The 57,671-nt window shown below is 59.3% G+C and carries 44 protein-coding genes, 1 tRNA gene and 3 pseudogenes (1 of these 48 running past the window's edge); 27 read left to right on the top strand and 21 right to left on the bottom strand.

From position 1 onward, the window contains the following. The 4 genes from fdhE to J2X66_RS11630 all read left to right on the top strand — a co-directional run. On the top strand, positions 1-614 hold the 3' portion of the coding sequence (fdhE, locus tag J2X66_RS11645) for a formate dehydrogenase accessory protein FdhE (RefSeq protein ID WP_310264280.1). Its footprint begins 313 nt before the window's first position; the window shows 614 of its 927 coding nt (coding positions 314-927); its start codon lies beyond the left edge, outside the window; the stop codon is at positions 612-614. A 53-nt stretch (positions 615-667) separates the two neighbouring features. Next, the gene (gene selA / locus J2X66_RS11640; protein ID WP_310264276.1) at positions 668-2,098 is read left to right on the top strand and encodes an L-seryl-tRNA(Sec) selenium transferase; all 1,431 of its coding nucleotides are present in this window, start codon (positions 668-670) and stop codon (positions 2,096-2,098) included. Continuing rightward, the gene (gene selB / locus J2X66_RS11635; RefSeq protein WP_310264274.1) at positions 2,095-4,002 is read left to right on the top strand and encodes a selenocysteine-specific translation elongation factor; all 1,908 of its coding nucleotides are present in this window, start codon (positions 2,095-2,097) and stop codon (positions 4,000-4,002) included. Before selA ends, selB begins: the two co-directional genes overlap by 4 nt. 6 nt (positions 4,003-4,008) lie before the next feature. After that, a tRNA-Sec gene (locus J2X66_RS11630) sits at positions 4,009-4,104 on the top strand. Between the two features lie 44 nt (positions 4,105-4,148). On the opposite strand, the gene phaC is transcribed toward J2X66_RS11630, so the two are convergent. Together phaC and phbB are read right to left on the bottom strand one after the other, a co-directional pair. Then, positions 4,149-5,852 carry a class I poly(R)-hydroxyalkanoic acid synthase gene (gene phaC / locus J2X66_RS11625; RefSeq protein WP_310264272.1) on the bottom strand — a complete coding sequence of 568 codons (1,704 nt, stop codon included), beginning with the start codon at positions 5,850-5,852 and terminating at the stop codon, positions 4,149-4,151. A 135-nt stretch (positions 5,853-5,987) separates the two neighbouring features. Next, positions 5,988-6,734 (bottom strand): acetoacetyl-CoA reductase, encoded by a 747-nt coding sequence (gene phbB, locus J2X66_RS11620; RefSeq protein WP_310264270.1) that lies wholly within the window; start codon positions 6,732-6,734, stop codon positions 5,988-5,990. Between the two features lie 257 nt (positions 6,735-6,991). Between phbB and J2X66_RS11615 the strand changes: the two genes are divergently transcribed. After that, positions 6,992-8,029 (top strand): AraC family transcriptional regulator, encoded by a 1,038-nt coding sequence (locus J2X66_RS11615; protein WP_310264267.1) that lies wholly within the window; start codon positions 6,992-6,994, stop codon positions 8,027-8,029. Positions 8,030-8,054: 25 nt separating this feature from the next. Here the strand turns inward: J2X66_RS11615 and J2X66_RS11610 are convergent, their stop codons facing one another. Further along, entirely contained in the window at positions 8,055-10,421 is a 2,367-nt protein-coding gene (locus J2X66_RS11610) for a DUF3141 domain-containing protein (RefSeq protein WP_310264265.1), read from the bottom strand. A gap of 255 nt (positions 10,422-10,676) precedes the next feature. Between J2X66_RS11610 and phaP the strand changes: the two genes are divergently transcribed. Next, positions 10,677-11,246 carry a TIGR01841 family phasin gene (gene phaP / locus J2X66_RS11605; protein WP_310264263.1) on the top strand — a complete coding sequence of 190 codons (570 nt, stop codon included), beginning with the start codon at positions 10,677-10,679 and terminating at the stop codon, positions 11,244-11,246. Positions 11,247-11,281: 35 nt separating this feature from the next. Here the strand turns inward: phaP and phaR are convergent, their stop codons facing one another. The 6 genes from phaR to J2X66_RS11575 form a co-directional block, all read right to left on the bottom strand. Then, positions 11,282-11,830, bottom strand: coding sequence for a polyhydroxyalkanoate synthesis repressor PhaR (gene phaR, locus J2X66_RS11600; protein ID WP_155953719.1), 549 nt, complete (start codon positions 11,828-11,830; stop codon positions 11,282-11,284). Positions 11,831-11,982: 152 nt separating this feature from the next. Further along, positions 11,983-13,251: an OprD family porin gene (locus tag J2X66_RS11595; protein ID WP_310264259.1), complete on the bottom strand. Its 1,269-nt coding sequence runs from the start codon at positions 13,249-13,251 to the stop codon at positions 11,983-11,985. A gap of 127 nt (positions 13,252-13,378) precedes the next feature. Then, on the bottom strand, positions 13,379-15,151 hold the full coding sequence (locus tag J2X66_RS11590) for an acyl-CoA dehydrogenase C-terminal domain-containing protein (protein ID WP_310264257.1): 1,773 nt from the start codon (positions 15,149-15,151) through the stop codon (positions 13,379-13,381). Between the two features lie 64 nt (positions 15,152-15,215). Continuing rightward, positions 15,216-16,886: a cation acetate symporter gene (locus J2X66_RS11585; RefSeq protein WP_027923180.1), complete on the bottom strand. Its 1,671-nt coding sequence runs from the start codon at positions 16,884-16,886 to the stop codon at positions 15,216-15,218. Continuing rightward, a complete protein-coding gene (locus J2X66_RS11580) occupies positions 16,886-17,212 on the bottom strand; it encodes a DUF485 domain-containing protein (RefSeq protein WP_050482769.1) in 327 nt (108 codons plus the stop codon). Before J2X66_RS11580 ends, J2X66_RS11585 begins: the two co-directional genes overlap by 1 nt. A gap of 132 nt (positions 17,213-17,344) precedes the next feature. Further along, on the bottom strand, positions 17,345-18,967 hold the full coding sequence (locus J2X66_RS11575; RefSeq protein WP_310264254.1) for an acyl-CoA synthetase: 1,623 nt from the start codon (positions 18,965-18,967) through the stop codon (positions 17,345-17,347). Positions 18,968-19,197: 230 nt separating this feature from the next. Between J2X66_RS11575 and J2X66_RS11570 the strand changes: the two genes are divergently transcribed. Beyond that, the gene (locus tag J2X66_RS11570) at positions 19,198-21,474 is read left to right on the top strand and encodes a PAS domain S-box protein (RefSeq protein WP_310264252.1); all 2,277 of its coding nucleotides are present in this window, start codon (positions 19,198-19,200) and stop codon (positions 21,472-21,474) included. Between the two features lie 4 nt (positions 21,475-21,478). Beyond that, complete coding sequence (locus J2X66_RS11565) at positions 21,479-22,114, top strand: response regulator transcription factor (protein ID WP_310264250.1); 636 nt, start codon at positions 21,479-21,481, stop codon at positions 22,112-22,114. Between the two features lie 34 nt (positions 22,115-22,148). Here the strand turns inward: J2X66_RS11565 and J2X66_RS11560 are convergent, their stop codons facing one another. Beyond that, positions 22,149-23,483 carry an OprD family porin gene (locus J2X66_RS11560; RefSeq protein WP_310264249.1) on the bottom strand — a complete coding sequence of 445 codons (1,335 nt, stop codon included), beginning with the start codon at positions 23,481-23,483 and terminating at the stop codon, positions 22,149-22,151. A gap of 54 nt (positions 23,484-23,537) precedes the next feature. Further along, positions 23,538-24,191 (bottom strand): hydrolase, encoded by a 654-nt coding sequence (locus J2X66_RS11555; protein WP_310264246.1) that lies wholly within the window; start codon positions 24,189-24,191, stop codon positions 23,538-23,540. 202 nt (positions 24,192-24,393) lie between these two features. Here J2X66_RS11555 and J2X66_RS11550 point away from each other — a divergent pair, with 202 nt between their 5' ends. The 5 genes and pseudogenes from J2X66_RS11550 to J2X66_RS11530 all read left to right on the top strand — a co-directional run bounded on the left by J2X66_RS11550 (position 24,394) and on the right by J2X66_RS11530 (position 29,316). Beyond that, positions 24,394-25,473 (top strand): AI-2E family transporter, encoded by a 1,080-nt coding sequence (locus J2X66_RS11550; RefSeq protein WP_310264244.1) that lies wholly within the window; start codon positions 24,394-24,396, stop codon positions 25,471-25,473. A gap of 67 nt (positions 25,474-25,540) precedes the next feature. Then, a pseudogene (locus tag J2X66_RS11545) lies at positions 25,541-25,915 on the top strand (patatin family protein); the annotation flags it as partial. Positions 25,916-26,073: 158 nt separating this feature from the next. Beyond that, complete coding sequence (locus J2X66_RS11540) at positions 26,074-27,363, top strand: FAD-binding oxidoreductase (protein ID WP_310264242.1); 1,290 nt, start codon at positions 26,074-26,076, stop codon at positions 27,361-27,363. Between the two features lie 25 nt (positions 27,364-27,388). Then, the gene (locus J2X66_RS11535; RefSeq protein WP_310264240.1) at positions 27,389-27,946 is read left to right on the top strand and encodes a cupin domain-containing protein; all 558 of its coding nucleotides are present in this window, start codon (positions 27,389-27,391) and stop codon (positions 27,944-27,946) included. Positions 27,947-27,969: 23 nt separating this feature from the next. Beyond that, positions 27,970-29,316 carry a glutamine synthetase family protein gene (locus J2X66_RS11530; RefSeq protein WP_310265247.1) on the top strand — a complete coding sequence of 449 codons (1,347 nt, stop codon included), beginning with the start codon at positions 27,970-27,972 and terminating at the stop codon, positions 29,314-29,316. A gap of 38 nt (positions 29,317-29,354) precedes the next feature. On the opposite strand, the gene J2X66_RS11525 is transcribed toward J2X66_RS11530, so the two are convergent. Next, positions 29,355-29,807, bottom strand: a complete 453-nt coding sequence (locus J2X66_RS11525; RefSeq protein WP_405046776.1) for a short chain dehydrogenase — start codon at positions 29,805-29,807, stop codon at positions 29,355-29,357. A 387-nt stretch (positions 29,808-30,194) separates the two neighbouring features. Here J2X66_RS11525 and J2X66_RS11520 point away from each other — a divergent pair, with 387 nt between their 5' ends. After that, on the top strand, positions 30,195-30,470 hold the full coding sequence (locus tag J2X66_RS11520; RefSeq protein ID WP_310264237.1) for a hypothetical protein: 276 nt from the start codon (positions 30,195-30,197) through the stop codon (positions 30,468-30,470). Positions 30,471-30,842: 372 nt separating this feature from the next. On the opposite strand, the gene J2X66_RS11515 is transcribed toward J2X66_RS11520, so the two are convergent. The 4 genes from J2X66_RS11515 to J2X66_RS11500 form a co-directional block, all read right to left on the bottom strand. Next, entirely contained in the window at positions 30,843-31,067 is a 225-nt protein-coding gene (locus J2X66_RS11515) for a hypothetical protein (protein ID WP_310264235.1), read from the bottom strand. Positions 31,068-31,091: 24 nt separating this feature from the next. Then, positions 31,092-31,352, bottom strand: coding sequence for a hypothetical protein (locus J2X66_RS11510; protein WP_310265244.1), 261 nt, complete (start codon positions 31,350-31,352; stop codon positions 31,092-31,094). 221 nt (positions 31,353-31,573) lie between these two features. Further along, entirely contained in the window at positions 31,574-34,174 is a 2,601-nt protein-coding gene (acnB, locus tag J2X66_RS11505; protein ID WP_310264233.1) for a bifunctional aconitate hydratase 2/2-methylisocitrate dehydratase, read from the bottom strand. A 343-nt stretch (positions 34,175-34,517) separates the two neighbouring features. Next, positions 34,518-35,174, bottom strand: a complete 657-nt coding sequence (locus J2X66_RS11500; RefSeq protein WP_310264232.1) for an MliC family protein — start codon at positions 35,172-35,174, stop codon at positions 34,518-34,520. Positions 35,175-35,431: 257 nt separating this feature from the next. On the opposite strand from J2X66_RS11500, the gene J2X66_RS11495 reads away from it, so the two are divergent. Then, positions 35,432-36,085, top strand: coding sequence for a dTMP kinase (locus J2X66_RS11495; protein WP_310264230.1), 654 nt, complete (start codon positions 35,432-35,434; stop codon positions 36,083-36,085). On the opposite strand, the gene J2X66_RS11490 is transcribed toward J2X66_RS11495, so the two are convergent. After that, entirely contained in the window at positions 36,036-38,261 is a 2,226-nt protein-coding gene (locus J2X66_RS11490; RefSeq protein ID WP_310264227.1) for an ATP-binding protein, read from the bottom strand. The genes J2X66_RS11495 and J2X66_RS11490 overlap by 50 nt on opposite strands. A gap of 111 nt (positions 38,262-38,372) precedes the next feature. Continuing rightward, a pseudogene (locus J2X66_RS11485) lies at positions 38,373-38,527 on the bottom strand (peptidase); the annotation flags it as partial. 264 nt (positions 38,528-38,791) lie between these two features. Between J2X66_RS11485 and J2X66_RS11480 the strand changes: the two are divergent. The 9 genes and pseudogenes from J2X66_RS11480 to J2X66_RS11440 all read left to right on the top strand — a co-directional run. Then, a pseudogene (locus J2X66_RS11480) lies at positions 38,792-38,953 on the top strand (general stress protein); the annotation flags it as partial. A 24-nt stretch (positions 38,954-38,977) separates the two neighbouring features. Further along, positions 38,978-39,226 carry a KGG domain-containing protein gene (locus tag J2X66_RS11475; protein WP_310265242.1) on the top strand — a complete coding sequence of 83 codons (249 nt, stop codon included), beginning with the start codon at positions 38,978-38,980 and terminating at the stop codon, positions 39,224-39,226. Between the two features lie 1,070 nt (positions 39,227-40,296). Beyond that, positions 40,297-42,507 carry an EAL domain-containing protein gene (locus J2X66_RS11470; RefSeq protein WP_310264225.1) on the top strand — a complete coding sequence of 737 codons (2,211 nt, stop codon included), beginning with the start codon at positions 40,297-40,299 and terminating at the stop codon, positions 42,505-42,507. A 163-nt stretch (positions 42,508-42,670) separates the two neighbouring features. Continuing rightward, positions 42,671-45,670 carry a molybdopterin cofactor-binding domain-containing protein gene (locus J2X66_RS11465; RefSeq protein WP_310264223.1) on the top strand — a complete coding sequence of 1,000 codons (3,000 nt, stop codon included), beginning with the start codon at positions 42,671-42,673 and terminating at the stop codon, positions 45,668-45,670. Beyond that, the gene (locus tag J2X66_RS11460; protein ID WP_077045107.1) at positions 45,667-46,473 is read left to right on the top strand and encodes a xanthine dehydrogenase family protein subunit M; all 807 of its coding nucleotides are present in this window, start codon (positions 45,667-45,669) and stop codon (positions 46,471-46,473) included. Before J2X66_RS11465 ends, J2X66_RS11460 begins: the two co-directional genes overlap by 4 nt. Before the next feature lie 2 nt (positions 46,474-46,475). Further along, positions 46,476-46,976 (top strand): (2Fe-2S)-binding protein, encoded by a 501-nt coding sequence (locus J2X66_RS11455; protein WP_008060977.1) that lies wholly within the window; start codon positions 46,476-46,478, stop codon positions 46,974-46,976. A gap of 5 nt (positions 46,977-46,981) precedes the next feature. After that, a complete protein-coding gene (locus J2X66_RS11450) occupies positions 46,982-48,520 on the top strand; it encodes an AMP-binding protein (RefSeq protein WP_077045106.1) in 1,539 nt (512 codons plus the stop codon). Positions 48,521-48,539: 19 nt separating this feature from the next. Further along, on the top strand, positions 48,540-49,343 hold the full coding sequence (locus J2X66_RS11445; protein ID WP_064596713.1) for an enoyl-CoA hydratase/isomerase family protein: 804 nt from the start codon (positions 48,540-48,542) through the stop codon (positions 49,341-49,343). 101 nt (positions 49,344-49,444) lie between these two features. Beyond that, positions 49,445-50,797: an MFS transporter gene (locus tag J2X66_RS11440; RefSeq protein WP_310264204.1), complete on the top strand. Its 1,353-nt coding sequence runs from the start codon at positions 49,445-49,447 to the stop codon at positions 50,795-50,797. Here the strand turns inward: J2X66_RS11440 and J2X66_RS11435 are convergent. Next, a complete protein-coding gene (locus tag J2X66_RS11435; RefSeq protein WP_310264202.1) occupies positions 50,790-51,575 on the bottom strand; it encodes an alpha/beta hydrolase in 786 nt (261 codons plus the stop codon). The two genes, J2X66_RS11440 and J2X66_RS11435, sit on opposite strands and share 8 nt — an antisense overlap. 91 nt (positions 51,576-51,666) lie before the next feature. On the opposite strand from J2X66_RS11435, the gene J2X66_RS11430 reads away from it, so the two are divergent. Both J2X66_RS11430 and J2X66_RS11425 read left to right on the top strand, forming a co-directional pair. Next, on the top strand, positions 51,667-52,638 hold the full coding sequence (locus J2X66_RS11430) for an XdhC family protein (RefSeq protein ID WP_310264200.1): 972 nt from the start codon (positions 51,667-51,669) through the stop codon (positions 52,636-52,638). A gap of 187 nt (positions 52,639-52,825) precedes the next feature. After that, complete coding sequence (locus tag J2X66_RS11425; RefSeq protein WP_310264198.1) at positions 52,826-53,680, top strand: AraC family transcriptional regulator; 855 nt, start codon at positions 52,826-52,828, stop codon at positions 53,678-53,680. 150 nt (positions 53,681-53,830) lie between these two features. On the opposite strand, the gene J2X66_RS11420 is transcribed toward J2X66_RS11425, so the two are convergent. Further along, positions 53,831-54,739 (bottom strand): LysR family transcriptional regulator, encoded by a 909-nt coding sequence (locus tag J2X66_RS11420; protein ID WP_310264196.1) that lies wholly within the window; start codon positions 54,737-54,739, stop codon positions 53,831-53,833. Between the two features lie 109 nt (positions 54,740-54,848). On the opposite strand from J2X66_RS11420, the gene J2X66_RS11415 reads away from it, so the two are divergent. Then, positions 54,849-55,856, top strand: a complete 1,008-nt coding sequence (locus J2X66_RS11415; RefSeq protein ID WP_310264194.1) for a zinc-binding alcohol dehydrogenase family protein — start codon at positions 54,849-54,851, stop codon at positions 55,854-55,856. 181 nt (positions 55,857-56,037) lie between these two features. Here the strand turns inward: J2X66_RS11415 and J2X66_RS11410 are convergent, their stop codons facing one another. Further along, positions 56,038-57,021 carry an LLM class oxidoreductase gene (locus J2X66_RS11410; RefSeq protein WP_310264192.1) on the bottom strand — a complete coding sequence of 328 codons (984 nt, stop codon included), beginning with the start codon at positions 57,019-57,021 and terminating at the stop codon, positions 56,038-56,040. Between the last annotated feature and the right edge of the window lie 650 nt (positions 57,022-57,671).

The following is a 57,671-nucleotide window of genomic DNA, read 5'->3' as shown; positions in this document are numbered from 1 at the left end:
TGTTGCAGCACTTCCCGCCAGCGCCGCAACCGGCGGTAGCAAAAGCCCTGGCGACGTTGCGCAGTACCGACGCCGGGCAACGCAAGGCCTGGGCGGTGGCGTTGGTCAGCGGCCAGTTCACGCTGTTGCCCGCGGCGCTGGTGCCGTTTCTTGGCGCCGCGTTGCAAGCGGCCTGGAGTCATTGGCTGCTGAGCACGCCGGACCTTGCACTGAAACCCGGCGACAGCCTCAATCAATGCCCGGCCTGCGGTTCACCGGCGATGGCTGGGGTGATTCGCCATCGCGGCAAACACAACGGTTTGCGTTATCTGGTGTGCTCGCTGTGCGCCTGCGAATGGCACGTGGTGCGGGTCAAGTGCGTGTATTGCGAGCAGAGCAAAGGCCTGGAATACGTCAGCCTCGATGACGACCGCCACGCTGCCAATCAAGCGCCATTGCGCGCCGAAACCTGCCCCGGCTGTCGCAGTTACCTGAAACAGCTCTACCTGGAAAACGACGCTGAAGCGGAGGCGCTGTCGGCGGACTTGAGCAGCCTGATGCTCGACATGCGCCTGGAACAGGAAGGCTACCTGAGGCCAGCGCCGAATCTGCTGCTGGCACCCGGAGGCGACTGAACACTCAACGGCTACACTCAGGCGCGACGGTCAATCGTTTCCAGGAGCGCCTGATGCCTTCACCTTCCGCCAGCCAAACCTTGCGGCTGCCTTCCATCGACGGTCTGTTGCGCCATCCGGCCTGCCAACCGCTGGCCGAGCGTTATGGGCGTGACGCATTGCTGGCGAGCCTGCGGCAATTGCTCGATGACTTGCGCGAACCGGTGCTGACCGGGCAACTCGATGCCGTGGAAATAAGCCCGCTGGTCTTGGCGGGACGGGCCGGTGAGCGTCTGGCCCGGCATCACCAAAGCCATGTGCGCCGGGTGTTCAACCTGACCGGCACGGTGCTGCACACCAATCTAGGCAGAGCGCTACTCCCGGATGTCGCCATCGAAGCCGTGCAATTGGCCGCACGTTATCCGCTCAATCTTGAATTTGATTTGAGCAGCGGCAAACGTGGCGACCGTGATGACCTGATCGAAGGCCTGATCCGCGAACTCACCGGCGCCGAAGCGGTGACCGTGGTCAACAACAACGCAGCGGCGGTGCTGCTGACGCTCAACAGTTTAGGCGCGCGCAAGGAAGGGATCATTTCCCGGGGCGAGCTGATTGAAATCGGCGGCGCGTTCCGCATTCCCGACATCATGTCTCGGGCCGGGGTTCGCCTGCATGAAGTCGGCACCACCAACCGCACCCATGCCCGTGATTACGAGGCGGCCATCGGCCCGCGCAGCGGTCTGGTGATGCGCGTGCATTCGAGCAACTACAGCATCGAAGGATTCACCGCACGGGTGCCGACCGCCGAACTTGCGCAGTTGGCACACCGTCATGGATTACCGCTGCTGGAAGACCTCGGCAGCGGCAGTCTGCTGGACCTGACCCGCTGGGGCCTGCCCGCCGAACCGACGGTGCGCCAGGCGCTGCTCGATGGCGCGGACATCGTCACGTTCAGTGGCGACAAATTGTTGGGTGGCCCGCAGGCGGGATTGATTGTCGGGCGCAAGGACCTGATCGCGAAGATCAAGAAGAACCCACTCAAGCGTGCGCTGCGGGTCGACAAACTGACCCTGGCCGCGCTCGAAGCGGTGCTGGGGTTGTACCGCGACCCGGATCGCCTGGCCGAACGTCTGCCGAGCCTGCGCCTGCTGACTCGCCCGCAAGCCGACATTCTCGCCCAGGCCGAACGGCTGCAACCGTCGCTGGCCCACGCCGTAGGTGACGGCTGGAGCGTCAGTGCGCTGCCGGCGCTGGGCATGATCGGCAGCGGCAGCCAACCGGTGGCACGCTTGCCGAGCGCCGCGTTGTGCCTGCGGCCTAATGTGTCCAAGCGCATGCGTGGCCGGCAATTGCTGGGGCTGGAGTCTGCGTTTCGTCAGTTGGCCATTCCGGTGCTGGGCCGCATCGATGACGACGCGCTGTGGCTGGACCTGCGTCAACTCGACGACGAAACCGCATGGCTGGAGCAACTCGATCAGTTGACCGTCGAGGGGCGGGCAGGGTGATCGTCGGCACCGCAGGGCACATCGATCACGGCAAGACCGCGCTGTTGCAGGCGTTGACCGGGCAGGCCGGCGACCGTCGTCGGGAAGAGCGTGAACGTGGCATGACCATCGACCTCGGTTACCTGTATGCCGCGCTGGAGCCGGGCGCCGAGCTGACCGGGTTCATCGACGTGCCCGGCCACGAGCGATTCACCCACAACATGCTGGCCGGGGCGCAGGGCATTGATCTGGTGTTGCTGGTGGTCGCGGCGGATGACGGCGTCATGCCGCAGACCCGCGAACATCTGGCGATTGTCGAACTGTTGGGCATTCCCCGGGCGCTGGTGGCGATCACCAAGTGCGACCGGGTCGAACGCGCCAGGGTGCAAATCGTCCATGAACAGATGACCACGCTATTGGCGCCCGGCCCCTATGCCGATGCGCCGCAAATCGCGCTGTCGAGTGTGACCGGAGAAGGTGTCGAGACGTTGCGCCAGGCATTGCTTGACGCACAGCGTGAAGTGCATCAGCGCAGTACCGACGGCGGTTTTCGTCTGGCGATTGATCGCGCCTTCAGCGTCGCGGGCGCCGGTATCGTGGTGACGGGTACGGCGTTGTCGGGGCAAGTCACGGTGGGCGACACACTGGTGTTGAGCCCGTTGGGCAAACCTGTTCGAGTGCGCGGTTTGCACGCGCAAAACCACGCGGCGCAGACGGCGTTCGCCGGCCAACGCGTGGCATTGAACCTGAATGCCGAACGCCTGGCGCTGGAGCACATCCACCGTGGTCAATGGCTGCTGGCCGAGTGGCTGTATGCGCCGACTCAGCGGCTGGACATCGATCTGCGTTTGTTGGCCAACGAAGCCAAAGCCTTCGAACATTTTCAACCGGTGCATGTTCACCTCGGCACTCAGGACGTGACGGGGCGGGTGGCGTTACTGGAAGGTACGAGTCTGGCACCGGGCGGGCGGATGTTTGCGCAGATCCTGCTGAATGCCCCGGTGCAGGCGGTGAAGGGCGATCCGTTGATCCTGCGGGATCAAAGCGCCCAGCGCACCCTCGGCGGTGGTCGGGTGCTTGATCCGTTTGCCCCGACCCGACACCGTCGCAGCCCCGAACGACTGGCGCAACTTCAGGCGCTCGCCTCCCGCCATTCACTGGAAGAACTCCTGCCGGCCTTGTTGGCCAACAGCGACAGCGGCCTCGATCCACGGCAACTGGAGCGCCAGTTCAACCGTCCGCGCGGGACTTGGGTGTTACCCGATGACGTGCGCTTGATCCAGACTCGCCAGGGTCCGCTGCTGTTCAGTTCGGCCCGCTGGGAAGCCCTGAAGGCCCCTTTGCTGGAACACCTCGCACGCTTTCATGAACTTGAGCCGGATCAAATGGGCCCGGACCGTGATCGCTTGCGTCGCTTCACCGCCACCACGCTGGAGCGCTCGACCTTTCTCCGCCTGCTCGACGACTTACTCGCCAGCGGCGCCGTCGCCACCAGCGGACCCTGGCTGCATTTACCCGGTCATCAAGTGCGCCTGAGTGATGAGGACGAAGCGCTGTGGCAGCGCTTGCAACCGCTGTTCGAACAGGCCGGTTTCGATCCGCCATGGGTGCGCCAATTGGGGCATGACGAGGCGAGCGTGCGCCTGCTGTTACGGAAAATGGCGCGGCTGGGGTTGCTGCATCAAGTGGTTCGGGACCTGTTCTACACCGACGCGATGATCCGTCGATTGGCGGCTATGCTGTTGCAACTGGCCGAGCACGACCCGGTGATTCAGGTCGCGGCGTTTCGCGATGCGGTCGGCCTGGGCCGCAAGCGCAGCATTCAGATTCTGGAGTACTTTGACCGCATCGGCCTGACTCGACGCCTGGGCGACAAACGCCAGATCCGTCTCGACAGTGCCTTGGCGCAAAAAGACCACCACTGAGTTCAAGGAAGGCAATCGCGCCCGGTGGCGCGGCCGGGCTTCAAACCCGGTTGGGGACGGCATCCGTTCCCGGGCAGGTTCGACTCCGGCTGCCTTCCGCCATTTTTTGCTGAGCGGGCTTGCGAGGCGCCGAACAGGCTTGTGGCTTATTGCATCACATATCGCCCGGGTGCCGACTCCAGCGCCGGGTATTGCGCATTCCCGGTGTGCAGCACCGACGGCTGGCGCTCACCGGCATGTTCGGCGAGCCAGGCGAACCAGTCATTCCACCAGCTGCCGGAATGCTGCTGCGCGTTCATGAACCAGGTTTCGGGTTTTTTTGAGAGTCGGTTATTGGTCCAGTAGTGACGTTTTTCCTTGGCCGGTGGATTGATCACCCCGGCGATATGCCCCGAGGCGCCGAGCACAAAGCGCTTGGTCCCGCAGAGCAGCTCGGTGCTGGCATAGGCACTTCTCCACGGCACGATGTGATCGTCTTGGGTGGCGAGAATATAGGCGGGCGCATCGATGGCGCGCAGGTCCAGCTTGACCCCGCAACAGTCCAGCTCGCCTGACTTCAAGTCGTTCTGCAAATAGGTGTGGCGCAGGTACCAGCAATACATCGGCCCAGGCAGGTTGGTGCTGTCGTTGTTCCAGAACAGCAGGTCCAGAGCTATCGGCTTCTGGCCCTTGAGGTATTTGTCGACGTTGTAGTTCCACCACAAATCGTTGGGACGCAATAGCGAGAACGTATTGCCCATGTCCTCGCCCTTGAACAGGCCGAGGGGGCCATTCACGCCGCCGATGGTTCGTTCGCGGTAGGCCACCAGTTGTTCGTCGACGAAGATGTCGATGGGGCCGGTGTCGAGGTAATCGAGGAATGTGGTCAACAGGCTTATGCTGCCGACCTCTTTGTCCCCGCGCGCCGCCAGTACTGCCAGCGCCGTACTCAACAGTGTGCCGCCAATGCAGAAACCCACGCAGTTGGGACGTTGCTCGCCGCTGATCTCGCGGGTGACCTGCAAGCCTTTGATGATGCCGGTTTCGATCAGATCATCCCAGGTGGTGCCTGCGTGTTCCTGGTCGAAGTTGCGCCACGACATCAGAAACACCGGATGCCCTTGTTTCAACAGATGGGCAACCATCGAGTTGTCCGGTCGCAGGTCGAGTATGTAGAACTTGTTGATGGCGGGCGGTACGACAAAAACCGGGCGCCGGTACTGGGTTTCGCTTTGCGGGTAGTACTGAATCAGCTGGAACAGTGCGTTCTCGAACACTACGTCGCCGGGGGTATTGGCCACATCGACGCCCACCTTGAACGCGCTGCTGTCGCAGTGGCGCATCTTGCCTTCTTGCAAGTCGCTGGCCAGGTGCAGCATGCCGGTGAGGAGGCTGCTGCCTTGGGTGTCGACGACCCGTTGCAGCGCATCGGGATTACTTGCCAGAAAGTTGCTGGGGGCGCCGGCAGCGATGGCTTGTTCCACCAGGTAGAGCAAGCGCTGGCGCGGCTTCTTGTCCTTGATCGGCAGCTTGTCGAGCAGTTTCAGCAGAAAACCGGCGTTGAGCAGGTAAAACGCGGCGAGTGAGCCAAACAGGGGATCACTCCAGTTTCCGCTGGCGAAACGGCGGTCTTCGAAGGCAAAGGGCTGACCGGTCAACATACGTTGGCCGAGGTCGCTCCATTGCAGCTGATAGTCCGACTGAAGACTGTCCAGAACATCGCGCGGCAGCTCGAACCACTCGTTGTACTCCTGGCCGGAAAACCACGGATTAGTGCTGACCCACACACGTAATTGTTGCACTGCAAAGGATGCAATGAACGGAACCTGGCCTGACCAGAAGGTGTTGAAGGTATGTGCATTGTTGTCCATGGAACTCCTTGCCCATATACGTAAAACGGGCAGAAAAAAAACAGCGGCGCCGGACTTCGGCACCGCGTCAGCAAGCACGCAGGCAGTTTTGAGTTTTTAGCATCGAGCGAGAGCTCGGGGGCAATGCCCACAGGTCTACTGCATGTTCATGCCGCCGTTGACCGAGAAGTCGGCACCCGTGCTGTAACCCGATTCGCCGGAGGCCAGCCAGGCCACGATCGAGGCAATTTCTTCGGGTTGGCCGAGGCGCCCGACCGGAGTGGACGCAATCATGGTCTCGAGAATGTCCGGGCGGATGGCCGCGGTCATGCTGGTCTGGATGTAGCCTGGCGAGACGGTGTTGACGGTCACGCCCTTGCCGGACACTTCCCGGGCCAGTGCCATGGTGAAACCATGGATGCCGGCTTTGGCCGCGCTGTAATTGGTCTGGCCGAACTGGCCGCGCTGACCGTTGATCGAGGAGATGTTGATGACCCGTCCCCACCCCTTGGCCAACATGCCTTCGATCACCTGCTTGGTGGTGTTGAACAAGCCGCTGAGATTAGTGCCGATCACGGCGTTCCAGTCTTCGGGGGTGAGTTTGCGAAAGGAGGCATCGCGAGTGATTCCGGCGTTGTTGACCAGCACATCGACCGGTCCGAATTGCTCCCGTGCTCCCTCAAAGGCCTTTCGCGTTGATTCCCAATCGGTGATGTCGCCATAGATGCATTCGAACTGATAACCCGCTGCCAACTGAGCGGCGATCCAATCGTTCTTGCGGGCTGAATCAGCGCTGCAACCCACAATGACCTTGAATCCCTCGTTGTACAGGCGTCGGCTGATCGCTGTACCAATCCCACCCATACCACCGGTGACCAACGCAATACGACCAAGCGACTTCATAGATTGCTTCCCTTTTATTTTTTGCGCTGCAAGATGGGAAGATTGTTCGGTATTGGCGGGGTGTGCGGAAGTGTTGGGAGGTGACTGTCTGGTGTCCATAGGTGCCATGCAGGTTTTTCCGGATCACTGGCAGTCAATGACCTTTACCTGTACCGGGATCAATTCTTGGCATTGAACAGTCGGTTACTCTTTGATTCAACGCAGATCAGTCATGGCTCCGGACAGGATGTCCGGTTCCACAGGTCAGTGAGGACCCCATGTACAGAATGAGTTCAGGCTATGCCAACGTGTTGGTCAATACGCTTTCGGCCGAAGGACTGGATGTTGCCAGCCTGTGCCGGGAAGCCGGGCTGGACATGCAGATCGCGAACACACCCGGGGCGCTTTGCGAGCGAAGGGTGATCTATCGGTTGTGGCAACTGGCCGCCCAGGCCAGCGGTGATCCGGACATCGGCTTGAAGGCCTACGGGCACTTTCATCCGGGCAGCTTTCAAATTGTCGGTTACACCATGATGTCGAGCCTCAACCTCAAACGGGCGCTGGAGCGCCTGGTGCGCTTCAGCCCATTGATCGGTAACGGGTTCAGTCTGTTTTTTGTTCCGGAGCAGCAGCATTACCGGCTCGCCTCGCTCGATCATCAACAGTCCGGTTCCATCAAGCCCCGTCAGTATGCCGATGCCGGGTTGGCTTCTTTGCTCGGCTTCTGCCGTTGGCTGGGCGGTGGCAAGTTACCGCAACCCTTGAGCGTCGAGTTCAGTTACCCCGAACCGAAAGACATTGGCATGCACCAACGGCTTTTTGATTGCGAACTGACTTTTGGTTCGGCCTACGACAGCATTCTGTTTGACGGGCAGGATCTGCTGCGACCGTTGAGTATGGCCAATGAGGCCTTAGCGGTATTGCATGACAGTTTTGCCGAGACGCAACTGGATCTGCTGTTCGGCTTGTCCATTACCGGCAGGATTCGGGCGCTGATTACCGAGCGATTGAGCCATGGACAGGGGCAATGCGACACGGAATCGATCGCCGCCGCCTTGAACATCAGTAAGCGCACGCTGCAACGGGCCCTGGAAAAAGACGGGACGCAATTCAAGGACGTGCAGAACGCTGTGCGCCGGCAATTGGCCGATTTCTACCTGCGCCATTCTCACTTCAACATGAAGCATGTCGCGTACCTCCTTGGTTTTCATGACCACAGCAGTTTCAACAAAGCGTGCAGCCGATGGTTTGGCATGACCCCGGGCCAGTATCGGGCTGACGAGTCGTTCGAGATGGAAGAAGCCGCGTCAGTCTGACGCGCTTCTCGCCAACCACTCAGCGTTATGTCACCGGCGGTTTCTTCGCGCCTTTTTTGCCCTTGGCAAGGGGGCTTACCGGATTCTTGACCGGGACCGGTGCTGCGATGACATCGGCTTCAGCGGCTGGCTGGGTCAGGATGAAACCAGGCAGCGGGACGTCGAGCAGTGCGTGCAGTTCGCACCATAACGCGTTATTGGTGCCGCTGATCAACAGTTCGGGCAGCAAATTGGCGACGGCCGCCAGCACTTGTTGGCGTTCCTCCACCTCGACAAGCATCAAGGACAGGCTGTTCAGACTTTCTTGCGGGTGAGTGGCGACCAGCAGTTTTTGCAGGCGCAACGTTTCGCGCAGGTCCAACGGCTGGGCACTGTAGTCCTGGAGCAATACCTGCAATTGCTGGATCAACCTTTCGACGATTTCCTTGCCGGGCTCGTCGCTGTCGCGGTCCAGCAGAAACAGGATCCGTACCAAGGCTTCCATCAGACCGCCCAGGGGCAGAGCGTCCTGAAGACGATCGATCAAGACCTTGTCGTGCTGCTCGGCGTGTGCCTGCAGATCTCGCCCAGGCGCATTGCCGGCGAGGCTATTGAGTACGCCATATACGCCGTAGAAACACATTTCCTGTGTTGCATCACGCAGGTCCCGATAGCCGTTCAAGGCGTCCTGCACTTGGTTGGAAAACAGTTCCTGCCAGACCAGCAACGGGTTGTTCCGGCTGGCGGGGTGACGATCCTTGTTCACCTGAGCGGCACTGCCTGCCAGCCACCAGAGCGCCGGGTTCAAACTGCTCCAGGCCACTTGCTGCTGATGGAAAGGATGTGCCCGGCGCAGCATTTCGGCGCTCGGTTCGTTGATCAGCTGGCGCAACCACGGGCGTATGCATTCGTCGTACACACTGTTGTTGATAGCGGACACGCGCTGGACCAGCGCAAATTCGCGATCGTCATCGCGGGGCGGCTGCACCTGGCCATGGATGTCGGCGATACGCCGGCGTTCGAAACGCACGGCATACGGCGTCGCCGAATTCTCCGGCAGGTCTTCGATCAGCATTTCATACAGCCCGGCTGACAGTGCATTGATCGCATCAACCGCACCGAGCAATTCACGGTGTTCACGCCGCGCCACGTCACCGGACACGAAGATGCCCAAGTGACCGATGCTCGCGTGTCGCAGGTAAACGATGGTGCGCCCGGCATTTTGCAACGCGAGATCGCTGGGATAGACGTCGGTGATCCAGTCCAGTGCCTGCTGCGGGGAGGTGATGTTGTCGCCATACGAACAGAACACCACTACCGGCACTTCGATCAGCTTGAGGTCAAGCCCGGTGCTCTTGCGGCCCAGGCCACCGGACAGCCGATTGCCGATGAACAGGTCGTCGACAATCATCTCGATCTCTTCGCCATTGAGCAGGGTCGGGCTGCCCCACCAGCGTTCGAAATCCAGAAAGCGTGCGGCCTCACTGTCGACTTCGCTGAACAGGTGGTAGTACTTGCCCCAATACGTATTGGCCGGGTCCAGGCTTTCGAAGTTGCTGACCAGCCAGGTACCGTCGAAACGGCCATTACCGAGGTCGCTACCGAGGCGTGCCATCCAGCCACCGCCCAGCAAACCACCGGTGTAGCGCATCGGATTACGGCCATTGACACCGGCCCAATACGATAACGGCGCACCATTGACGATGATCAACCCCGGCAGCTCCGGCCGGGTAGCCGCCAGCCCCATCAATGCCCAACCGGCCTGGCAATTGCCAATCAGCACGGGGTTGGCGCTGTCGGGATGGCGGGCGCTGACGACCTCGATGAACTTCGCTTGTGCGTCTGTGATATCGGCAAGGGTTTGCCCTGGGCGAGGCGAGTGACTGAAAGAGATGAAGTAGGTGGGGTGGCCGGCTCTCAGGCTCTCGCCGATGACCGAATCCTGTTTGAAACCGCCGATGCCCGAGCCGTGACCGCCGCGAGGGTCAATGATGATCACGGGCTGTTTCTTACTGTCGATCGGTTGCCCCGGGCCGCCGAGGATTTGCAACAACGAATAGTTGACCGGGCGGGGCAGGGCTTCCCCGGCGACCAGCGTTTCATGATTGAACTTGAGCAGCAGCGGATACCCGGCGCGTTCGTGGGCCAGGGTGTTGTCGCCGCGCTGACGCAAGGTATCCCAGAACAACACGCTGCGTTGACCAAGGTCCGTGAAGTATTCCTGCCAGTCAGCAGGCGTTGGCTGCCGGAGTTGCCCAAGGCTTAAAGGCGCGAAGGTTTTTGCCTGGCGCTTCTGCACGGCGTCGAGGACGTTACGGGTATTAAGGCGTTGCAGATGATTCAGGTGTTCGAACAAACCAGCGGGCTCGGAGAACCCTTCATCTTGCAGCGCAATATTTAATTCCTGACCCATCGTGATCTCCTGACGCGGTGCATGGGGACCGGCCCGTCTGAACCCTTTGGTTAAAGAGCGCTAGCCTGGCCGTTCGATGAGCAGGAGTCTACAGCGTATAAGGAGGGCTTTAGCAAAGTATATTTTGCAGCGCACAAAATTAGACGTTGCCAAATAGTTTTGTGCACTGCAATATCAACGCTAACGCGATGACTGGCCGGATCGCTATCGCGTCCACAGGCCCGTCAGGGCCTTCCAGTACCAGGAGATTCAAGCATGTCTTTTTTCAATTCGGAAAAACTGCAAACCGCTCAGAAAGCCAACCTCGATCTTTTGCAGCAAATCAGCGGCAAAGTCTTCGCCAGCGTTGAACAGCTCAGCCAGTTGCAGTTCAAGGCACTGCGCGACTCCACCGAAGAGCACTTCGAAGGCGTTCGCAAGCTGCTGGCCGTCCGTGATCCACAAGGTTTCGCTGATCTGCAGGCTTCTTTCACCCAGCCGAGCGCGCAGGCCGAACGTCTGGCCGAGTTCAATCGTCAGGTTCAAGCACTGATCGTCGGTACTCAGTCGGACATCGCCAAATTGACTTCGAGTCAGGTCGAAGCGGGCACCCAACAGGTGCAAGAGTTCGTTGAAACCATCGGCAAGAATGCACCGGCCGGCTCCGAGCCCGTTGTGGCAGCGTTCAAGTCGAGCCTGGCGAATGCCGGTACCGTGTTCGAAAGCGCACAGAAAGCCGTAAAACAGGCTGCCGATGTGGCTCAGAGCAATTTCGACGCAGCGACTGCCGCGGCCACCAAAGCGGCCCCGGAAGCAAGCGCCAAGGCTACCAGCGGTAACAAGTAAGTCACGTCAAGCAAGCGGCACCAATGGCGATGGGTCTATTCCCCATCGCCATTTTTTTTCGGCCCGTTATCGGTGCCGGGTTTACCGCCGAACATGCCAAACAGGTTCTGGGTATTGAGGTACAACGCCTTGGACTGGTCGACATACTGGCGCATCAGGTCCTGCATCACCGGGGCCTGTTGATGCATGAAGTCGCTCCAGGCTTCGGACGACTGCGCGCCGGTCTGGGATTGAACGTCGATTACGGTCTGAATGCTCTTGTCCAGGTAACTGCCGAGTACACCCTGGTAAGGGCCGTAGAACTGGATAATCCCCATCAGCATTTCGGTAGTGAAGATCGGCTCACCGCCGCTTTCAGCTTCCAGAATCACTTGCAGCAGGATGCTGCGCGTCAGGTCCTCGCCGCTCTTGGCATCGACCACCTGAAAGGCAATTTTGTCGACCACCAATTGCCGTATGTCCGCCAGTGTCAAATGACTGCTGGTGTGGGTGTCATACAGTCGGCGATTGGGGTACTTCTTGATCAGGCGGGGGGAGGTATCAGTCATGCGGGGCGTCTCGCGGCGGGCCTGGTTTGTAGGCATCTTAACCTACTCTGGCCACGCTCCGCGTACAGATCCTTCCCACGCTCTGCGTGGGAAGGCGTCAATGGACGCTCTGCGTTTGCTCTTGGGACGCGCAGCGTGCCGGGCTGCATTCCCACGCAGAGCGTGGGAATGCTCAGGGGGAAGGGTGCTTACCAGACCGGCAAGGTGTAGCTGACGATCAGGCGGTTTTCATCCAGATCGTTGCCAAAGTTGGTCGAGCGAACTGTCGCATTACGCCATTTCACGCCGACATTCTTCAGCGGCCCGCTCTGCACGACATAACCGATATCGGTATCACGCTCCCATTCCTTGCCTTCCGGGCGGTTGCCGCCCAGATCGATATTATCGCCGGTGAGGTAGCGGGTCATGAAGGTCAGTCCCGGAACGCCGATGGCTGCAAAGTTGTAGTCGTAGCGCGCCTGCCAGGACTTTTCGTCCTTGCTGGCGAAGTCGCCGATTTGCACGAAGTTCACCAGGAAAGCGTCGGTGCCGTTGATGTAGGCGTAGCCGGTGTCGCCGCTCATGCCTTGATAGCCCAGGCCCAACGCATGCCCGCCAAGGTTGTAGGTGAACATCGCGCCAATGGCATTGTTATCGACATTACTGCCACCATCGTCCGTGGAGCGGGCGAAGCGCAGATCCGTCTTCAGCGACTGGCCGGTTGTGACCGGCAACACGTAGGTCAGGTTGACCAGGTGCTGGCTGTAGAAATTGTCGAGGTGACCGTAGCTGTAGCCGGTGGCGAGGTTGCTGGTCCATTTGTAGTTCAGGCTGGCGAAATCGAAGCTGTCGCTATCGACATGACGTGTGGTGATGCCCTTGGCGCCAGTGCGGGTGATGCCCATGTCCTCGTAGTTCGAGGAGTCGCGCTGATTGACCTGCGTCAGTCGCCCGGCATCCACGGTCAAGCCTTCGAGTTCCAGCGAGGTCAACTGACCGCCCTTGAAGGTTTGTGGCAACAGCCGTGAATCGTTGGCCAGTACCGTCGGCAGTTTCGGCAGCAACGTGCCGAGTTTCAGCGTACTTTTTGAGGCGCGCACTTTGGCGGTCAGCCCCAGTTCGCCATACTCGTCCTGCGCACCTTGGCTCGTGTCGCGGTGGCGTTTTAGCAGTCCGGAGCCTGCCCGATCAGGGCTGGAATCGAGCTTGACGCCGACCAGTCCGATCGCATCGAATCCCACGCCAATCAACCCTTCGGTGAATCCCGATTCATAGCGCAGCAGGAAACCCTGTGCCCATTCCTCTTGTTTGGATTGCGCAGCGTTGTCCTGGCGATAGTCACGGTTGAAATAGAAGTTGCGCAGCTCAAGGCTGGCCTTGCTGTCTTTGACAAAGTCAGCAGCGGCGGGGGCCGAGAGGCTGATGACGCCGCCGGACAGCAACAGTCGGGTAGCGAGGATGCGGGTGTTGCGGTCCATGGTGAAGCCCCTTTGTTTTTATTATGGAAAGACGGGTCCCGCGGCCCTCGCCAGGTGGGCGAGGGCTTATCAATAAAAAACGCGAACGCCAAAAGAGAGGAGCGTGACGCCGCGTGCGGTTCAATCGTTAGAACTGTTCGGCGCAAAGGCCAAACAAGGAGGCACTGCCCGCGCGGATGGATTGCTCCAGACTCAAAATGCGTGGCAGCAGGCGATGGATATAGAAGTCGGCGGTGGCGATTTTCGCGCCATAAAACCCTTCGTCTTCGGGCAGCTTTTGCTTGGCAACCTGTGCCATGCGCGCCCAAAGCCAGGCGTAGGCGACGTAACCGAACAGGTGCAAATACTCCACCGAAGCGGCGCCGACTTCGTTGCGGTTGGTCGCGGCCTGATCCTGTAGCCAGTCGCTCAGGTCTTCCAGACGCTGCACGGCATCGAGCAGTTGAGCGCAGTAGGGCGCATCAGGCTGATCGGCGAAATGACGAATTTCACTGGTGAACTGGCGCAGCGCGAAGCCTTTGTCGGCGAGCACCTTGCGTCCGAGCAGGTCCAGGGCCTGAATGCCGTTGGTGCCTTCGTAGATCTGCGCGATGCGCACGTCACGGACCAATTGTTCCTGGCCCCATTCGCGGATGTAGCCATGGCCGCCGAACACTTGCTGGCCGTTAATGCAGCTTTCGAGGCCGGTGTCGGTGAAGAACGCCTTGGCCACCGGAGTGAGCAGCGCAACCAGGGTTTGCGCGCTGTCGCGTTCCTTGGCGTCATCGGAAAACTTCGCCAGGTCCAGTTGCTGCCCGACATAGCTGGCAAACGCACGGCCACCTTCAGTCATGGCTTTCATGCTCAGCAGCATGCGGCGCACGTCGGGGTGAACGATGATCGGGTCGGCCACTTTGTCCGCAGCAATGGCACCCGTCGGCGCGCGGCTCTGCACACGTTCGCGTGCATAGGTGACAGCGCTCTGATAAGACGCTTCCGCGCAGCCAATGCCTTGAATGCCGATGGACAAGCGCTCGTAGTTCATCATGGTGAACATCGCCGCCAGGCCTTTGTTGGCTTCACCGACCAGCCAACCGCTGGCGCCGTCGAAGTTCATCACGCAGGTGGCCGAAGCCTTGATACCCATCTTGTGTTCGATCGAACCGCAACTTACGGCGTTGGCATCGCCGAGGGAACCGTCGGCATTGACCAGCACTTTGGGCACGACGAACAGCGAGATGCCTTTCGGCCCCGCCGGTGCGTCCGGCAATTTGGCCAGCACCAGATGGACAATGTTTTCGGTCAGGTCCTGATCGCCACCGGTGATAAAGATCTTGCTGCCGGTGATGCTGAAGCTGCCGTCGGCCTGAGGTTCGGCGCGGGTGCGGATGATCCCCAGATCGGTGCCGGCGTGGGCTTCGGTCAGGCACATGGAGCCGGCCCAGCGGCCTTCGTACATCGGCGGCAGGTAGAGCTTTTTCAAGGTGTCGCTGGCGTGGGCATCCAGGGCCAGGCAGGCACCGGAACTCAACGCTGAATAGAGTGCAAAGCTTGAGTTGGCGCCATAGAGCATTTCTTCGAACTGCACGGCGAGCATCTTCGGCATGCCCATGCCGCCGAAATCGGCGCTACCGGAAAGACCCACCCAGCCGCCTTCGATGTAGGTGGCATAAGCCTGTTTGAAACCGATTGGCGTGCTGACCTGGCCATCGACCCACTGGGCACCTTCCTCGTCGCCGCTGCGATTCAATGGCGCAATCAGGTGCGAGGTGACTTTGGCCGCCTCCTCAAGAATCGCGTCAGCGGTGGCGGCGTCGACACTGTCGGCCAGGGCTGGCAGGCGTGCCCACAGGGCCGGGGCGTCGAATACTTCATGCAAGACAAAGCGCATGTCGCGCAGCGGGGCGTTGAATTCGGGCATAACGTAGACCTCAAAAGGTTGTGCGATGGGCACGGCGCCGCTGGAGCAGGCCGAGCCCTTTCTATCAATGGGCGGAAGCGCTGGCGGCACCGAGGCCGGTCTGGGCGCGAACGAACTGGTCGGCGTAAGCGTCGCGTTCCTTGTCGGCGCGCACGCTGCGGTCGAGTTTCGACACCACGACGATCACGAAGAATGCCAGCGGCATGGAGAACAGCGCCGGGTGGTCATAGGGGAAGATCGCATGAGCATGGCCGAGCACGGTGACCCAGACGGCTGGCGAGAGGATCACCAACACCAGCGCACAGATCAGGCCGGCGAAACCGCCGGTGATTGCGCCTTTGGTGGTCAGGCCTTTCCAGTACATGGCCATGATCAGCACCGGGAAGTTGGTCGACGCAGCGATGCCGAAGGTCAGGCCCACCAGGAACGCGACGTTCATCTTCTCGAACAGAATGCCCAGCAGAATCGCGATGATGCCCAGTCCGACAGTGGCCATGCGGGTGACGCGCATTTCCTGTTTCTGACTGGCTTTGCCTTTCTTGAACACCGTGGCATAGAGATCGTGGGATATCGCCGAAGCACCGGCCAGGGCCAGACCGGAGACCACCGCCAGAATAGTGGCGAAGGCCACGGCCGAGAGGAAACCGAAGAACAGGTTGCCGCCCACGGCTTTGGCCAGGTGCATGGCGACCATGTTGCCGCCGCCAATCAAGGCGCCGCCGACTTCACCGTTGACGTAGTACTGCGGGTCAGTGCCGATGATGACCATCGCGGCAAAACCCAGGGTGCAGACAACAAGGAAGAAGAAGCCGATGAAACCGGTGGCGTAGAACACCGACTTACGCGCTTCCTTGGCGTTAGGCACGGTGAAGAAACGCATCAGGATGTGCGGCAGACCGGCAATCCCGAACACCAGGCCCAGCGACATCGAAGCGGTGTTGATCGGGTCGGCGAGCATTGAGCCAGGGCCCATGATGTTCCAGCCGCTGGCGTGGGCTTCGACGGCTTTGGTGGCCAGGGTTTCGTAGCTGAAGCCGAACTGCGACATGGCCATGAACGCCAGGGTCGTGCCGCCAGCAAGCAGCAACACAGCCTTGATGATCTGCACCCAGGTGGTGGCGATCATGCCGCCGAAAATCACGTACACCAGCATCAACGCGCCGACGATTACCACGGCAACCGGGTAGTCGAGGCCGAACAGCAATTTGATCAACTGACCGGCACCGACCATCTGCACAATCAGGTAGCAGCACACCACCGTCAACGAACCAAACGCGGCGAAGATCCGCACTTTGTTCTGGTCCAGTCGATAGGACACGATGTCGGCAAAGGTGTAGCGCCCCAGATTGCGCAAGCGCTCGGCCATCAGGAAGGTGATGATCGGCCAGCCGACGAAGAAACCGATGGTATAGATGAAGCCGTCGTAGCCCTTGGCGAACACCAGGCTGGACAGCCCCAGCAGCGTGGCGGCGGACATGTAGTCACCGGCAATTGCCAAGCCGTTCTGGAACCCGGTAATGCCACCGCCTGCGGTGTAGAAGTCAGACGTGGATTTGGTTTGTCGCGCGGCCCACCAGGTGATGGCCAGCGTGCCCAGCACGAAGACGAAGAACATGCCGATCGCATGCAGGTTGAGGGGTTGTTTTTCCACCGCACCCAGCGCGGGTGCAGCCAGCACGACGGAGGCCGGCAATAGCCCGGCAGCGGCAAGGAGAAGTTTACGCAGAAGAGTCATTACTTGCTCTCCTCGAGAATGGCGGCACCCAGTGCATCGAAACGCGTGTTGGCTCTGTAGACGTACCAACCGGTCAGTAGCCAGGAAAAAATGATGATCGCCGCGCCAACCGGCATGCCCAGGGTCAACATCCGATGCTCGGCGAGCGGCGCATGCAGCCACTGCGGGGCAAACGCCACCACCAGCATGAACGCGTAGTAAGTGCCCAGCACCGCAGCACTCAGCGACCAGGCCAGGCGCGAACGGCTGCTCACCAATTGAAGGAATTTCGGATTGGACCGAATGCGTTCGCAGCGTTGGGTATCGGTTGAATGGATGTCGATCATGGGTGGCTCCACCTTGTTATTGTTATCGATGCTTTTGGCATTAAGGGCAGGGCAGCGCCGAATCCGGCCCGCACGAGCCCGAAGCGGCCGGTAAATACACCGGCCGCTTGACGGGTACAACGTTGGTTCGGGTTAGAGCGCCTTGGCCCTGTCGCGCAGCACGTACTTCTGGATCTTGCCGGTTGAAGTCTTCGGCAGCAGGGTGAAAACCACCGTGCGCGGCACTTTGAAACCGGCCAGATGCTCGCGGCAGAAACTGATGATGTCGGCCTCGCGAACGTCCTGGTGATCAGCCTTCAACGTGATAAAGGCGCAGGGCGTTTCGCCCCACTTTTCATCGGGACGGGCGACGACGGCGGCTTCCATCACACCCGGATGGCGATAGAGCACACCTTCCAGTTCGATGGTGGAAATGTTCTCGCCGCCGGAAATGATGATGTCCTTGAGTCGGTCCTTGATCTCGACATAACCGTTGGGATGACACACCGCCAGGTCGCCGGTGTGGAACCAGCCGCCTTCGAACGCTTCAGCCGTAGCGGTCGGGTTTTTCAGGTAGCCCTTCATCACGGTGTTGCCGCGCATGAAGATCTCACCGATGGTCTGGCCATCTCGCGGGGTCGGCTCCAGCGTCTTCGAATCGCCAACCATCACGCCTTCGAGCGTCGGGTAGCGCACGCCCTGACGGGATTTGATTTGCGCCCGTTCGTCCAGCGGCAACTCATCCCATTCGGCATGCCAGGCGCAGAGCGTCACCGGACCATAGGTTTCGGTCAGGCCATACACGTGGGTGACCTTTATGCCCATTTCTTCCACGGCACCGATCACTTTGGCCGGTGGCGCGGCACCGGCGACCATAGCGTTGACCGGGTGATCGATCGCCGCTTTGGCCGACTCCGGCATGTTGACCAAGGCGTTGAGCACGATCGGTGCAGCGCACAGATGGGTGACCTGATGCTCGCGGATCAGCGTGAGAATTTTCTGCGGATCGACACGGCGCAGGAACACATGTACACCGGCCATGGCCGTGATGATCCACGGGTAGCACCAACCGTTGCAATGGAACATCGGCAGGGTCCAGAGGTACACCGGGTGGTTGCCCATGGCCCAGGTCATCTGGTTGCCCAACGAGTTCAGGTACGCGCCGCGATGGTGGTAAACCACGCCTTTTGGGTTGCCGGTGGTGCCTGAGGTGTAATTCAGCGAGATGGCTTGCCATTCGTTCGCCGGCCACTGCCAGGCAAAGGCTGGATCGCCTTCGGCCAACAGCGCTTCATAATCCAGATCGCTGACCGCCTTGCCTTCGCCGTATTCCGGATCATTGACGTCGATGACCAGCGGCGGGTGATCCAGCATCCCAATCGCCGCGTGAATCACATCATGGAACTCGCGGTCGGTAATCAGCACCTTGGCTTCGCCATGCTGCAGCATGAAGGCGATGGCTTCGGCATCCAGACGCACGTTGAGCGGGTTGAGCACCGCGCCAATCATCGGCACGCCGAAGTGCACTTCAAGCATCTCGGGGATGTTGGGCAGCATCACCGCCACCGTGTCGTTCTTGCCGATGCCGCGACCGGCCAATGCCGAGGCCAAGCGGCGGCAGCGGGTGTAGGTCTGCGCCCAGGTGCGGCGGATAGAGCCATGGATGACGGCGGGGTAGTCCGGATAAACGCTGGCGGTGCGCTCGATGAAGCTGAGCGGAGACAACGCAATATGGTTGACAGCCGCAGGGCCTAGCCCTTGTTCATAGATCGACATGTGCGGGTACTCGGTGGCTGATTGTTAGCTCTATAGATGTCCTTGCAGCGTCGCCGCTGAGGGCATCTTTTATGTCCGATCTGCTTTATATAACATTCAGCCACAGATATGGAAGTACAACCTACGTCATATAGGATATGTACTATATTTGATTCCGGCCGTTCTAAATCAATACAGTCTTACCGCCAAGGCCGGTATATCCTTGGCTTCCCCAACGAAGCGGACCTGTGATGACCCTGACTCCCGTTCGATTGCACAGCTGGTTGCGCCTGCAGCGCGAGGGTGTGTCTCTGGCCGCCCGGGCTGATGCGTTGTGTCGTGCCTTGCAGGAATGTCCCGAGGTGCGCCGCGCGGTTTATTTGAGTTGGCAACCCAATGCCCGGATTTACAGCCATGAGGGTGCTGCCCAGCACTTTCCACCGGGGCTGGGCGACCCTTCGCTGGCCAGCGATCAGTTGTTGTTTGATCGGCTGGTCGAAGCGGGGCGACTCGATCTGGCGCAAGTGCGGCAACTCGATTGCTGGTTGTCCGGTCGATTGCGTCGGGCCGCTATCAGCCATGGCCAGGTGTTTGATCTGGCCTTGCAACCGGGGCTGCCGGGGTTGTTGCTGGTGGAGGTGTGCGACGGCGTGAGCCTAGGTTGGCTGGGTTGGGTCCAGGATTTGCTGACGACCTTGCTGAGTAGCGTCAACGGTATGCTGCGCGGTTCACCACTGCTGGGTCATGATCCGCAACCGAGTCTGTTGCTCGACGCGCAGGGCCGGCCGCTGGAGTTCAATGGAGCGTTGCTGGCGTTGCTCGCCGAAAAACCGCTGACCGATGTGCTGGGCTTTTTGCCGGTCAATCACCGCGTGCTGGTACGCGCCTGCCTGGACCAGAAGCGTGCCATCGAAGGGGTTGAGGCGCAGTTCGAAACACAGATTCTGATCTGGACGTTCATCCCCGATCCGCAGGACAACCGCGTGCTCGCCCGTTGCCGTGACGCCACCCTCCAGGTGTTGGCCGAACGTGAAGCGGCCACGGCACGACGGCTGTATCGGTTGATCATCGAGAACACCACCGACCTGATTTCCCGACACACTCCAGACGGGCGCTTTCTGGATGCTTCGCCCGCGTCCTGGACCTTGCTCGGTTACTGGCCGGAAGAGTTGCGCGGGCAAATGGCCCAGGGCCTGTTCCATGGTCAGGACCTGGCCAGCCTGGTGCAGCGCGCGCGGGATGCCCTGGAGCAGGACGGTTATCACACGATGACCTATCGCATTCGCCATCGAGACGGGCATTACCTGTGGTTCGAAACCGCGAGCCGGGCGATTCGTGAAACCTACACCGGTGCAGTGGTCGAAGTGGTCAGCGTGTCCCGGGACATTACCGCCCGGGTGCAAGCCGAGGAGAACAAGCGGCGCCTGGCGGAGGTCGTCGAAGCCAACACCGATCCGGTGTTGTTCATCGACCCCGAGGGGCAAGTCACTTACCTCAATCCAGCGGCGCGACGCACCCTCGGGATCGGCGAGCAGCAACCGATGCCAGCCCTGGCGCAATTGTTCGCCAGCGCTGACCTGGCACGTCTGCAGCGCGATGGCTGGAGCAGCGCCGAACGCGACGGTGTCTGGAGCACCGATGCGCGATTGCAGCCACCGGGAGGCGGCACTTCAGTGCCGGTATCGCTGGTGCTGTTGGCGCATCGTTCGGCCGGCGCCGAGCGTTATTACTCCTTAGTGGCGCGGGACATGACCGAACGTGAACTTCGTGAGGTGCAACAGCGCCGTCATCAGGACGAACTGGCGCACACCGCGCGGCTGGTCACCCTGGGGGAATTGGCCTCGGGCATCGCCCACGAAATCAACCAGCCGCTGGCGGCGGTGGTCAATTATGCGAATGCCAGCCAGCGCTATTTACAGACCCTGGATTCCAATCCTCAGGCCGCCGAACGAGTGGCACAGGGGCTGCAGCGCATAACCCAGCATGCCACCCATGCCTCGCAAGTGATCAGCCGTCTACGGGCGTTTCTGCGCAAGGGCCAGCGCCGCATGCAAGCCCTGAACTTCACCGACGTCGCCCGCGAGGCCGTGCGTTTGTGTGCTTGGGAGGCGAGCAATTGCCAAGTGACAATCGAGGATTGCCTGCCGGATAATCTGCCGCCCGTATATGCCGACCGGGTGTTGCTGGAGCAGGTCCTGCTCAATCTGTTGCGCAATGCCATTGACGCCAACCGCGAACAACATCCGGGGCAGCCGTCACTGATTGTGATGGCCGCAGGGCAGGGCGCTAGTGCAACCGTGGAAATCAGTGTGCAAGACCAGGGACCGGGCGTCAGCGAGCCGGAACTGGAGCAGATATTTACCCCGTTCTATACCAGCAAGGCTGATGGCCTGGGACTTGGTTTGTCCATGAGCCGCAGCATCATCGAAGGTTTCGGTGGCGAATTACTGGCCCTGCGCCAACCGGTCGGGCTGCTGATGTGCTGCCGTCTGCCGCTGGCCGCCCCAACAAAACAACAACAGGAATAACGTAATGGCAGGTGTGACGGAGCACGTGGTGTATGTGGTCGACGATGACCAGGGCATGCTTGATTCAACCGTCTGGTTGTTGGAATCGGTCGGGCTCAAGGCCTTGCCGTTTACCAGTGGTGTGGCGTTTCTCAATGCTTGTGATGCCACGCTCGATGCCTGCGTGCTGCTCGATGTTCGCATGCCCGGCATGGGCGGGCTGAACGTGCAGGAGGAAATGCGCGCACGTGAACTGAATCTGCCGATCATCTTTGTCAGCGGGCACGCCGATGTACCGATCGTGGTTCGCGCTTTCAAGGCCGGTGCCCATGACTTCATCGAGAAACCCTACAACGAGCAGTTACTGCTGGACAGCGTGCAACAGGCGCTCAGCAACTGCGCGGCCAACCGCTCCGGCAGCCAGGGTCACGATGCGTTGCAGGCGCGGTTGCTGACGCTGACCCCACGTGAGCGCGATGTCTTGCTGCCGCTGGTTCAGGGTTACACCACCCGCGAAATAGCGGAGCAACTGGGCGTCAGCGCAAAAACCGTCGACCTGTACCGCTCGCGTGTGATGAAACGCATGCAAGCCAATACCTTGCCGGACCTGGTGGGCATGGCGATCGCGGCGGAGATGGTCGACCCACTGAAACTGCGTTGATGTTTCGCGTTTCGTACTTCCGCCAATTTCCCGATCAAAAAGGCCCGAAGTTCAACGGGTACTGGATCACCACATAGACCCGGTCGATGTCATCGCCTGCCTGCGCCGCATTGGCACGGTGCGACACATGGGACAGTTGCAGCGACAAGTCCTTGGCCGCCCCCGATTGCACGATGTAGCGCACATCGATGTCGCGTTCCCAATGCCGTCCGCCGTCGCCTTGTTGCGGTACGAAGGTGCCGGTCGCTGGGTCGAACGGGTTGTAGGCGCCACCTTGGGGCGCATGGGTTCCGTCGATCTGAGTGCCTTTGACGTAACGCGACATGAAGGCCAGGCCGGGAACGCCGAAGGAGCTCAGGTCGAGGTCGTAGCGCACTTGCCAGGATTGTTCGTGGGCGCCGTTGAAGTCGGCGTACTTGATCGAGTTGGCCAGGTAGATGGAGTCGCCACCGACGAAGTCGAACGGGGTGTCGCCGTTGACTTTCTGATAGGCCAGGGTGAAACCGTGGGCATTGACGGTGTATTTGCCTGACAGGCTGAACGCGGTGTTGTCGATGGCACCGGCCAGTGCCTCGCCCGTGTCCCGCGTGTGGTAGAGGTTGGCATCGACGAACACCCCGGACTGCTTTACGTGCACATTGCCGTAGTATTGATGCCAAGTGTCGGTCAATGTCGAGGCGTAGAGTGCACCGCCGACGGGGCTTTGGGTGAACAGGTCGGCGCCGACAAACGAAATGCCGCCAGCGTCGGTGTTGGCGCCGTAACCGGAAAAATTGCCTTTACTCGATGAACTGTCCTGATTCTTGAACGCCGTGAAGTGCCCGGCCTGCACATTCATGCCATCGATTTCGCGGCTGTTCAGCAGAAACCCCGTGGCGTATTCCGGTTGCAGGCGTTTGTCGGCAGTATCAAACACGGGTGTTTCGACCATCATTTCGCCGTACGCCACGGTGGTTTTCGAGGCCTTGATTTTCAGCGCGCCGCCAGCGCTGGAATAGCTGTCCTCACTGCGGCCGTCATTGTCCACCGGCAGCAACCCGGTGCCGGAACGACCCTTGCCACTGTCGAGCTTCACGCCCAAAAAGGCGTGGCTATCGAGGCCAAATCCGAGGATGCCGGAGGTAAATCCTGACTCGAAAGCGCCAATGAAGCCTTGCGCCCATTCCGCCTTGTAGCTTTTGCCGGACGGTGAAGGGGATCGGTAATCACTGTTGAGGTAGAAGTTGCGGCTGAGCACATTCAGCGTCGCTCCGTCGAGGAACCCTTGCCCGGTTTGCGCCGCTTCATCCGCGTGCGCCGTTACGGTCGTGCTGGCGACTATCACCGATAACCAGAAAGGCAGACCGGGTTTGCACTTGGAAAACGTCATCGATCAATCACCACCGGGCAGCGACTCCGCACGTACGGAGTCGCTGATTCGGGCTTAATGGGCTTCCGAGGCACCGAACATGCTCTTGGCATAGATCAGGCCCAGACCGTAGGCACCGCCGTTGGCGATCGAGGTTTTGACTGTTTCATCGTAGGTTTCGCTGCGCGCCCAGTCACGTTGCAATTCGAGCAGGTATTGCAGGGACGTCATCGGGCGCGCGCCGATCTGGATCATGCGCTGCATGGCCATTTCGTGGGCTTCGGTGGTGACGTCGCCGCAGGCATCGGCGATCACGTACACCTCGAAACCCTGGTCGATGGCCGACAACGCCGGGCCGACGATGCACACGGAGGTCCAGAGGCCGGCGAGGACGATTTTCTGCTTGCCGAACTTGTTGACTTCAACGGCGATGCGCTCGTCTTCCCAGGTGTTCATGCTGGTACGGTCGATCACGTTGTGTTCCGGGAACACCGATTTTATTTCGTCAAAGATCGGCCCCGAAAAGCTCTTTTCGGCCACGGTAGTGAGAATGGTCGAGACTTTGAAGCCGCGGGCCGCCTTGGCCACGAGCGCGGCGTTGTTGCGCAGGGTCACGGCATCGATCGACTTGGTCGCAAACGACATCTGCGATTGATGGTCGATCATGATCAGTGTGTGGTCGGTGGGGGTCAGCAGGGTTTTGCCGGGAGCTGCTTTTGCAATGGCCATGATGAGGTCCTTACGGGGTGAGTGAGGACGCCATGGTTGCGTGGATTCAGCGGCGGATATTGAGTCCATGTGCTGTTTTTGCAGTTTTTTTCGCAGCATAGCGATACAGCGCACATTGTGGATGTCGCACTGTGAAATCAGCGTCTATGCTGGCCTAACCGTTCCCCAACTGTTCTTTGCAGCTATCAGCAAGGAGACATCCATGGTGCCCTTACCTCTGTCCGAGAAATCGTTGACCCGCAGCATGCTTGATGTCCTGATTCGTGCCGGGTTGATTGTTGTTCTGGTGCTGTTCTGCTTCGAAATTTTCCGACCCTTTCGCGACCTGATGCTGTGGTCGGTCATCCTCGCAATCACCCTCTATCCGTTGCAACTTCGACTCATGCGCTCGATGGGGCGTAGCGAGGGGCGTGCTGCAACCGTAATTACAGTGATTTCCATCGCGATTCTGGTGGTGCCGGTTTATCTGTTGGGGACCTCGATTGCGGAGTCGGTGGCCAAGGTCGTCGACCTGGTGAAGGAGGGCAGTTTCCATATCCCGCCGCCACCGGATACGATCGCCACCTGGCCGCTGGTGGGTAAATCGATCTCGGCGATATGGCTGCAGGCCTCAACCGATCTGCCCGACCTGATGGTGAAATACCTGCCGCAAATAAAAGGCGTTACGCTGGGCGTGTTGGCCAAAATTGCTGGCGTCGGGGCAGGTTTGCTGATGTTCATTGTTGCCCTGATCATCGCCGGTATTTTCATGGCCCATGGTGAAGCCGGCAGCCGTTGTGCGGTGGATATCGCATCGCGCATCAGCGGTCCGGACAAGGGCGCGCAGATCGCCGAGCTGTGCACGGCGACCATCCGTGCCGTTGCGCTCGGTGTGGTCGGTATCGCGTTTATCCAGATGATGCTGGTGGGGATCGGCTTTGTGCTCAAAGGCATCCCCGGCGCCGGTCTGCTGGCCATCGGCGTATTGCTGCTGGGCATCATGCAGTTGCCGGCCACGCTGATTACGCTGCCGGTGATCGCCTATGTCATGGCCACTGAAGGGCCCAACACGAGGACCATTATCTTCTCGGTCTTTGTGTTCGTTGCGGGTCTGGTGGACAACGTCCTCAAACCGCTGTTGCTTGGACGGGGTGTGGATGTGCCGATGCCGGTCGTGTTGATTGGCGCATTGGGCGGCATGGTCACCAGCGGCATCCTCGGGCTGTTCATCGGGCCGGTCGTGCTGGCGGTGGGTTACCAATTATTCTGGCAGTGGGTTCAGGATCGACCAGAGGGTGTCTGACGTCCTCGGGTCATGAGGAGGCGTGTTGAAACCATTCCTGCCCAGACCCTGTGCGTCAACGTGAAACATGTTGCGCCAGGCGTGCCTGCAACGCCGGGCTGACGTGCCGCCGACCTTGACGGAACTGGCGGTCGTGCCCGGCATTCCCGAGGGGCGTTACTGGCTGGACCGGGACCTCGCGCCGCTGATTCGGGATGTGCACCAGTCCAACCTGCGAGAGGCACAAGCGCTGGCCAGGGCAGGGCAGCCGAATGACACCCTGCCACTGGCCAACATGCTGGCGATTTCCGACGGCGGTGACGCCGGTACCTTTGCGGCGGGGATTATCGCGGGATGGACGTTGCACGGTTCGCGTCCGCCTTTCAACGTCGTCACGGCCATCAGCGCCGGGGCCCTTGTGGCCCCGTTCGCATACCTGGGGCCTCAGTACGACGACATCATCTCTCCAGGCACCGTCATGGCACCGTCATGGCACTGGGCGAGTACATGAAGCGGTTGTTTGATTACGCCTAGGCACAGAAAAATTACGCTGGTTGCCCATATGAAATTAATCCTGTAGTTTTTCATGAAATTATAAAAACATAATTTCATGAGGCTTGTATGTTCCAGCAGTCCACGCAGCATGTCGCCAGCTACTACGCCCACAGCTGCGCGGATCGCCTGACCACTCGGCCCGCACTCGCCGGTGAACACGACACCGACATCCTGATTATCGGCGCCGGTTTCAGTGGCCTGCACACCGCGTTGCGTCTGGCGCTGGCCGGCAAACGCGTGACTCTGCTGGAAGCCAGTCGCGTGGCGTGGGCCGCCTCGGGTCGAAATGGTGGGCAGGCCATTCTTGGCTGGTCATGTGACATGCCACCACTGGAAGCCGCGCTCGGTTACGAGCGTGCACGGAGGTTGTGGGACGGCATGCGCTGGGCGGCGCAGGAACTGCGTGAATTGCCGGCTCGCCACGGCTTCGATTGTGATTATCGCGCCGGCCATCTGTGGACCTCCGTGATGCCACGACGTGTCGGCCTGCTGACCGAGTGGCAGCGCGAGGCCAGTCATAAGTGGGGGCACCACGGTTTGCAGCTCATCAGCCGTGAACAGTTGCCGGAATGGATCGCCAGCGAGCGCTATCAGGCAGGGTTGTACGACCCGGAGGGCGCTCATTTGAACCCTCTGAAACTGGCCATCGGCCTGGCCGCCGCCATCGAACGTGCGGGTGGCCGAATCCATGAACAAAGCAAAGCGCTGAGTTATCGCGAGGAGGGTGGCCACTTCGTGGTGAACACTGAGCGCGGGGCGATTCGCGCCGACGTTCTAGTACTGGCCTGCAATGCCTATCTCGATCGGCTCGACCCACAACTGGCCAGTTGCGTATTGCCTGTCGGGACGTATCAAGTGGCGACTGTGCCCCTGACGCCGGAGCAAGCCACTGCGCTGCTGCCAAGTAATGTCTGCGTCACCGACAACCAGTTTGTCCTCGACTACTTCCGTCGCACACCCGACAACCGATTGCTGTTCGGCGGCGGCTGCACCTATCTGGGCGGCATGCCAAAGGACATTGCCGGTGCCACTCGACCGTTCCTGGAACGGGTGTTCCCGCAGCTCAAAGGCGTGGAACTGGAGTTCGCTTGGGGCGGGCACATCGACCTGACGCTTAAGCGAACGCCCGACGTTGGCCGGTCCGGTGATCGCTATTGGCTGCAAGGCTATTCCGGGCATGGCGTGCTGCCGACACTGGCCGCGGCCCGTGCGGTGTCCGACGCCATTCTGGGCCAGGACGATGAGTTGTCCTTGTATCAGGGCCTGAACAACGGCAGTTTTCCCGGCGGCAAATACCTCGCCGCACCACTGGAAGCCATCGGCAAAGCCTGGTATCGACTGCGCGACAGTATCTGATGAGTCATCTAACGGAATTCCAGGCATGAACAAGCAAGAAGAAATCGCTGCGCTGGCGATCCTGATTCACGATTTGCGCAAGCACAAGAAATACACCTTGAAGGAACTGGCCGACAGAATCGGCCGCTCCGTCGGCTTTCTTTCGCAGGTCGAACGCGGCCTGTCACGGCCCACCGTGGCCGACTTGACGGCGATCAGCGAAACCCTGGGCGTACCGACCACGTACTTTTACAGCCTGCCAAAACCCAAGGAGTTGCCGTGGGTCACGCGGCCGGACGAACGCCGCACGCTGTACTACGCCAATGGCATTACCGACATTCTGGTTTCGCCAAAAATGCGCGCGTCATTTTCCATGCTCGAAAGTCATCTTGAAGCCGGAGCCAGCAGCGGCGACCGGCACATGACTGACAGTTCTGAGCAGGGCGGCTACGTGCTCGAAGGCGAGTTGACGCTGTGGCTGGGCGACGACGAAGAACCTGTGACTTTGGTGGCTGGCGACAGTTTTCAGTTCGACAGCCATACCCGTTGCCGCTACGGCAACCTCACCGGGCAACTCACGCGAGTGCTCTGGGTTTACACCTGATAACAAGACAAGGACCCACAATGATGGATGCTACCTGCTCTGACCTGCTGGCCGAGGTGCGTGCTTTTCGCCAGCGGTACCCTGACGTGCGCTATGTCGACCTTATTTCCCTCGATATCCCCGGGCATTTCTACGGCAAGCGCTACCCGGTGGACATGCTGGAAAAGGTCGCAGCCGGCAGTGCGCTGAAACTGCCGCAGAACTGTGTGCTGCTGGGCGTGCAAGGCGGGTTGTTCAAGATTGGTGACTACTGCTTCAACGATGGTGACCCGGATGCCGTGCGTCGGCTGGTGCCGGGCACGCTCAAGCCAGTGACCTGGGAAGCGCAACCGCTGGGGCAAATGCTGATCACCTCGGACGGCACTGCAAAACCCATTGTGTTCGAACCGCGCCAGGTGCTGGCGCAGGTCCTGGACAGGCTTGTCGGCAAAGGCATTCATCCGGTGGTGGCGTTCGAGCTGGAGTTCTACCTGTTCGATAAAAAGCTGCGCGACGGACTGCCGCAATTTCCCCGCGATGACCTGACGGACGATGCCGACGATCAACCCAACATGCACATCGAACGACTGTCGCGCTTTGCGCCGGTACTTGATGACATGGTCGAAACCTCGCGGGCCCAGGGCATCGACAGCACGGTGATCACGGCTGAACTCGGACCGGGTCAGTTCGAAATCAATTTCGGCCACCTGGACGATGGCTTGCGTGCCGCCGACTGGGCAGCGCTGTTCTGTCGCAGCAGCCGTGGCGTGGCGCTCAAGCATGGATACCGTGCGAGTTTCATGGCCAAGCCTTACTTGCAGCATCCGGGCAGCGGCATGCATGTGCATGTCAGCCTTTACGATGCGGCCGGGAATAACATTTTGGCGGCCAACCAGCAGCAATCGTTACGTCACGCAGTGGCGGGTTGCCTCGAATTGCTGCCGCATTGCATGCCGGTTTTCGCCCCGAACCAGAACGCCTATCGACGCCTGGGCGGCACAACCAACATCGCCACCCAAGCGAGCTGGGGGTTTGAAGACCGCGATGCGTGCCTGCGCATTCCGGAGTCAGACTCGAAGAACTTGCGCATCGAACATCGCCTGGCCGGCGCCGATGCCAACCCCTATTTGGTATTGGCGGCGATTCTGGTCGGATTGGAACATGGGCTGGAGTCCGGCAAGGAACCGATTCTGCCGCTGAACGAAGACCGCAACAGTGGCGTCGACTTTCCTAAGGAAATGCTCGAAGCCGTGCGCGCAATGCAGCATCAGCCGCAATTGCGTGAAGGGCTGGGAGCGGAGTTTGTGGACGTTTATTGCGAGAACAAACGTCAGGATCACCTGGCGTTCATGCAGGAAATCAGTGCGCGGGAATATCGCTGGTATCTATAAAGGGAGCTCGCGGGCAATCGCCATGATTGACCGCGAACCTAGCGCACAGGCCGGCGATGGCCCAGACGATTAATCGCGAGCAGGCAACCGCCTATCAACAGTGCGGCGCCGATGACCAGCAGCGGCGAAGGTCGGATGGGCCTGGCGGGCGCCAACGGGGACGTGTTCAGAATGTCGTCAGTCATTTCGGTGGGCAGGTATCTTGGGGCGTCGTATGCCATCTCGTTCAGTTTCAGGCGCGTGCCATCGGCGAGAACCAATGTCAGGTTTTCAATAGTGCCGGCGACACGCCCGGGATACACCGGTTCGCCCGTCGGATCGAGTTGGTCATACAGAAACTGTTGTCCCTCAACCCAGCCGACCGCCGTCTGCAACTCAGGTCCGAGGTAATACTTTCCATCGAGAAAGAAACCGGGAAAATGCGGCGTGCGCTCGAGGCACTCGACGTTATAGCGCTCGCCCGCCCTCATGCCGGTTGCTGGATCGATCATGGTGAATTCCTCCATCTGCTGGTCCTGCAATAGAGAACGGGCTGAATCTTTAGGTTCCATCGGGCTGATCGAAAGGCGCGGGGCGCTGCTCATCGGCTATTCGCAAAACAATTCGAACTCTGCAAACGCGATCACTTCAACCCTGAACAGGACCGCCCATGGGCGATGTTCGTGCGTGGAGATTGATCGAATGAGCCAGCAATATTGAACAGCCACCACCGACAGCGAAGCGACGTGGTGCATGTTCGACAACACCGCCAGTGGTGCTGCATTGGGCAACGCGCTATCTCGGCGTTGCTCCGCTGAGAGGGCAGGGCCGTTCGTCGGCCGCGATGAACACCTTTCAACGCTCGCGCCTCTCAACTTTTCATTGGGTGGAGACCGACTATGTCTTGTTTGATCTGTGAAAATCCTTTTGCACGCACACTCTGCGCAGGCGTCGGGCAGGAATTTCATTGCCCTGAATGCGGCCAGGGACGTGTTTCCCAGGAGCTGCTCAGCCTGATGATGTTGTTGAATCTGCAACTGGATATTGGACGCAGCCGCCAATGGCTTAAAGAACGTCGCCAGAGCGACCCGCTTCCGATCATCCGCGTGTCCGACATCTTGCTGTGCTGCGCCGCCAAGGATGCAACCGGTCCGGCCACTGGCGCCGAGGGCTAGCCACTCGTCTGTTCGAACGCACGCTGCATCGCGGTCCACTTCCAATTTGTACGGCCCGGAGAATCCGGACCCTTGATCGGTGAGGTGGGTATGTCCGACGATTCGACTTTCCAGCAACAAGACCAGAATCTGGTGCAAGACGCGGTTCCATCCAGACCGGAGCCAGTTACTGACGACCCGATGGCCAATCCTGACGATCCGGGTCGATATGATCCGCTGACACGGCCAGACGACCAGCGACCTGACGACTGGGAAGACCCGGACAGGGACATGCCGGAGGCGGATGAGCCAACTCCGCTATCGGATGACAGACGCTGAACAACGACAGGGGGGATGGGAGGTCGGCCATCGACCTCCCGTTTCGCCAGGTCGCTAATTACCATCGGCCACCTTGCGTTCTATCTCCGCGATTTTATCGCTGAGCTTTTCAGCGTCCTGCTCCTTGGCGCGAGTGGAAGAGGGCGTAATGGCCTCATCGATGCCCTCGGTTTCACTGGATGTGTCGTGCAAGTCCCTTTCGACCACGTTGACCGGTTTGCCCGACACATCAGTGGGAGGGGCGTTGTTTGCTTCATTCACATCGTCATCGTTGTGCATGTCGTGTACCTCCGTTGACTGAGTTCACTCGGTCTTTTCTTCGCCCTTCGAACCGCTCGACGTAGCGGCGTCTTTTTCCGTGGCCTGCGAATCGGCGCCGGAGTTTGAACCCGAGGCTTCCTCGCCCTTTTTGTCGGCCTTCTGCTCATTGGATTCGGCGCCCTGGGCCTGGTTGACGCCGGGAATGGCGGTTGGCGGAACGTCTGCCTTCTCGGCGGCCATGGCGAAAAACGAGCCCGTCGACAACAGGCTCGCGACGGCGAGGGCAGTGATTGTTCTGTTCATCATCCGAATCTTCCTGCAAGGGGTATAAAACGTTGGAAGAGCCGGGCGGGGGAAGGTGCTGAGGCGCTGACGAGTGGCATGGCACCTATCTCCAGCCCACCACAAAACCCTGTGGGGGCGAGCTTGCTCCCACAGGGTTTTGTGGTGGGCATGTCTATTCAGCAGGCATAAAAAACGCCGCACATCTCGCGATGGGCGGCGTTTTCTATTGCGTTGCAGCGTTAGGCTTGAACGACCGGAATGTTGGCGTTCGCAGCCGCTTCACGGAACTCGGCGATCTGGTCGAAGGACAGGTAGCGGTAGACATCGGCCGCCATGCTATCGATCTTGCCAGCGTATTCCATGTACTCCTCGACGGTCGGCAGGCGACCCAGGATGGACGCCACGGACGCCAGCTCGGCCGAAGCCAGGTAGACGTTCGCGCCGTCACCCAGACGGTTCGGGAAGTTACGGGTCGACGTCGACACCACAGTCGAATTCGGCTCTACACGTGCCTGGTTACCCATGCACAGCGAGCAGCCTGGCATCTCCAAGCGTGCGCCGGCCTTGTTGTAGATGCCGTAGTAACCTTCTTCGGTCAGTTGGTGCGCGTCCATTTTGGTCGGCGGCGACAGCCACAGACGGGTTGGCAGCTGACCGTCCACCTGCTCCAGCAGCTTACCGGCCGCGCGGAAGTGACCGATGTTGGTCATGCATGAACCGATGAACACTTCGTCGATCTTCTGACCTTCAGCGGTCGACAGCAGACGCGCATCGTCCGGATCGTTCGGTGCGCACAGAATCGGCTGAGTGATTTCAGCCAGATCGATCTCGATGATTTCGGCGTACTCGGCATCTTTGTCCGCCACCAGCAGCTCAGGGTTGGCCAGCCAGGCCTCCATCGCTTGAGCACGGCGCTCCAGAGTCCGTGCGTCGCCGTAGCCTTCGCCGATCATCCAGCGCAGCAGGGTGATGTTGGAGGTCAGGTACTCGGCAATCGCCTTTTCCGGGAGCTTGATGGTGCAGCCGGCCGCCGAACGTTCAGCGGAAGCGTCAGACAGCTCGAACGCTTGCTCGACGGTCAGGTTGTCCAGGCCTTCGATTTCCAGGATGCGGCCGGAAAAAGCGTTGACCTTGCCTTTCTTTTCCACGGTCAGCAGACCGGCCTTGATGGCGTAGTAAGGGATCGAATGGACCAGGTCTCGCAGGGTGATGCCCGGTTGCATCTTGCCTTTGAAACGCACCAGCACCGATTCCGGCATGTCCAGCGGCATGACGCCGGTGGCCGCGGCGAACGCGATCAGGCCGGAGCCGGCCGGAAACGAAATACCGATCGGGAAACGGGTGTGCGAGTCACCACCGGTGCCGACGGTGTCCGGCAGCAGCATGCGGTTCAGCCAGCTGTGGATGATGCCGTCACCCGGTTTGAGTGACACGCCACCGCGGTTGCGCATGAAGTCCGGCAGGGTGTGGTGAGTCGTGACATCGACAGGCTTGGGGTAAGCGGCGGTGTGGCAGAAGGACTGCATCACCAGATCGGTCGAGAACCCCAGACACGCCAGGTCTTTCAGTTCGTCACGGGTCATAGGACCGGTGGTGTCCTGAGAACCCACGGTGGTCATCTTCGGTTCGCAGTAGGTGCCTGGACGTACACCGGCTACGCCGCACGCCTTGCCGACCATTTTCTGCGCCAGGGTATAACCCTTGGTGCTTTCTGCCGGCGCCTCAGGCTTCTTGAACAGAGCCGAAGGCGGCAGGCCCAGCTCGGCACGCGCCTTCTCGGTCAGACCGCGGCCAATGATCAGCGGGATACGACCACCGGCACGGACTTCGTCCAACAGCACAGGGGTCTTCATTTCGAAGGTGGTGATGACTTCGTCGGTACCGTGCTTGCAGACTTTACCCGCGTGCGGGTACAGGTCGATCACGTCGCCCATGTGCATGTTGGACACATCAAATTCTATCGGCAGGGCGCCGGCGTCTTCCATGGTGTTGTAGAAGATCGGGGCGATCTTGTTGCCGAAGCAGAAACCGCCGGCACGCTTGTTCGGCACAAACGGAACGTCGTCGCCGAAGAACCACAGCACCGAGTTGGTCGCCGATTTGCGCGACGAACCGGTACCCACTACGTCACCGACGTAAGCGATCGGGAAGCCTTGGCCGCGCATTTTCTCGATCTGCTTCATCGGACCAGTGACGCCTTGCTCGTCCGGCACGATGCCGTCGCGGGCCATTTTCAGCATGGCCAGGGCGTGCAGCGGGATGTCCGGGCGGGACCAGGCGTCCGGGGCTGGGGACAGGTCGTCGGTGTTGGTTTCGCCGGTGACCTTGAACACGCGCAGGCTGATCTTGTCGGCCAGTACCGGGCGGTTTTTGAACCATTCGCCGTCAGCCCAGGATTGCAGTACGCCTTTGGCATGAACGTTGCCGTTCTTGGCACGCTCAGCGACGTCGTGGAAGGCGTCGAACATCAACAGGGTGTGCTTGAGTTCTTCGGCCGCCACTGGCGCCAGTTCGGCGTCGTCCAGCAGGTTGACCAGGGTCACGATGTTGTAGCCGCCCTGCATGGTGCCGAGCATTTCTACAGCGCGCTTCTTGTCGATCAGGGGGGATTTGGCTTCGCCTTTGGCGAGGGCAGACAGGAAGCCGGCCTTGACATAGGCCGCTTCGTCCACGCCAGGTGGAACGCGATGGGTGATCAGGTCAACGAGGAAAGCTTCTTCGCCAGCCGGAGGGGTCTTCAGCAGCTCAACCAGGCCTGCCGTTTGTTCGGCATTCAGCGCCAAGGGTGGAAGCCCTTGCTCGGCACGTGCTTGTAATTGTTGTACGTAGGTCTCAAGCACTGGGTTTCTCCTGTCATACCGCGTGTTGGGCGAAAAACCGCCCGGGTTGTGTCCGAAAAATAAAAGTAGGAGCAGTTGCCCAGCAGTCGAGGGTGACCACCGTAACCGCTGGAGCAACGGCTCCTACAAAAGCTGTTCTGAGCTAGCCGCGACACAGATTGTCGACACTCTCTCGTGATCGAGGCGGAATATAATGATTTGTGCGGGGTGTATCAACAGTATTGTCGACACATTTGAGGCATTACTTAAGCGCATGCGATGTGCGGTCGTCTGCTCAAGCGAGCAAGATCATGGTCCCAGAGCGGTTGGAGCGACAGATGCAGGCCGGATACAGCCAAAGCTTTCAGCCGACCGGATCGGCCGTACAGTTCATCTCTCCAGAGCCCGGTTTCTGGAAAAACACCCCGTTTTCGTTTTGCCGGAAGCTGTAGTTCCCCAGGACATCCTTGCCGGTGTATTGGGTTCCTGAATAGCTTTGCACCTGGTTGAGCGTGACCGAGGTGTTCGCCCATTTCAGGTACACGACACCCGGCTGCGTATTAAAGAAAGTCGCGGCAATCGGTGCGTTAAACCCGGCGCAACGAAACACAAGAGGGCCTTCGGTAAGCCGGTCTGGATCCTTGGTTCGCACAATGGCCGAACCTTGACGCAGCTGGTAGGCACGCTGGGCATAACTGCGGATCGTGCATGCCTTGCCCTCGGGACCGGTGCCACACTGGTTGCGGGCGTCGATCCAGAACTGCTGGTCGATGATGATTTTGTCGGGAGACGGTACGGAGTGTTCGTCCGTAAGCGCCAGGCGATAGAGACGCGTCAGTTCAACATCCATCTGTGCCAGTTGTGGATCGCGGCAAATGAGTTTTTCTACAGGGGCTCTGGCGCTGGCACAGTCGAAGCTGGTCTTGTAGGTTCGCGAAGGCGACGCGGCATTGGCGCAGGAGAATGTCGCCGCGCTGACGCTGGCGAGCAGGCAGGTGAAAAGGGCCGTGAGCGTTTTCATATTGACGTCACTCAGATCATTCTCCGTAGGGGACTATAACCCCAAGCGAAGGAAGTTCCACCCAGACACATCGTCTGAGCGATGTTCTTTTTTCCAGGAAGGTCAGGGCTATCCAGGACGTGATCCCGACGCAGAAACTAAGTTAGAGTGCTCATCAATGCCTGCTAATAAGGCCCTCCACTCGATTCGTGTCGTCACGCCAAGCGGTTCCTGTGCACGAATCAGGCAAAAAAACGTATATCAATCGAAACTCAAGAATGAATCGTCCGCTGTTTGTTTCTCTAGATGGGCCCAAGGGAACCGGCAAAACCACACTATTGGAAGCCGTTACGAAAGCACTGAGGGCCGACAACAAAAAGGTGATCCGACTTTCCGAGCAAAAAAGCGATCCCAATCGGGGTGAAACCATGACCCTCGTTAACCAGCTAGTCAGAAGTCCCAGCCGGGATTTGGAGTTTGAGGTTTGTGGTCGCTTTGCAGATAGTCGCGCCTGGATTTCCCAGCACGTTCTGGGCAAGCAGCCAACAGACAGCATCATCTTGATCGATCGCTGGTACCCGTCTGATGCCGCGTTTCGCCGGACAATCCCGTTTGCAGAGATTCTGCAGTTGAACATGGATCGAAACGTGCGAGTGCCAGACCTGCATGTCGGGGTGGTCACCAACCCTGAAATTTCATGGGCAAGGGCAGCGGCACGACGGCGCGGGCTGAGCAGTACGGTGATCCACAAGCTGGAAGAACATGTCGCTTGTACTGAGGCGTTCGAGCAAGCGATTGCAGATCACGGCTGGTTTTTATGCCGTAATGAAGGAACGATCGAAGACGCAACGATGCAGGTGGTTTCTGAGATCTATGAGGTCGTTAACTGCCATCTGAAGGAGTGTTTAGCAATGAATGCACTCGCGAAGTGAGTTCTTTGAGACTGAAGGGCTTGGTCAGTAATCGGGTTGTCCTATCGATCGAGACAAGTCGCGAAGCGCCAGCAAACCCGGTAATGAAAAGCACTTTGAGCAGCGGGTATTTTTTCTTGAGCTCCGAAGCCAGACTGATCCCGTTCATCAATCCAGGTAAACCTACATCGGTCAGCAGTAAATCAAGGTGTTTCAGCTTCTCCGCCTGTTTGAAGGCAGAAACGCTATCCACTGCTTCAATGACGCGATAGCCAATTTCTGACAAAAGCTCTGACACCATTTGCCGAATGGCCGCTTCGTCGTCCACCAGCAAAATAGTTTCGTTCTGCCCCGATGGCACAAGCTGCTGAGTGTCGCCAAGATCAACTTTTTGATCATCTGGTTGCGAATCATCCACCGGAAAAAACAGCGTCACGGTGGTGCCGCTACCAAGGCGACTATGGACTCTCACCTGACCGCCGGATTGCTGAGTGAAGCCATATATCATTGACAGACCCAGTCCGGTACCTTCGCCCAACTTCTTGGTCGTGAAGAACGGATCGAAGATACGCGACAAAATGTCAGGGCTGATCCCTGTACCGGTATCCGTGACGGAAATGCTCACATATGAGCCAAGCGGCATCATTTTTTCCGATGAAGTTGCGTTGTCGATAACGCATCGATCAACCTGAAGGTCGAGCCTGCCTCCATCGGGCATTGCATCTCGTGCATTGATTGCGAGATTAAGCAGCGCATTTTCCAGTTGGTTAAGGTCACACCTGATACAGTCGGTCGTTCTGAATGAGCACTCGACAATGATGCTCGGCCCTACTGAACGCCGAATCATTTCTTCAAGATCTGCGATTACTTTTCGAGGGTCCAGGCGTTCAGGCTCGAGTGATTGCTGCCTGGAGAAAGCAAGCAGTCGTTGCGTTAATGCCGCCGCTCGAGAGGCAGAGGTCAAGGCCACTGAATTGTATCGGGTCAAGTCGTCGTAGCGCCCCGCATCAATACGTCGTTGCATCAGTTCCAAGCTACCGATGATACCCGCCAACAGATTGTTGAAGTCGTGGGCAATTCCGCCGGTAAGCTGCCCGACCGCTTCCATTTTTTGGCTTTGCCTCAACTTGGATTCCGTTGCCGCGCGCTCTCGTTGCTCCGCTTCCAGTTGTTGGGTACGTTCTCCAATGCGCTCTTCAAGTAAGTCGTTCCAGTCACGCAACGCACTCTCCAACTGCACCCTGTCTTCTATGTCCTCGATGGTGCCGTACCATTGTTCGCTTTTCCCGGCGCTGTCGAGGCTGCACAGTGCTCGGACTCTAAACCAACGGTAATCGCCAGTGTGTTTTCGAAATCGGACTTGTAGATCGAAAGGCTGCAGCGTGCCCAGAGATTGATTCCAAAGAGCAGCGATTGATACCTGATCTGCCTCATACGCGGCATTGGCCCATTGACGTCCCAATGTTTGCTCGAGCGACAGGCCGGTGTATTCGTGCCAACGCGGATCGATGGACATCAGGTTGCCGCCCTTGTCGGCAGTCCAAGGCCAAAGTGGATTGAGCTCCGCTGCAATTCGGTAATGCCTTTCGCTTTCACGCAGTCGCTTTTCTGTCGACCGCATAGCGTCCAGGGTTTTGAAACGCTTCAACGCCGCACCAAGCAGGTTGCTATATCCACGGAGGAAGTCGATATCGCTCTGCGTAAACTGACGAGGACTTCGACTGTCCACCTCAAATATGCCGAAAGGACGTTCTCCGTTGGCGCCGTGGACGAGAACGTTGACGAAGGCTTTTACCCCATTGCGCTTTTGGAATTCGTGATACCGAAATCGTGATTCCGTTGAAATATTTGTCGAAATGACGGGAGCGTTGGTGTTGAGCGAGAAGATTTCGGGACTGCCTTCGCATGCTTGCACCCGAACCTTCCCGACTACATCGGGTGCCCAGCCCACACCATTTCTCACGAAGAACGTGATGCCGTCTTCTTCGAGCAACATGAATTTGGCGAGGTTGGTTTCAAGTGCCTCACCGACCAATCGACATGCCTCGTCGAGGATTTGTTCAAGGTCATCCGAGGCCAAGGCAAGCTCGCCAAACTTGGCAAGGACTTTACGCTGGCGCAGTAACGTATCCTCTATTTTCATAGGCTCACCAAAGGCGGTTTCAATATCCGAGGCTTTGGTTTCGGCTAGGTTCAATCAGCTTGATTGAGCGCAAAGAGGAGCGTTATAGGGGCGGACCCGTGCAGGCTTGGTCAACAGGCCATTGAGTGCAGTTAGAGCTGGATCGTCAGTGTCCTGAGAAAATCACTTCAAAAAGGTATAGAGCGTGAAGCCGAAATTGGTGCTGCCGCCAGAAGTGGACAGGTTCAACAGCAAGGACGTGGCGCCCTGTTCAATGGTTTCGAGAAAGCAGTCGTTGCCGGGTCGATCTGGCAGTGAAAGTGCACGATATGTTGGGTCATGACTGACTACCGAAATTCGTCGATTGTAAAGCTGCTTATGCGCTAGTCAGCTTAGTTCATATTGGCCATTCTTTAACGAAAAAATCGACTTTAATAGCGCCCTTTGATTAGCCGCTCCGCCAGTCGAAAGTCTCTATTTTTCAGGGAACTAACGTCAAAAAACCACTGGTCGTGAAGCTCGATTTTCGTCCAAACTTTCGATTTTCTACGTCCTCCGAATTAGACGAGCAGATGCTCGTACTAACTTAGTAGAGGTGAATAGAAATGGCTAATACCGGAAACAACAATCCCGGCAATTTTTCTAATGACCGAGATAAGACTTCTGAAGCCGGTAAGAAAGGTGGAGAAGCTTCAGGAGGTAATTTTGCCAACGACCCACAACGAGCTTCTGAGGCGGGCCAAAAGGGTGGTCAGGCCTCAGCTGGCCAACAATCACGCGACGCTGATCGTATGTCCGGAGGAGGGCAAGGTACCCATCGCGCAGGCGAATTCGCCGACGATGACGATAAGGAAGGCATGAATAAGCCTGGGCAAAAAGGCGGCCAGGCATCGGGTGGGTGGCAATCAAGCGAGGCTGATGAGTCCACTGGCGGTGGCCAGATCGGTCGCGGCGGCAACTTTGCCGATGACCGGGACAAAACCTCTGAAGCGGGGCGTAAAGGAGGTGAAAACAGCGGTGGCGGAGGGCGTCAGTCCTGATGCCGGGTAATTGATCAGGTCCCGATTTTTTTCGGGGCCTGATTGAAAGATTCGCGTGCCATGATCACTTGGGTGTTGAGATGTTCTACCGTACAAGTGCCCCTTATGGGAGCTGTCGAGTTGGCGTCTGGCAGCGAGAGCCCAGTTCGCAACATCATCAGTTTTCATATACCCGGCCAAACGCCGGTGGCAACGGGGTTGGACCACTTCGACTGAACTGATCGACACGCCCGGGGGGTTGAAGCGTCACCCAGCACTTGCCACATATGGCGGATCGAATACCTCGCGATCGTCAAATACATCGCAATCAGCTGCGCATGATGCTCGGCATCACTGCAGCAGCAACCCTATGGACCTGAATGGCGCGCGAGAAAACGGAAGCGGCAATTGATGCGACATGGGGCTTTCTAGGAACAACGTCCGAGAACCACGCGGTGTCTGAACATGAATACTCGATAAAGATCATCGATCACAATAGACGGCAGCGCCCTTATTGGAGCGGGAGGTCGTGGTTTGCACGGTGCTAACTGTGCGTAGAGTCGCTCAAGCCTGAGAACTCTTACCTCTAAAGTATTACGTATCTCATCGGTCCACGCTCCGCCTGAGACAAAGCATCGACTAATCGTAGTCAGTGATCTAAAAAATGCCAAGCAAGGAGCAAGCATCAGAAACGTTGCTAGGGTTAGCCAGAGGGTGGAAATGCAACGCTTACGGAACGTCCTGTCTTTAACTTATGGGCCATGTCATATGTTCATAGGCAGGCCGTTACTATGTTTTGCGGCAGGTCCGAAGGCTATTGGCGTGGAAATGTTCATCGGGCCATGTTCATGGAAACCGGGCTGCAGCTTCAGGACTGTCCGGCCAGCAGAACATCAGAACGGCCAAGCACCCCGACCATTCCAGCCAAGCGGCGGCAATCTGATACTGTTTTTTATGTTGGATCTGAGCCTTTTAATAGTTAGCTGGCGCTCTATAGAGTGCGCGTCCGAAGCACTAGTGGACAGTGATCGGCCGCCACTATTTCTGGCTCTCTGAAGACCGGACGACCTCGAGAGTCTTCAGGAACCACCATGAATACTCGTCCAAGCTTTCACAGCAAGACCTTCCCCGAGTCGCAACGTGACATTCTCGGTATGATTGCGACCGATCATCACCTGGGCGACATACTCTGCGCTATCTGCCAGATGCTCGACGCACAGGCCCCCGAAACCGTCTGCTCGATCCTGCTCACTGATGCCGAGGGCAGACACTTGCTGAGCGGCGCGGCGCCCGGCCTGCCAGCCGAGTACAACGAGGCGATTCATGGAATGGCCATTGGTCCACAGGAAGGAACCTGCGGTACCGCAGCGTTCCGGCGCGAGTTGGTGGTCACCGAAGACATCGCCCGGGACCCGAACTGGGAGCGTTTCCGCAGCCTGGCGCTGGGGCATAACCTGCGTTCCTGCTGGTCGGTGCCTTTGCTCTCCCATCAAGGATGTGTGTTGGGTACATTTGCTCTGTACCAGAACCGGACCCACTCTCCGGATAAAGCGCAGATTCAACGACTGGGCTGCGCGGCCCAACTGGCAGTCATTGCGATTCGCCATGAGCGTGACGGCCAACGTCTGGAGGAAAGCGAACAACGTTTTCGTTCATTGTTCACCTACAACCCGAACCCGGTGTTCGCCCTCGATCTGGCCGGCAACATCCAGAGTGTGAATCCGGCAGGCCTGAAGCTGAAACCGCACACGGCAACCGATTTCATTGGTCATCACTTTTCCCATCTGGTACTCGAAGAAGACCTGGAACGGGTCAGTCAGCATTTTTCCGCTGCCCGCGCCGGAGAACCTCAGCGCTTCGAGGCACAGGTTTTTGACGAGAGTCAAAAACTGCTGACCATGGACATCTCTAACCTGCCGATCATGGTCAACGGAGAAATCGTCGGGGTATTTGGCATTGCCCGGGACATCAGCGAGCAGAAGCATTACGAGCGCCAATTGAGCTTCAACGCCAGTCATGACCGGCTGACCGGCTTGCTCAACCGTGTTTCGCTTGAAGACCAGCTCGTTCTGGATTGTCACATCAGTCGTCGGCGCAAGCGTCGTCTGGCGGTGATGTGCATTGATCTGGATGGATTCAAATCCATCAACGATTCGATCGGGCACTACTTTGGCGATCAGGTGCTGATTGAGGTGGCGCAGCGAATGACTCAGCAGGTTCGTCCCGGCGATACCATCGTGCGCATGGGCGGTGACGAATTTATCGTCCTGCTGCCGGACCTGCTTCGTGATGAGGACGTTGTCCCGGTAGCCGAGCGATTGATGGCCAGCATTGCCAGGCCCTACTGCATCCAGGGCATTGACCTGCACCTGAGTGCAAGCGTCGGCATCACCCTGAGCGATGGTCACATCGAGCAGCCGATGCAGCTGATCCAGCAGGCTGACATGGCCATGTACAAAGCCAAGCAACAAGGGCGCAACAACTTTCAGTGGTACACCAGCGATCTTAATCAGCGCGTTTGCGAGCACGCGAGCCTGCGCAATGACTTGCAAAAGGCTATCGAAACTCAGTCGTTCAAGTTGCATTATCAACCGCAGATAGAAGCGCGCACGGGGCGAGTGGTCGGGATCGAAGCGTTGCTGCGCTGGGAGCATCCGGAAAAAGGATTCATCTCACCCGCGGTGTTTGTGCCGGTGGCAGAGGACAGTGGTCAGATCATCCCACTGAGCCTATGGGTACTTGATACGGCCTGCGCGCAGCTGCGCCAGCTAGGCGAGCAGGGCATCACGGGCATTTCGATGGCCGTGAATATTTCGCCGATGCATTTTCAGCGTGGCCAGTTCGAGGAGTGTATCCAGGCCGTGCTGAGCAAACACGGCCTCAGCGCCGGACAGTTGGAACTGGAGATTACTGAGTCGCTCTTGCTGCATAACGTTGAACAGGCGATCGACACGTTGCACCGGCTCAAGGCATTGGGGGTGCGCATTGCTCTCGATGATTTCGGCACCGGTTTTTCCAGCCTCAGCTACCTCAAGCGTTTGCCCATCGACAAGATCAAGATTGACCGCTCGTTCATCCAGGAAATCGCCACCGACCATCACGACGCAGCGATCACTCAAGGCATTATTTCCATGGCTCATCACCTCGGCCTGACGGTGGTCGCCGAAGGCGTTGAAACGGCGTCTCAGGTGGACTTCCTGAAGGGCAGTCGCTGCGATGTTTTTCAGGGGTATTACTTTGCCAAACCGATGCCCTGTGCAGAAATCGAAGCTTTCCTGAGCCATCCAGCGTCCCATCCCTGACCGGCCATTCTGTCGGGTCCCAGTCCTGAAAATCAGACGCTAAGGCAAATTTCCAGACCCCAGCGCAGAACTCCCTCTCCTCAGGCAAGGCGCTCCCCGCGCCTTTCTCACACACTCGGCTCTAACGCTATCGCGCTGCACAACAACAAGAGCCGCGAAAAAAATGACTACTTTCCAGCCTGCTACCGAAAGCCCGACCAGCCACATCGGCGCCCGTCAGACCCGTGTCGAGGACGCCGCATTGTTGCGCGGCCTCGGCTGCTATGCCGACGACGCCGCGATTCCTCCGGGTACGCTACATGCGGCGATCATCCGTTCACCCCACGCTCACGCACGAATCACCTCGGTGGACTTTTCCCGTGCGCTACTGATGAAAGGCGTGCACGGCGTGCTGGTCGGCGAAGACGTCAAACGCTGGGCGCTGCCGTTCCCGGTGGGTGTCCGGCAGCCGATGGAGCACTGGTGCGTCGCCGTCGACAAGGTGCGTTATGTCGGAGAGCCGGTGGCCGTGGTGATCGCTGAGAGCCGCTATCTGGCCGAGGACGCGATCGAAGGTGTACGCGTTGAATACGAGCCGCTGCCGCCGATCATCGACCCGGAACTGGCCACCGCTGAACAGGCGCCGATCCTGCACGAAGCCGTCGGCAGCAACGTGGTCAACGAACGGCACTTTCGTTATGGCGAACCGGAGCAGGCCTTCGAGCAGGCGCCGCACAAGGTCTCGCTCAAAGTAAAGTTTCCGCGCAGTTCCTGCACACCCATCGAATGCTATGTGGTGCTGGCTCAGTACGAGCGCGCCACCGGCATTTATGACGTGCTGGCCAATTTTCAGGGCCCCTACGCGTTGCACACAGTCATGGCCCGGGCACTGAATGTGCCTGGCAACCGCCTGCGTTTGCGCACACCGAAAGATTCCGGCGGCAGCTTTGGCATCAAGCAAGGGGTTTTCCCTTACGTGGTGATGATGGGCCTGGCGTCACGCAAGGTCGGTGCACCGGTGAAGTGGGTCGAGGACCGTCTGGAACACCTTCAGGGGGCTTCTTCGGCGACCAATCGGGTGACCGAAATTGAAGCGGCGGTAGAAGCGGATGGCCGCATCACCGCTTTGCGTTATGACCAGATCGACGATTGTGGTGCCTACCTGAGAGCGCCGGAACCGGCGACTTTCTACCGCATGCACGGCAACCTGACGGGTGCCTACGCGATCCGCAATTTGCAAGTGCGCAACCGGGTGGTGCTGACCAACAAAACCCCGTCCGGCCTGAACCGTGGTTTCGGTGGCCCGCAGGTGTATTTCGCCCTTGAACGGCTGCTGCAACACATCGCCGTGCAGTTGAAGCTTGATCCGTTGGACGTGATCCGCCGCAACCTGGTGCCGGCCGATGCCTTCCCTTATCGTGCGGCCGCCGGTGCGTTGCTCGATTCCGGCAACTACCAGGCTGGCATTGCCTTGGCGGCGGCGGACGGTGGACTCGACGAGTTGCTCAAACGTCGTGATCAGGCGCGTGCCGAAGGCCGGATCTATGGCATTGGTTATGCCGCTGTCATCGAACCGTCGATTTCCAACATGGGCTACATCACCACTGCGATGACACCCGAAGAGCGGCGCAAGGCCGGTCCGAAAAACGGCGCTGTCGCCACCGCCACCATCAACGTCGGACCATTGGGTGACGTCAGTGTGCACGTGTCCTCGGCACCGCAAGGGCAGGGCCATCAAACCACCGTCGCTCAGGTCGTCGCCGAAGTGCTTGGGGTTGCGCTGGAGTCCATCGTGGTCAACGTCGAGCTCGATACCCAGAAGGACGCCTGGTCGATTGCCTCGGGCAACTATTCCAGCCGCTTCGCCGGCGCCGTGGCCGGTGCCGTCTACAAGGCCGCGCTGAAGATCCGCGATCGCCTCGCCGCGATTGCCGCCGAACAATTGCAGGCCAGTCCCGAAGATATTCGTTTCGCCGGCGGCAAGATTTTTGTCGTCAATGGCGGGGCGGTAGCGCCATTTCATCGGATTGCCGGTGCGACCCACTGGTCGCCGGGCCTGCTGCCGGAAGGTGAAAACGGCGGTCTGCGTGAAACCGCCTTCTGGAGCCCGCCGCAATTGGAGGCACCGGACGACAAGGATCAGGTCAACAGCTCGCTGTGCTACGGCTTTGTCTTCGATATCTGTGGTCTGGAAATCGACCGCATGACCGGCGAGATCCACATCGATCGCTACGTCACCTGCCATGACGCCGGCCGCCTGCTCAACCCGGCGCTGGTCGATGGCCAGATTCGTGGGGGCTTCACTCAAGGCCTCGGCGCGGCGCTGATGGAAGAGTTCGCCTATGGCGAGGACGGCAGCTTCCTCAGCGGGACCTTCGCCGATTATCTGGTGCCGACCGCACCGGAAGTGATCGAACCGATGATCCTGCACATGGAGACGCCATCGCCATTCACCCCATTGGGCGCCAAGGGTGTGGGCGAGGGCAACAATATGAGCACGCCGGTGTGTATCGCCAACGCGGTGGCCGACGCCCTCGCTCGCTCGGACATCCGCCTGCCACTGACGCCATCGAAAGTACGCACGCTCATCGGCATCGACGAGCCGCCACGGCCAGCCGGTATGGAGGCCGATGACAACCTCGACGCAGCACCTGCCGGTGGACCGGCACTGCGGGCCAACGACTCGGTGGTGATTCCTGCTTCGCCGCAACAGGTCTTCGACACCTTGCTCGACCCGCAGACGCTGGCGGCGATCATTCCCGGCTGTCACGACCTCGTGCTTGAAGGCGAAAACCGCTACCGCGCAGATGTCACCGTCGGCGTCGGCATGATCCGCGCGCGCTTCGAGGCCAAGGTTGCCCTGAGTGATCTGGACCCGCCGCATTCATTGCGTCTGTCCGGTTCCGGCAGCAGCTCGATGGGGTCGGCCCAGGGGCAGGCCAAGGTGCGTTTCGTCGAACTGGAAAATGGCCACACACGCCTGGAATACCAATACCAGGTGGCGGTCAGCGGCAAAGTCGCCGCGGTCGGCGGCCGAATGTTGCAAGGGGCCTCGAAAGTGATCATCGGACAAATCTTTACTCGCCTGTCGCAACGGGTCAGCGGCCAAGCCATCTCCACCGGCTGGTGGGCGCGATTGCGTGCCTCGCTTGGCGCGCTGTTTGGCAAGGGAGGTGCTCAATGAAACCAGCTGCTTTCGATTACGTTCGGGCTGAAAACCGTCGTCAGGTCGTTGAGTTGCTCGCCGAGTATGGCCAGGAAGCTCGCATCATCGCCGGAGGCCAATCGCTGATGGCGGTGCTGAACATGCGCCTGGCTCAACCCAAGTTGCTGATCGATATCAATCATGTGGCTGACCTGGCCTATATCGAACTGCGCAAGGATTGTCTGGCGGTAGGTGCCGGGGTACGGCAGGCGCAGTTGCTGGCGCGTTCGACCCTGATGGACGAGGTGCCTTTATTGGCACTGGCGATGCCCTGGATCGGTCACTTCCAGACGCGTAATCGCGGCACAGTCTGTGGCTCGGTGGCTCATGCCGACCCGAGCGCCGAGTTACCGCTGTGCCTGGTGACGCTGGGTGGCGAGATCGTTCTTGAGTCGAAAAAAGGCAAGCGCATCGTCAAGGCTGCCGACTTCTTTCAAGGCATTCTCACCACCGACAAGCGTGCGGATGAACTGGTTGTCGAGGTGCGTTTTCCGCTCAAGCGCGAAGGCATTACCTATCGCTTCCGCGAGATCGCCATGCGCCACGGCGACTTTGCAATTGTCTCCCTGGCCGCGGCCATCGGCGCGGACCAGGTCGAACTCGGCATCGGCGGGGTCGCGGACCGTCCGCAACGTCGCAGTCTGCCTCGTGGTGCGGGGCTGCCGGACGCGCTCAATCAAACCGCCTGGTCGCTCGACGCACAAGACGACGTGCAGGCCAGCGCTGCCTATCGCCGCCAACTGATTCGCGAGCTGGGTCATCAGCTGATCGAAGGAGTCTGAACATGCGTGTAACTGCCGACCAAACCTTTCCGATTCGCCTGGAACTCAACGGCCGCTCCCGCGAAGCCCTGGCTGAACCGCGGACCCAACTCTGCGACTTCCTGCGCCACGACCTCGGTGCCACCGGTGTCCATGTCGGATGCGAACACGGTGTCTGCGGTGCCTGCACGGTGCTGGTGGACGGAGTCGCGATGCGTTCCTGCCTGATGCTCGCAGTACAGGGGCACGAGCGGCGTATCGAGACCGTCGAGTCCCTGGCTGACGACGACACTCTGAGCGACCTGCAACAAGCCTTTCGCCGTCATCACGCCTTGCAGTGTGGCTTTTGCACTGCGGGCATTCTCATGTCCTGCGTGGATTTTCTCGAGCGGGTACCCAACCCGGACGAGACCCAGGTACGCGACATGCTTTCGGGGCACCTATGTCGCTGCACGGGTTACACCGGCATCGTTCAGGCCGTGCTCGAAGTCGCTGCCCAGCGCCAAACGAACAAAGGGGTATAACAAAAATGTTCGATCTCGGACGCAGTTTCCTCGCTGCCGTTGAACGCCGACCGCATGCCGTGGCGGTCAGTGACGGTGCGTTGAAGAAAACCTATGAAGAATGGTTCGTCGATATCCAGAGCGCCGCTTGGGGCTTGCAATGCCTTGGGCTGCAACGCGGTGATCGACTGCTGGTAGTGATGCAAAACCGCTGGCAGATGGCAACCTTGCATTGGGCCTGTCAGTTTGCGGGCATCGTCATGACCCCGTTGAACTGGCGTTCGACTGCCGAGGAACTGGGCTACTGCATCGAAGATGCGCAAATCCGTGCAGTGGCTTACGACGACGCGACCGTGACCGCCGTGGCCGGTTGCAGCGCCGCTACAAGGCTGCCACGGATCGCCACCGGTCTGCGTGCCGCCAACACCGACCTGAGTTTCGAGGAACTGTGTTCGCAGACCCCCTCCGGCATGATTTTGCAGGCCGACGCCGAAGACTTTTCACTGCTGCTGTACACCTCCGGAACCACCAGCAAGCCCAAGGGCGTGCCTCGTCGGCACCGTAGCGAACGCGCCGCGGCGGTTGCCCACGTAGCGCAAAACCTCTACCGCCAGAATGAATGCACGCTGGGCGTCATGCCGCTTTACCACACCATGGGCGTGCGTTCGTTGTTGTCCATGGCGCTGATCGACGGACATTTCGTCTGTGTGCCGAAGTTCGATGTGGAAGCCACGCTGCAGGCCATCGAGCGGGAAAAGGTCAGCAACCTGTACCTGGTGCCGACGCTCTACCACATGCTCATCGAACACCCGGCCTTTGCTCGCGAGCGAGTCGCCAGTGTGGAAAAAATCGGCTTTGCCGGTGCACCGATGAGCGACGGCTTGATGCGTCGCGTCGAGCAGGCGTTCCAGCCGCAATTGTTCGTCAATCATTACGGCAGCTCGGAGATTTACACCTTCACCATCGACCAGCAAGCCAGCCGCAAACCCGGCTCGTCAGGGCGCAGTGCAATGAACCAGCGCGTGCGCGTGGTGCCGATCGATGCTGAAACGGCGGACGTGCAGGTCAACCCATTGGAGGAGGGCCAGATCATCGCCGACCTGGCGAGTGACGAGGCGTTCGAAGGCTATCTGAACCGCCCCGAAGCGACCGCCAAGGCGTTGCGTGACGGATGGTATTTCACCGGTGACATCGGCTACTTCGATCAGGAGGGCGATCTGTTCGTCACGGGCCGTGTCGATGACTTGATCATCACCGGCGGCGAAAACGTCAGCCCGGCAGAAATCGAAAACATGCTTTCCCTGCACCCAGCCGTGGAAGAAGTGGTGGTGGTCGGTCTGCCCGACGAGCAGTGGGGCAAGATCATTGCTGCATTTATCAAGCTGCGCGCCGACGTCTCGGAAGGCGACCTCGATGCCCATTGCATCGCTTCGGGCCTGGCCAAATTCAAGCGGCCACGGCGTTACCAGTTCGTCGATCAGATTCCCAAATCTCCAGTGGGCAAGGTGCTGCGGCGCGTGCTGCTGGCTCAATTTCAGGAACAGGCCTTGAAGGCCATCAGCTAATCATCCAGAGGAAACTCTCATGCAACAGCAAGCGATCCAGCAATTTCTCGACACTCAGTTCGATGGCTTCCAGGTTGAAGTCGATGTGTCCCGCGAGCGCGCCGACATCATCCTCAATCGCGCGCCGTTGAACGTCATTTCCATGGGGCAGCGTGATGAACTGCGCCAGGTCTTCGAAGCCCTCGATGCACACAAAGGCGTACGCGTCATCGTGCTGCGCTCGGTGGGTGAACACTTCTCCAGCGGTGGCGACATCAAGGGCTTCCTCGAAGCCTCGCCAGAGCACGTTTCGAAGCTGGCCTGGAACGTTGCGGCACCGGCACGTTGCGAAAAACCGGTGATCGTTGCCAACCGTGGCTACACCTTCGGCGTCGGTTTCGAGCTGTCCCTGGCCTGCGATTTCCGCATTGCTTCGCAAACCACTCGCTACGCCTTGCCTGAGCAGAACCTGGGTCAGATCCCGGGCTCGGGTGGCTCCGCACGCCTGCAGAAAATCATCGGCATCACCCGCACCAAACACATGGTGATGCGCGCCAAGCGCATCACTGGCGACCAGGCCTATGCCTGGGGAATTGCGACCGAGGTCGTGCCGGACACCGAACTGGAAAGCACCGTCGATGCACTGGTCGATGAACTGCGGCGCTTCTCGCCGCTGGCTCAGCGCACGGCGAAAAAATTGATCAACGACAACGAAGATGCGCCGCTGACCGTCGCGATCGAGATGGAAGGTCACTGCTACAGCCGTCTGCGTAGCTCCAAGGACTTCAAGGAAGGCGTCGAGGCGTTCCACAGCAAGCGTGCGGCCGTGTTTATCGGCGAGTAAATCGTACCGGCGAGCAGGCCCGGGAGTATGTTGGTAACGGCGTACACCTTACGGAGCAGGGCCTGCCGCCCCTTTTGATTCACCGCTTGTGTGAGGCAACCATGACCACGACAACAACAATAACTGCATCACCCACCAGCGCCACTACCGATACACCACAGATTCCACCGGGCAAGGCCTTGCTCGCGGCATTTGCCTCGACATTCGGCTGGGCGCTGGATTTGTTTGACCTGTTCATCCTGCTCTACGTGGCACCGATCATCGGTCGCATGTTTTTCCCCTCGGACACCCCGACATTGTCCCTGGCCGCAGTATATGCCTCGTTCGCCGTGGCCTTGCTGGTGCGTCCGCTGGGCTCGGCGATCTTCGGTGCGTATGCCGACAAACACGGTCGCAAGCGTGCGCTGATGGTCTCGATGGTCGGCGTCGGTATTTCCACGGCACTGTTTGGCGCGCTGCCGACCATTCACCAGGTCGGGGTGTTGGCCCCGGTACTGTTTTTGCTCTTGCGGGTCATTCAGGGCATTTTCGTTGGCGGTATCGTTGCCTCCACTCACACCATCGGCACCGAATCCATCTCGCCGCGCTATCGCGGCTTGATGTCCGGGTTGATCGGTGGCGCCGGCGCCGGTATGGGCGCGCTGTTGGCGTCATTCACTTATCTGGTGTTGTCGGAGATCTTTCCCGGGGAGGAATTTGACGTCTGGGGCTGGCGCTTCATGTTCTTCTGCGGCCTGCTCAGCACGTTTTTCGGTCTGGTGATGTTCCGTTACCTGGATGAAAGCCCTGTCTGGCGGCAACTGCAACAAGCCCGCAAGACCAAGGGGCCGGCGGTAGTGGTCGTGTCGCCACTCAAGCGTCTGTTCGGTCGTGAGTACCGCGCCGTGATGCTGGTCAATCTGCTGATTACGTTCGGAGGCGGTGCCACGTATTACCTGGCCTGCGGTTATCTGCCGACATTGCTCAACGTGGTCGCCAAAGTGCCCCATACGCAGACTTCGCAGCTGCTCATGTACGGGTCGGTGGCAACCATTGTCGGGGCACTGGCCTTCGGTTACCTGAGTGACCTGATCGGTCGCAAGAAGACGTTCTTGCTGCTGGGTGTGATCAACCTGGTGAGCCTGCCGATGATGTTCCTGGGTGTCGCCGAGCCGGGTTCGCTGACCCGCACTGCGCTGTATTGCGTGGGCATCGCCTTCATGGGCGGGGCGATCATCGCGCCGATTCTAATCTTCCTCAACGAACGTTTTGCCACCGAACTGCGAGCCAGCGGCACCGGGTTGTCCTGGAATATCGGTTTCGCTCTCGGCGGCACCATGCCGACCTTTGTGTCCCTGGTCAGCAGTAGCCCGGCGCAGATCCCCATGGTACTGGCGATTTTCGCTGCCGGTCTGTCGGTGATCTACCTGATCGGCAGCGTGGTGATTCCAGAAACCCAAGGCAATTTCAAATAACGGCGGGAAGGTGCTCCAGGAATTCGCAGATCAGCTGCAAGGTCTGCTCGGGAGCTTCGGTTTGGGGAAAGTGCCGACAGTCATCCAGCAACACACAGCGGCACGGTCCAGGTACCTGTCGCTGGATGACGACCAGTTGCTCGGGCGTAGCGTAGTGGTCTTCGCGCCCCTGAATGACCAGCAGCGGCTTTTCGATATTCGCCAACTGCGCTTCGAGATTGTCCAGGGAAAAGTCCGGGTGCAACCAACTGTCACTCCAGCCGTGAAAAGCGCCGTCGACATTGGTCCCATGGTGGCGTGCCAGGCGCTCGCGCAATTCGCCCTGATGCCACACCTCGGTGGTATGGCGAATGCCATCGAGGCTCTCGGCCTCGACAATCACATGAGGCGCCAGTGCAATGCTGCCCAACACGCGTGGATCGTTGGCGGCGGCATAGGCAAGGACGATGGATGCGCCGTCACTGTGACCGAGCAATACCACTTGCGGCAGTTGCAAGGCATCGAGCAATTGCCGCAGTTCACGAGGGCCGTCGGTGCTCAGGTAGTCCAGCGGACGCGGCAGGGTTACCGGGCTCGATTGCCCATAACCCTGACGGCTATAGGTGACCACACCGCAGCCGCTGACCTGGGCCAGGCGCAGGGGGAAGTCTTTCCATTGTTCGGCGCTGCCGAGGCCTTCGTGCAACAGCACAAGCGTCGGTCGCGAAGGCTCAGCCGCAGGGATTTGGCGATATTCCAGGCGCAGCGACCCAAGTTGCAAAAACTGTTGTGGCGACATGTTGAATCAACAATTGAACAAGATTGCTCGCAGGTTACCGTAAACGTAACCCCGCATGCAGCACCACGCTTTTGCTTGAGGTATTGAAAACATGCGTCATCTCGATGTACAGGTGATCGACCAGGCACTGCAATGGGCTCGCGCCGGGCAGGCCCAATGGCTGTGCACAGTGCTCTCCACCTATGGCTCGGCGCCGCGTGCGCCGGGTGCGATGCTGGTGACCAATGGCGCGGGCGAACACGTCGGCTCGCTGTCGGGTGGCTGCGTCGAAGAGGAGTTTCTCGAAAGCCTGACGCGCGGTGAATTACGCGAACCGGCGCAGATCGTCAGTTATGGCGACAGCGTCGAGCAACGCCACCGTCTGCGTTTGCCCTGTGGTGGTGTGCTGATCGTGCTGGTCGAACACCGCGATGCCAGCCTTGAATGGATCGCACACCTGGAGAGTCTGCAAGCGGCGTTACTCGGTCAGCGACGTCTGCAGCGTCATATCGAGCTGAGCAGCGGTGCCTTGCGCCTGGACCCGGACGCCGGACACGGCAGCGAACGGGTGCAAGTCGACGACGAAAGAGTGCGCATCAGCGTTGGCCCGGCGTTACGCCTGATTCTGGCAGGGCTCTCGCCGGTCGCTGAAGTTTGCGCCAGTTTCGCCCGAGCCATCGGATGCGAAGTCATCGCCTGCGACCCCCGGGAAGAGATGCTGCATGTACATCTCGAAGGCGTGGAGATGCAACGTGTGCTGCCTTCGATGTTCATTGCCGCCGGAGGCTGCCACGCGGCGACCGCGGTGGTGGCGCTGACTCACGATCCGCGAATCGATGATCTGGCGCTGATGGAAGCGGTCCACACCTCGGCGTTTTACATCGGCGCCATGGGCTCTCAGGCAACCTCGGCCAAACGCGCCGAGCGGCTGAAGCGCATCGGTGGTCTGACGGATGAACAGATCGCCCGTTTACACATGCCCATCGGCCTCGATCTGGGCAGCAAGGCCCCGGCGGAAATCGCTCTGGCGGTGGTGGCCGATATCCTGCGTGTTTATCACGGTAAAGAACGCCATGCCTTGTAGGCGGTTTTTCCGACGAACGTGGGGGCTGCGAAAGTCGAGGTAGACGCTCGGTCAGTCGCGCGCGATAGTGGTCAGCCAAGTGTTGCTGAACCATGGACCGATCGACGGGCTTGAGTAATAGATAAACGCCCCGATGATAGGCATTGAGGCCGATAACAATATCGCTTCAAGCGAGCGGAGGAATCTGATGTCGATTGCCCAACGGGTTTTCCACGGCAGTTTTGGCCGGGTCGCCTTGCTGAATATGGATCATTCGCTGGTCACCCATACCCATTCCGAATGCCATGTGCTGGTCAAAGTGTCCGGCGAGGACACTTACTTCAACGTTAACGGTCGGCGGGTTCCGCTCAGTGATCGCACTGCGGTGCTGGTCAACGCCTGGGAGCCGCATTTCTATGATCCGCAGCCGGGTGCCGGTGCCACCCTTATCCTGGCGCTTTACATCGAGCCCGCCTGGCTGGCCACTGCCCAGCAGTCGCTGGCGCTCAGCGGTCGGCCGGACTTTTTCGCCCAATCATGCATCGAGCTGTCGAGTCGAAATCGCACCCTGGCCGACATCCTGGTCGCCGAAGCGCATGGTTGTGGGATCGTGCCGAAAGAGCGCTTGGAGTTCATGCTGTTCGACTTCCTGATCGAACTGATCGAGGCCTTTTCCAGCTGGCGGCATTTGTCTCTACTGGGTGCGCCCAACACAGGTGAGTTCCGGGATGCGCGCGTGCGCCGTGGCACGGCCTGGTTGCTTGAGCACCTCGATGATCCGAACCCGATCGACAACGCCGCGCGGGCCTGTGGTCTGTCTCGGGCACACTTCTTTGCGCTGTTCAAGAAAGACACCGGCATGACGCCGACCCTGTTGCTTAACGACGCGCGCATGCGCCGCGCTTTTGCCTGGCTTGAGCGTGAGCGCAGTGGAACGCTGGGTCTTTTGTCGGAGAACCTCGGGTTCTCCGAGCAAGGTCATTTCACACGGTTTTTCCGTCAGCACATCGGAGCTTCGCCCAGCCAGTATCGGCGTGTAGTGGATAGTTACGCGGCGGTTTGAACCGAGAGGAGGGCGAGGGGATTGGGCAATACTCCCGTCAATGAAGTTAGTCTTTTATTTTGAAGCTGGCGACTTTTATAGGCTGCGAAAATTGTAAGGTCTATTAATTATCCAGAAAGTCATAAATCTCTTTCATGCGTTCTTCTCGCATCAACTCAAGTTCTTCCTTGGTTTCGACTCCAGCGCAGAAAACTGACCACTCAACCACGTATAAAGCTGAGAAACCGCAGGGCTGATCTGCTTGCGATGTGGGCACACCAGGCTCAACGGAGAAGCTTCCCCGGGGTAATCCGGCAGCAGCACAAGCAGGCGCCCCGCGGCGATATCGGCACTGACATCCAGCCACGATTTGTTGGCGATACCTTCACCCTCCAATGACCAGCGCCGCACGACATCGGCGTCATCGCTGAACAGTGGCCCCGAAACCTGCACTGTTTGCCCGCCCAGGTTCCACTTGTCGTAGACCCGGCCATTTTGCAGATAGAGCAGGCAGTGATGCTTGCTCAAGTCATCCGGCGTTTGGGGAGAACCGCAGCGTTGCACATACTCCGGCGAGGCAACCAGCACCCGCTGGTTCCACGGTGCAAGCGGCAGTGCCACGTAGTTGGCGTCTTCGTTCGGGCCGTATCGAATCGCCACGTCCACCGGGTCGCGAAACAGATTGGCCATCTGGTCCGACAGGAAAAAACGCAACGTCAATTCTGGATGCTGACGGCGGAACAGCGTCAACCACGGCAGCAGTATGTTGCGCCCCAGATCGGACGGCGCTGTCACTTGCAGTACGCCCCGCAGCGTGGCGTTATCACCACGCAGGTTTTCCTTGCCTTGCTTCAGGGTCTCAAGCACTGAGTGGGCGGTGGGCAGATATTGCTCGCCCTCGGCAGTCAGTCGCAGGCTGCGAGTGGTGCGGGCGAACAGGCGCACATCCAGTTCGCGTTCCAGACGTTTGATGGCGGCGGCGACCTGACCAGGCAGTAGATCAGCCTCCAGCGCCGCTGCGGTGAAACTGCCCAGTGCGGCGCTGCGGATGAATAAACCAAGATCATCGATGCGGATCATTTTCACTCCTGCAGTGAAAGTGTTGGCGCATTTTGCTTGTTTTTCTTTGTACTTGGGAAGTCGAAGATGGCTGCAAACGAGTGCATCACCCTTCAGACAGCGAGTGTCCATGAAAGCCATCACCTTTACCCAACACGCCTTGCCCATCGACCATCCACAAGCGTTGATCGACATCAGTCTCTCGGTGCCCAAACCTGGACCACGGGACCTGCTGGTCGAAGTTCGCGCGGTGTCAGTGAATCCCGTCGATACCAAGGTGCGCGCCGGAACTTTCACAAAAGAGCCGAAAATCCTCGGCTGGGATGCCACAGGCATTGTCCGTGAGGTCGGCTCTGAAGTGACGTTGTTTCAGCCGGGCGATGAAGTGTTCTATGCCGGCTCGATTGTCCGCACCGGCAGCTACAGCGAATTCCATTTGGTCGATGAGCGGATCGTCGGGCACAAGCCTCGTACATTGAGTGCAGCCGATGCGGCCGCGTTGCCGTTGACCTCGATCACGGCCTGGGAATTGTTGTTTGACCGGCTCGGTGTCGCCGAGGGGGCTGGGGAGGGCAAGTACCTGTTGATCACTGGAGCGGCTGGGGGCGTCGGATCGATGCTGGTGCAACTGGCCCGACAGTTGACCCGTCTTACCGTCATCGGAACTGCCTCACGCCAGGAAACCGCTGATTGGGTTCGGCAGTTGGGCGCGCATCACGTGATCGATCACAGCCAACCACTGCTCGCACAGTTGCAAGCGCTCGACGTGCCGGAGATCGACTATGTCGCCAGCCTGACTCACACCGAACAGCACTTTGCACAACTGATCGACGTGCTCAAGCCGCAAGGGCGTCTGGGTGTGATTGACGATCCCGACAGCCTCGACGTGATGCCGCTCAAGCGCAAGTCGCTGTCGTTGCATTGGGAGCTGATGTTCACCCGCTCGCTGTACGAAACCCCGGACATGATCAATCAGCATCATCTGCTCAATCGGGTCAGCGCTCTTATTGACCAAGGCGTTCTGCAAACCACCGTGGGCGAGCACTTTGGTGCGATCAATGCGGCAAACATGCGTCGTGCCCATGCGCTGGTCGAAAGCGGCAAAGCCCGGGGCAAGATTGTTCTTGAGGGGTTCTGATTTCACTCATCAGGCGAGGGCGGTTGCGCGTTTTTCGATGCATTGGTATCAGCGCTTCACCGCCACGGCAGATGACCTGCTCGAAGAGCCGTTGCAACTGATATTCCTTGAGCAGGTAACGGCCTGATGATTCAACCTGTTGAACCGCACCACCTCGACGGGCGTGGAAGCGGCCGGCGTATCAATTCGCTTCAGGACGCGGCTGTACTCCGAATTGCGGAACGATGTGAGTACCCAGCTCCTCAATAACTTGCGCAGCAGGGCGCTTTCCGTATTTGAGATTCAGGATAACGTGGTCCACTCCGATTTCCTCAAGCGACTCGAGCAAAAACCGGAGATGGAAGCGTCCAAGTTTGAACCCCAAATGAATGCGAGTGGGCGGCGTAGACGGGGTCTCATCGAGGTCGATGTAGAGCGACTGAGTGAAGGGCTTATAGACGGGGCCACATTGCTTCATGACTTCCTGCCGCCAATCTTCCACGATCAGTCGCTGCATGTTCGGTGGGCGTGGATAGTTGATCCATCCGACGCTTTCGCGCGCGATCCAATCCAGTGACTGGCGGCTATTGCCGGTCACGAACATTGGAATGACTTGGGTTGTGGGTTTCGGAATGAGGTCTGCACCCTGCATCTCACCATCGCTCCAGCGAATGGGCTCAAAGCTGGTGCTGTGGGCTTGGCGAATCACCTCGTAGTGCTCCCGAAAGATGTCTCCGCGCCTTTCGGGATCGACGCCAAAAGCCGAAAACTCCACTGGGCGATCGCCGGAAGCTACACCCAGAATCAAGCGACCTGCGCTCAACTGATCGACGCTGGCTGATGCCTTGGCCGTGTGCAGAGGATGGTGTAACGGGATGGCAATGGATGCGGTGCCAAGTGCTATCTCCGACGTATGAGCAGCCATGTAGCCCAGGTAAACCCAAGGGTCGAACAGTTGGCCAACATCGCCGAAGCCAGGGTCCCGAAGAGGCACGTCGCGAAACCAAAGTGCGCAGAAGCCCAGAGCCTCCGCTCGTTTGGCCAATTCGACCTGGTTGAGCATGCTCGGAGTGTCCCCATCGAAGGCCTCCAAAGGAAAGAACAATCCCAGGCTCAAATGACCCTGAGTGAAGGTTCGGCTGAACCCTCGGTGCTGCTGATAAGGAATCGTGCTCGGCCGATACATACTCATCTTCCTCAATGGGAGAAACGTGAACAGCGCCCCTGTTTAAGAGGTGCTGCGGCATCGGTCGCTTGGGAACGACAGGTGGGGTCATGGGTGCAGTCTTCGCCCGTTGCGCCGTACGTGCTGGTCGGGTCGACCGGAGTGAGGGGCCAGTTGCTGGCAATACGCGCGGGCAGGTCCGGATTGGCGATGAGCGGACGGTCAAAATAAATCAGATCGTTCCAGCCCGATACATCGCCTGAGCAAAAGCGTGGGGACCACCCAACAAGCGTAGGCGGCATTGAGGGGAACCGCCATGTTCGTCGTTCGTCTCGGTGCCTGTCGCAGATGATTACGCCCCAGTCTGGGCCTTGGGCGTCGTGATCGGCGCGCCGCGGGTTGTTATAGAGGACAGTCGTCAGGTCAGCCCGCTGAGTCTTTGGATACTCGACCGACAATTGTGTCCGGCCCCAGTCCTGAAATTCAGACGATAAGATAAAATTTCAGACCCCAACGCAGAACTCCATTTCCCCAGGCAAGGCACTCCCTACGCCTTTCTCACACAATCGGCTCTAAGGAAACTCTGAAAAAGACTCCCAAGTCTGCTGAAATACGCTTGCCCCACGAACTGAACGGTTGAGCCCCGATGAAGCAAATATCCTTCGCCGATG

The sequence above is a fragment of the Pseudomonas sp. 3296 genome (assembly GCF_031456615.1).
Lineage (GTDB): Bacteria > Pseudomonadota > Gammaproteobacteria > Pseudomonadales > Pseudomonadaceae > Aquipseudomonas > Aquipseudomonas mucoides.
The sequence above is the reverse complement of the archived record's forward strand: the minus strand, read 5'-3'. Positions and strand labels throughout refer to the sequence as shown.

Excerpts from the sequence above, each read along its gene's own strand:
- selA (WP_310264276.1), top strand. The coding sequence starts at position 668 with ATGCCTTCACCTTCCGCCAGCCAAACCTTGCGGCTGCCTTCCATCGAC.
- phaC (WP_310264272.1), bottom strand. The coding sequence starts at position 5,852 with ATGGACAACAATGCACATACCTTCAACACCTTCTGGTCAGGCCAGGTT.
- phbB (WP_310264270.1), bottom strand. The coding sequence starts at position 6,734 with ATGAAGTCGCTTGGTCGTATTGCGTTGGTCACCGGTGGTATGGGTGGG.
- J2X66_RS11615 (WP_310264267.1), top strand. The coding sequence starts at position 6,992 with ATGTACAGAATGAGTTCAGGCTATGCCAACGTGTTGGTCAATACGCTT.
- J2X66_RS11610 (WP_310264265.1), bottom strand. The coding sequence starts at position 10,421 with ATGGGTCAGGAATTAAATATTGCGCTGCAAGATGAAGGGTTCTCCGAG.
- phaP (WP_310264263.1), top strand. The coding sequence starts at position 10,677 with ATGTCTTTTTTCAATTCGGAAAAACTGCAAACCGCTCAGAAAGCCAAC.
- phaR (WP_155953719.1), bottom strand. The coding sequence starts at position 11,830 with ATGCCTACAAACCAGGCCCGCCGCGAGACGCCCCGCATGACTGATACC.
- J2X66_RS11595 (WP_310264259.1), bottom strand. The coding sequence starts at position 13,251 with ATGGACCGCAACACCCGCATCCTCGCTACCCGACTGTTGCTGTCCGGC.
- J2X66_RS11590 (WP_310264257.1), bottom strand. The coding sequence starts at position 15,151 with ATGCCCGAATTCAACGCCCCGCTGCGCGACATGCGCTTTGTCTTGCAT.
- J2X66_RS11585 (WP_027923180.1), bottom strand. The coding sequence starts at position 16,886 with ATGACTCTTCTGCGTAAACTTCTCCTTGCCGCTGCCGGGCTATTGCCG.
- J2X66_RS11580 (WP_050482769.1), bottom strand. The coding sequence starts at position 17,212 with ATGATCGACATCCATTCAACCGATACCCAACGCTGCGAACGCATTCGG.
- J2X66_RS11575 (WP_310264254.1), bottom strand. The coding sequence starts at position 18,967 with ATGTCGATCTATGAACAAGGGCTAGGCCCTGCGGCTGTCAACCATATT.
- J2X66_RS11570 (WP_310264252.1), top strand. The coding sequence starts at position 19,198 with ATGACCCTGACTCCCGTTCGATTGCACAGCTGGTTGCGCCTGCAGCGC.
- J2X66_RS11565 (WP_310264250.1), top strand. The coding sequence starts at position 21,479 with ATGGCAGGTGTGACGGAGCACGTGGTGTATGTGGTCGACGATGACCAG.
- J2X66_RS11560 (WP_310264249.1), bottom strand. The coding sequence starts at position 23,483 with ATGACGTTTTCCAAGTGCAAACCCGGTCTGCCTTTCTGGTTATCGGTG.
- J2X66_RS11555 (WP_310264246.1), bottom strand. The coding sequence starts at position 24,191 with ATGGCCATTGCAAAAGCAGCTCCCGGCAAAACCCTGCTGACCCCCACC.
- J2X66_RS11550 (WP_310264244.1), top strand. The coding sequence starts at position 24,394 with ATGGTGCCCTTACCTCTGTCCGAGAAATCGTTGACCCGCAGCATGCTT.
- J2X66_RS11540 (WP_310264242.1), top strand. The coding sequence starts at position 26,074 with ATGTTCCAGCAGTCCACGCAGCATGTCGCCAGCTACTACGCCCACAGC.
- J2X66_RS11535 (WP_310264240.1), top strand. The coding sequence starts at position 27,389 with ATGAACAAGCAAGAAGAAATCGCTGCGCTGGCGATCCTGATTCACGAT.
- J2X66_RS11530 (WP_310265247.1), top strand. The coding sequence starts at position 27,970 with ATGGATGCTACCTGCTCTGACCTGCTGGCCGAGGTGCGTGCTTTTCGC.
- J2X66_RS11525 (WP_405046776.1), bottom strand. The coding sequence starts at position 29,807 with ATGATCGATCCAGCAACCGGCATGAGGGCGGGCGAGCGCTATAACGTC.
- J2X66_RS11520 (WP_310264237.1), top strand. The coding sequence starts at position 30,195 with ATGTCTTGTTTGATCTGTGAAAATCCTTTTGCACGCACACTCTGCGCA.
- J2X66_RS11515 (WP_310264235.1), bottom strand. The coding sequence starts at position 31,067 with ATGCACAACGATGACGATGTGAATGAAGCAAACAACGCCCCTCCCACT.
- J2X66_RS11510 (WP_310265244.1), bottom strand. The coding sequence starts at position 31,352 with ATGAACAGAACAATCACTGCCCTCGCCGTCGCGAGCCTGTTGTCGACG.
- J2X66_RS11500 (WP_310264232.1), bottom strand. The coding sequence starts at position 35,174 with ATGAAAACGCTCACGGCCCTTTTCACCTGCCTGCTCGCCAGCGTCAGC.
- J2X66_RS11495 (WP_310264230.1), top strand. The coding sequence starts at position 35,432 with ATGAATCGTCCGCTGTTTGTTTCTCTAGATGGGCCCAAGGGAACCGGC.
- J2X66_RS11475 (WP_310265242.1), top strand. The coding sequence starts at position 38,978 with ATGTCCGGAGGAGGGCAAGGTACCCATCGCGCAGGCGAATTCGCCGAC.
- J2X66_RS11470 (WP_310264225.1), top strand. The coding sequence starts at position 40,297 with ATGAATACTCGTCCAAGCTTTCACAGCAAGACCTTCCCCGAGTCGCAA.
- J2X66_RS11465 (WP_310264223.1), top strand. The coding sequence starts at position 42,671 with ATGACTACTTTCCAGCCTGCTACCGAAAGCCCGACCAGCCACATCGGC.
- J2X66_RS11460 (WP_077045107.1), top strand. The coding sequence starts at position 45,667 with ATGAAACCAGCTGCTTTCGATTACGTTCGGGCTGAAAACCGTCGTCAG.
- J2X66_RS11455 (WP_008060977.1), top strand. The coding sequence starts at position 46,476 with ATGCGTGTAACTGCCGACCAAACCTTTCCGATTCGCCTGGAACTCAAC.
- J2X66_RS11450 (WP_077045106.1), top strand. The coding sequence starts at position 46,982 with ATGTTCGATCTCGGACGCAGTTTCCTCGCTGCCGTTGAACGCCGACCG.
- J2X66_RS11445 (WP_064596713.1), top strand. The coding sequence starts at position 48,540 with ATGCAACAGCAAGCGATCCAGCAATTTCTCGACACTCAGTTCGATGGC.
- J2X66_RS11440 (WP_310264204.1), top strand. The coding sequence starts at position 49,445 with ATGACCACGACAACAACAATAACTGCATCACCCACCAGCGCCACTACC.
- J2X66_RS11435 (WP_310264202.1), bottom strand. The coding sequence starts at position 51,575 with ATGTCGCCACAACAGTTTTTGCAACTTGGGTCGCTGCGCCTGGAATAT.
- J2X66_RS11430 (WP_310264200.1), top strand. The coding sequence starts at position 51,667 with ATGCGTCATCTCGATGTACAGGTGATCGACCAGGCACTGCAATGGGCT.
- J2X66_RS11425 (WP_310264198.1), top strand. The coding sequence starts at position 52,826 with ATGTCGATTGCCCAACGGGTTTTCCACGGCAGTTTTGGCCGGGTCGCC.
- J2X66_RS11420 (WP_310264196.1), bottom strand. The coding sequence starts at position 54,739 with ATGATCCGCATCGATGATCTTGGTTTATTCATCCGCAGCGCCGCACTG.
- J2X66_RS11415 (WP_310264194.1), top strand. The coding sequence starts at position 54,849 with ATGAAAGCCATCACCTTTACCCAACACGCCTTGCCCATCGACCATCCA.
- J2X66_RS11410 (WP_310264192.1), bottom strand. The coding sequence starts at position 57,021 with ATGTATCGGCCGAGCACGATTCCTTATCAGCAGCACCGAGGGTTCAGC.